A 57,671-nucleotide genomic window follows, 5' to 3' on the forward strand; every position below is an offset into this window, starting at 1 on the left:
ACTGTGCGGTTAATACATGAATCATGTCAGATGGCATATGACATTTTGGACAAATAACAATTGGTAATTGCTCCACGATTCATACTCCTTTCAAACTTTTAGTACCATTGTCGGAAGAATAAAAACATCTTATACATAAAGTGACTCTTCCATCAAATTTTTATAAAATCCTAACATCACTAAAAAAGGTACCGCTCTTTAGCGGTACCTTTTTTATATGTATCAAGAAATAATATCGTAAATCTCGATTGCAACCATATCAATGTTATCAAATTGATACACTTGTGGCTTTTCGCCTTGTTGATACACTTCTAACTCATACATTTCACTTTTATCAAAAAATTTCACGCTACATTTGCGTTCACCGTTCACTTCAAAATAGCGTTGTGCTACTTCACCGCTTTCAGCTTGTTCTTGTAGACTAACAAGTCGAGTTAAAATTCCTTGGAGTAGAGACATGAAATCTCCCCTTTCTCTAATCTGCCTACCAATAGGTTTTACAGCTATACTCATTCTATCCGTCATAACAGAAAAAATGTTCCACACTCTAGGATAAAGCTTCTTGATCAGAAACTCAACTAAAATTTGTCGAAAAAAGAAGTAAAAAGCAGAAATACATTCTTTTTCTTCCTTTATTGCAGTTTTTCTAACTGCAGAATATAATAAAAAGCAGAAAAAGAGGAGGAATTATAATGAAAAAAATTGAGGTTTATACACAACAAGATTGTCCACCATGCACAATTGTAAAAGAGTTCTTAAAACACAATAACGTAACATATACAGAATTTGACGTAAAAAAAGATTCTGCTGCTCGTAACCGCCTTTTATATGAATATAACTCCTACTCAACTCCAACAGTTGTCATTGATGGGGAAGTTGTGGCTGGTTTTCAAATTGAAAAATTACAACAGTTACTAAATCTAGAAGAGGAATAGGCAACAATGCACCTATTCCTTTTCTGTTAACTCTTTTAACTTTTTTATTTCTGTAAAAAGTTGCTGACTTTCATGATAAGCCCCTAATTTCCATTTTCCCTTATCATTTTGCAATGTCACGATTTGATATTGCTCATTTTTTGTCCGTTCATATACATATAAAATATCATGCTCTTCATCGTAAGCTAGTTTTGTTTGGGAATTAAAAGAAAATGGAGCTTCTTTTGTAGGAAGTAAGTAGTCAGCACTTCGTTTATCACCATTACTATTTTCATCTGTAAAAACCTGCAGGAAATTTTCTGTAAAATACGGTGATAATGCATCGTACATTTTACCCATTGATAAATGTTTACCTCGAATTGAAAATTGGACTTCATACCCCTTTTGAATCGTTGTGAACACTTCTTTCCTGTCCACTCTCGTTTCTTCTTTGCCAAGAACCGTTGTAACACTATACCCAACCAGAAAGGCAACACATAAAAATAGAACAAACCATATTCCATATCTTTTCATTCTTTCACCTTCCTTTAAAAGAGCTTGTCTTTGTAGTATTCATTGTAACAATGATTATGCAAAGAAAGGGATGATTTCGTTCGTAAAATCTTTACAATGATAGACAGCATTTTTACCATCATTTTCACTATTACCAATTTATGATAAAAACAAACAAAAAAATGCACGAATTGCTTCGTGCATTAAAATAAAACATCTTCTTCATATAAAAACTCATACGACAAATCAATAAATAAAAAATGTTCATCATCAATTGGAAAAGAAAATGTTCGTACCATTTCTCCTGTTTCTATATCTGCATATAAATCAGAAAGCCTTGCTTTATTTTCAAACCGCATTTTCATTATATTTTCTAAAAAATATGGGCGCCAGCTCCAGTTTTTCATATAATACTCTGGCATAATCACCCATTCACCATCTTTTTTCATAATGTTTCCCGATTGCTGAAAACCATCTTCATTACAAATAAAGATACGAAAACTATAACGTGATACATGTTGACTAAAATGTAATAACCAATTATTAACGTCATCGTTCTTTTTCTGCTTAGATAAAACATTCCCAACTTGATCGCGCAATGTTTCCGTTAATTGATAAATTTTTTGTAGTTTTTTCTTTTCATGCTGAATAAATTGATGACATTCATTACCAAGACGTTCTTTTAAAATATCTTCCGCGATAAAATCTGGCAAACACTCTTTCAAATAATTCCCTTGATAATATCTTCCGCCATTTTTCCAAGCATATTGTAGTTGGTAAAAAGCATCAATTTCTTCGTATAGCAATGTCGCACCAATTCTTCTCGCTAATAAAGATAAAGAATATAATATATCTTGATAAGATTGTATAAGTGCAGTTTGTCTTAAATTAGTTAAATCTACTTTTAAAATATCCGGTGCTAATACACTGATTCGTTCTAAGTTACTCGTACCAGTTCCTACCTTATTTATCGAAATTTGAATACCATATGTACGGTAATACATGAGCAAGTGATTAAACTGTTCTATATCTTCTTTGCATTCATGTTCTGTTATTTCTAAAACAATATGCCCTAAGTTCAATCCTTTTTTTTCATACAATAGCAATAGGTGAAGTAAAGTTTCATCTTCATCATTCATTAATACGTTCGCGCTTCGATGTATAAATAACAAAAAATTTTGATTTGTTTCTAAATATCGTTCTAATGCTTTTTCTACAATGACATTATCTGCTTCGAGTTGGAACTCACTTGGTACGGAATCATCATGAAAAAAAGAAGAAAGACTTTGTATACCCTCTTCTGTTTGGATACGTCCTACTACCTCATATCCAATTACTGTATGTTCATCAGCACTAAAAATAGCTTGATAATAAGGAAGGACTTTATCCAAATTACTCATTACATCTAATGCATCTACCATACTGTTTCCCTCCCTTTACTTTTCAAAAATTATAACACGGTATGTATAGAAAAATAATAAAAAATCCCTTCAGTTTTCCTGAAGGGATTAGAGGGGTAAAATGCTAAGGGGAATTAGCAATTCTACTATGAAGAAAAAAGAGGTCTTAAATATAACTTATTAAAAACCTCTTGTAAATACTTTTCTTCTACATGTCACAAATTCGCCACATTTGACCGTGCAAGAATACATGATAATATCCATGTTTTACTTTATAAAATCCCTTTTAAAATGGGTATTGGTGTAAATGTTGTCCGCCATCCATTGTCATACACGTTCCGTTTATGTAAGCAGCTTCATCAGAACATAGATAAAAAGCTAACCCAGCAATCTCTTCTGGTGTACCAAGTCGACCAAGTGGCACACTTTGTAATGTTCGCTTTGCCATCTCCTCTGAAATCCATAATTTATCCGCACCGCCGGTTCGCTCAATTGGCCCAGGAGCGATTGCATTGACGCGTATACCATATTTACGTCCCCATTCCACAGCAAGTGTTTTCGTCATCGCTAACACACCAGCTTTTGCTGCTGCCGAATGAATAACACCAGGTCCAGCATCCCACGCATACGTTGCTACCATATTAATGATATTTCCTTTTATTCCTTTTTCAATCCAATACTTACCTACTGCTTGGCTACAATAAAACGTTCCATTTAATACAATATTAATAACCGCATTCCAACCATTAATAGATAAATCTTCTGCAGGACAAATAAAATTACCTGCTGCATTATTAATTAAAATATCAATGCGTCCAAATTTTTCATCAATATATTCAATCATTTGGTTTATATCCTCTATATTTCGAACATCCATTTGTACCGTTAATACCTGTCCTGAAAATTGCTCAATCTCTTTTTGTGTTTCTTCAAGCTTTTCTTTTGTACGCCCTGTAATAACGACACGCGCTCCTTCCTTTGCAAAACGAGCTGCCATGCCTTTTCCCATTCCGCTTGAACCACCAGTTACAATTACTACTCTTTCTTTCAAAGTAACCCCTCCTCAAAAAATGAATGCATATTCATTTTACCATTTTATTTGATAGAAATCTTTATATTTTTAAATTTTTCTGATATCTTTTAAATAAAGAACATCACTTTCATTACCCTATCCCTTACAATCTATACTACTTTTCTACATCTCAAAATATAATTCTATAACAAGAAATGAATGGAAAGGAGAGCCAAGTGACCTATAATCAATCGTTCGTATACCTTATAAATTTCCTTATGTATACTATAGGCTCGCTCATATTCCTATGAAACAAATAACGAGAAGAAACTTTATAAAAGCAGGAATACGTACTGGTCTCTATACTTGTATTACAGCTGGCCTTGGCTATTACTATGCAAAATATATAGAACCGAATTTTCTTTCCTTAACGCATCATACGCTACAATCCCCACTTATCCCAAAAAACTTTCATGGTATGAAGATTATTCAATTTAGTGATTTGCATTTAGGTTACTATTTTTCTCTTCAGCACCTAGCTGACATCGTATCCAAAATAAATGAAACCACACCAGATATTGTCTTTTTTACTGGTGATTTAATTGATAATTATCAGACATATAGTGAAACTCCTTTTGTCTCTTCCATTTTGCGAAATATTCATGCGCCCTTTGGAAAATTTGCAATCTATGGAAATCATGACCACGGTGGATATGGAACAGAATACTATGATCAAATTATGAATGATGCCGATTTTGAACTACTACAAAATGCTGAAAAACGGATTCGACTACTAGACAATAGTGAAATTTCTATTTTTGGAATAGATGATATGTTGCTTGGTAAACCCGAAATCCATGCAACCTTACAGCGCGCAAAGAATGATATCTATACAATCGTACTCGTTCATGAACCTGATATCGCACCGCAAATCGCTAAATTCCCAGTAAACCTACAACTTTCTGGACATAGTCATGGTGGACAAGTTCAAATTCCCTTTTTAGGTGCACTCATAACCCCAGCACTTGCAAAACATTATATTGAAGGTTTTTATCCTATCCACGACTTACTTCTCTATGTAAATCGTGGCCTTGGAAGAACGCGCGTTCCCTTCCGTTTTATGGCTAGACCTGAAATTACACTCTTTACATTGAATCATGTGTAACGCACACTTGCCTATTTTCTGACATATCCTTTCTTGTACTCGCTCATCCATACTTTTTTCCCATATGATAACAATGAGTCCAATAAAGGAGGTTGTTACATGTACTCATATCTTCAACACATTCCAGTTCGCTCAGTACCTATTGGCCCAGTAGGCGACTCACGTTTCTTACCATTCTTCGGTGTTCCATTTTTAGCCGGACTTGCTGGCGGATTACTTGGCGGAGCATTAGCATTTGGTCCTAGACCTTTCTATCCACCATATCCACCATATCCACCACCGGCTCCATTTCCTTGTTATGGAAATCCATGCCAACCATATTATTATTAATTGAAATTAACACTTTTTTCAGTATAATTCTATCTGGATCCAATTTTCGTCAAACAATCCCCGAAAACTATAATCTCCCATCCTCACATTTTCCAATGGATGTTTAAAGGAAATACAAAGTATGAAAAAACCTCCTATTCACATAAGAGGTTTTTTTCATTACTATAGAGAAACTTCGAGTATCTCATTCGTTTAGCATTTCATTTGACTATCTTATGTAGTGCTTCTCAAACTTTACTTCATTATTCTGCATCCGTATTTTGATACGCCATCTTAAACAATTTCACCTGACTATCAATTTCTTGTGAACCACTATTTATTATGTAGTAATATTCGCCGTCTCTACTTTGTTCACGTGTTTTTACATTATCCGCTAAAATAAGCTGCAAAATAGCTTTTATTCTTGCTTTCATTTCGAAACCTAGAATTGGAAAAGAAATTTCCACTCGCTTTTCCATATTTCGTGTCATCCAATCCGCTGAAGATAAGTAGATTTTTTCATCCCCATTATGATGAAAATAGTAAATACGACTATGTTCTAAATAACGTCCAACGAGACTTATCACTCGAATATTTTCACTGACAGCCTTAATACCAGGGCGCAAGCAGCATGTTCCTCTAACAACAAGTTCCACTTTCACTCCAGCCTGCGATGCCTCATACAACTTGTGGATCAGCGGCTTATCTGTCAATGAATTCATCTTAGCAATAATACGTCCATTACCGTATTGCTTATGATAGCGAATCTCTTCATCTATTAACTCCATAAACTGATGGCGTATATCAAATGGCGCAACTGATAAGTGATGAAAATGCGGTTTTGTTGTATAACCACTCAAGTAATTAAAGAAATTCGTTGCATCTACCCCAAAATCTTTACGGGATGTAATATAACCAAAATCTGTATATAATTTTGCCGTAGCATCATTATAATTCCCTGTCCCTAAATGAACAAATCTTTCAATTTTCCCGTGTTTCCTTCGTGCAACAAGTGTGATTTTACTATGTGTTTTCAAATGACTTACACCATAAATAACGTGACAACCAGCTTGTTCAAGTTCCTTCGCCCAATGGACATTATTTTCTTCATCAAACCGTGCTTTTAATTCAACAAGTACCGTTACTTGTTTTCCCTTTTCCGCAGCAGTTTTTAGCGCTTGAATAATAGGAGAATCTCCACTTACACGATATAATGTTTGTTTTATCGCTAGGACATTCGGGTCATCTGCTGCATCACGGACAAAATCAACAACAGGTTGAAAAGATTCAAATGGATGATGCAGTAAAATGTCATGTTCCATTGCTTTTTCAAACACGTCTTCTTCATCATCTAAATCTTGCGGTGGCTGCGGGATAAGAGCTGGATAAACAAGATGTTCATATAAAGGTGCTAATTTTTTATATAAGGAAAATAAACATGTTAAATCTAATGGCCCATCCATCATATATACATCTTCATCTTTCACTTCTAGTACTTCATATAATAGAGCTAATACCCTCTCATCCATATGCTCTTTTCCTATCTCTAAACGAACAGCCGCTCCCCACTTGCGTTTTTTTAATTCTTTTTCAATCACTTTTAATAAATCACGTGCACCCTCTTCATGAATTGTTAAATCAGCATTACGCGTAATACGAAAGCGAGTAACAGAAGATACTTTATATCCTGTAAATAATTTATGAGTAAAACTGCTAATTACATCTTCTAACAAAATAAATTTATGCTTTTGATCTTCACTTGGTAAAAAAATAAAACGCTCAAGTAATGATGGTACTTGAACAATACCAAGCTTTGTTCGATTCTCTTCTTCAGCCTGTTTTTCATCATACAGAATGGTAGCTAGGTTTAAACTTTTATTTAACAACATCGGAAACGGACGATATGCATCTATTGCCACTGGTGTTAGCACAGGGAAAATTTGTTCATCAAAATATTCTTCAATAAATCCCCGTTGTTCTTTCGTTAAATCTTGAAAGTTTAATGGCTCAATCCCTTCTACTCCAAGCGCTGGCAATATAGTATTTTTGAATGTATTATACTGAACTGTCATTAACTCATGTGCTTTCGTAGCAATCTTGTTTATTTGTTGTTTCGGTGTTAACCCAGCCTTATTTTCTGGTTGATTGAATCCAGCTTCTACTTGATCTTTTAACCCTGCCACACGTACCATAAAGAACTCATCCAGATTCGAACTAAAGATACTAATAAACTTTAATCTTTCTAAAAGCGGGTTACTTTCATCTTGTGCTTCTTGCAACACACGTTCGTTAAAAGCAAGCCAACTTAACTCACGGTTATTATAATAAGCAGTATCATTTAAATTTACCGAATTCCCCTTCAGTAATTCCATTTTCTTCACACTTCCCTTTGAAACTTTTTCAATATAATTTATTTACATTTATTGTAGCAAATTCCAATTTATTAAATTGTAAAACTTTTGTAAAGACATCCGTACAACTCAATATTTCCCTTCAAATATTAAATAAATATTCATCTTCAATACTTTTTCTAGCTGTTTTTTTTGCTTTTCTGCTTGTACTTTTTCAGCTAAAGCTGATTCCTCACAAGCAATACGAAATACAAGCCCCTCCTTGTTTTTTTCCACTTGAATCGTTTCAATAAGTGCTCGTTGTCTCACATTTAAAGCTGCAGAAAATTGCAATACTGCCCCTAACAATCGAATTTTTTTCTGCTCACTTTTATCAAACCAACCTTCAAATGGCGCCAAGTGCTGCTTAAATAACATTTTTGATTTATATGAAGCTATGAGCGCAAGTCTAACCCTTTCTTTATGCATCATACCGTCAATTGTTTTATTTGCTAATAAATAAAATGTATGTAGACGACTCGCCTCTTCATCTATATATTTCCCAATATTAAATACTTTGGCAGCTTGCGAAAATATCTCCCAGTCTTTTTCGGAAAAAGAAAACATTTGATATTCTTCGAGTTGCTTACAAATTAACGTTCCATGTTTAATAAGTTGCACTACAAATTCCATATCCATTTCATACTCATAGGATAATAAATTTAAACTTTCTTCTATCACATTTGGATAATAAGAAATGCCCAAATTTTTTGTTAATTCCTCATAGAAAACGCCTTCTCTTAGTCCTTTTCTACTTAATACAAACGCAGGAGCTTGTACAATACTTGTTAACATATAAAATACTTCTACAGCCGGAATAATCGTATCAGCTCGATCTTTTGCTAATCCATCTAATTTTTGCAACTCTGCAAAAGAGAGATTTGCTAATTCTTCTTTTACCTCTTTTATGTCAGCTTCTTTCATTTTATATAAATGTAAACCTGCTATCGGATAAGAAATTACGTTTTGATGGATTTTCACCATATTTCGGGCACTTCCACCTATCGCAATAAGAGGTAACTTTTCCCCCTTTAACCATGGTAAAGTTTGAAATTGATACCATAAATATCTTCTTAATTCGTCCAGTTCTTCTGGAATAGGTGTTTCATGGCGAATAAATTGTTGTTTTAAAGAAAGTGCTCCAAATGGAAAGCTATAGTATTCTACAATTTCTCTATCCCGAAAATAAGTCACCTCTGTACTCCCACCACCAATATCAACCGTAATTCCTTCTACAAAAGAAGTTGAATTCATTACCGCTAAATAACCATAACGAGCCTCCTCATATTCAGATAAAACTCTAAGTGTAAAATCTGTTTTTCCTTCTATCAGCCTCTTAATTTCTTCTTGGTTCTCAGCCTGTCTAATTGTTGCAGTCACAACGCAAAGTACATGATGTAGTCCATGAAACCTTGTACTTTCTTGAAATTGAAGTAATGTTTGCAGCAGTATATCAATACCTTCTTCTATCAATACACCATCTACTAAATAATTTCTTAATCGTGCTACAACTTTGGTATTTTCAATTTCTTTATAAAAACCGCCATTCTTTTTTTCATACATCACTAATCGAATTGTATTTGAACCAATATCAATAATCGCATATTGCTGTTTTAATATATCTTTCACACATCTCACTCTTTCATTATTAAATTTCTAAAACCCATCCCTATCACTATTATACAAAATAGTTGTTTTTTGTAACAATATTGCTTTAATATTGAAAATATATACAATCACTTTTGGTATATAATAAAAACTACTTTTGTTTATGCTATAATGATGAAAACTAGAAAGGAGAACTACTATGAAACCTTCACAACCACAGTCTCAGTCCCAAAAACAGCATTCTACCAACCGATTGGCTCAATCTATTTTTGTTGTGAACCGACATGCCAAAGCTGCTACTAATCCTAAATATTTATACTGGTTAAAAAAGGTTGCTTTAGAACGTTTAGTTATCGAAAAGAAAGCAATAAAAGAAGGATTACATTTTTCTAGGAATCCGCGTTTTAGTCAGCAACAATCTGATGTTCTCGTACGGTTAGGTGACTATTTCTTTCATATCCCTCCTACAAAAGATGATTTTCGTATTCTCCCGCATCTTGGTAATCTTGAATCTTCCTATCGAAACCCCAAAACAACTCTTTCTTTAGCACTAGCAAAAAAAACGCTTCAAGATTATATCGGGCCTGAAGCATTAAAACAAGAAAAAAAATTAAGCGAACCAATCCCTTGGTATCGCCGTGCATATACAAAAAAATAAAGCAGTTTGGCCATATGGCCAAACTGCTTTATTTTTTCTCTTCCTTTATTTTAATGTTTGCTTGTTTATAAAAAGCTACTTTATCTGTATTATATGATTTTGTATATTCATTGAACTTATCTTTTTCAGAATCAATATCTTTATAAGATTCGTTTACTGCTTTTACCTTACCACTAATATCTTTTAATTTTGCACCTTTATCTTGCAACGTTGTATATAAGTCTTTCTCTAATTTCAGTGATTTATTATAATTATCATACATTTTTTTAAAAGACTCATGTCGTTTTTCATATGTAGTCTTTACTTTGTTTGCTTGTTCTTTTAGCTTACTATCTTCAATTTTACCTACATATTTATCAACTGATTTCACTTCTTCTTGCGCTTTATTCAATGCATCTTTTTCTTTATCAAGTATTTTTCCGCGATCCGCTGTATTTTTTATTGCTTGATCTAGCTTTTCTTTTACAGCTTGGTTATTATCTTTTCCTTCTTGCACAATCTGAATGTATAACGCTTGTCCCTCTTTTTCTAATGTTTCTAATTTTTTCGCATCTTCAAACATCGGCTTTTCTTGCTTCGCGGCATTTTCAAATCCGATATATAGTTCTTCTTCTGGTTTTGGACCGAAACAACCAGCTAATAAAGTCATGGATAACGCCGTTACAATTGCTATTTTATTATATTTCAACTTCTTTTCCTCCTACTTATATACGATCATCATGCCAAAAATTCAATGGAAAATGAGCAGTTTCCTCATACACTTCAAACTCATAACCTTTTTTACGAAGATCATCAATAATCGTTTGTAATGCTTGTACTGTTTGTTTCTTCTCATGCATTAAAATAACTTCACGGTCTTGTTTAACCCCTGAAATTACATTTTGTATTATACCATTTGGATTTCCAGGTAGTTTCCAATCTAAAGAATCAATTGTCCAATCCCACTCTTTCATGTTTACCGTAGTCATTTGATCCCGCAATGCTTGGTTCAACCCTGGCATACTTCCATATGGGCAACGAACAAGCTTTGGTTCAACCCCTGTAACATCTTTCATAATTTTCTGTGCTTGTCTCATCTCTTCCACAAATTGTCCTTGTTTATAAAGTTTCGCATAATCATGTGTCATACTGTGAACACCTGGATAATGTCCTTCCTTTACTAAACGTTTGACACTGTCTGTATGGGATGGAATGTTTCCACCAATCATGAAAAATGTTCCCTTTATTTCATTTTTCTTTAAAATATTTAAAATTTCTTTTTGAAATTCACTCGGTCCATCATCAAACGTTAAGTATGCTACTTTGCGCACTTGCCCATTAAATTTCACCGGTGCTTTTTTGCCCAATCCAACTTTAGGTTGTTCACTAGCAAGATGGACTGGATTTTCTTGCGTTGCTACAGCTCTTGCAGGTGATGTAAAGGATTGAAATATGAAAAACCCTACCGCGATAGCACTAATTGCAATAGCAATTATAACCAGCCTCTTGACCAAAGGTGATCTTCGGCTCCTCACGTCTATCATTCTACCATTCCCTTTCTCTCTTTCTATCAATCTTTCCTTGTTCATTTTACACAGTGTAAAGGCTTACTCGCAACAACTTACAAATATTCTTATAATTTTCTCAAAAGGAAAAGTGTAGAGATTGCTTTCCTCTACACTTTTTAAATGAAAAAACATTGTGCAAAATGTACTGACACATCCAACACAATTATATGATGATTAAATCTATTTTTAAAGACTTTTGTTACAAAACATCATTTTTTTGTAACAAAAGAGAAGAGTTTGTTACGAAAAGCACTATTTCGAGTCTCTCTCCTTATATAATTGATTTTGTGCTTTATTTAATAGTTCTTCTAACAACCTTCCTTCTAAGGGGTATGTCGCAGCACCAAATAAAAACGTAATACTCACTACATCATCCTCTAGTTCTGTTCTAACATTCTTTGATAAGCGCTCTGTTATCGTTGATTTTTCATATCCGTTATCTACAGCGAGAACCACATACTTATTTTCTTCCCACCGTGTAACAATATCACCTTTCCTAACTGTTTTCATCATTACATTTTCCACTTTTTGAATCAATTGATTTAATTTTTTCTCTTGCATGCTATCTATTAATTTACTCTATTCCTTAATAGAAACAACATATATGGTAATTTTACGGACATCTCTTTCAGACAAAGCGGCTACCTTTTCCCAAAAAAACAATCATGAATTCTCTACTTTTTATCCCTTGTAATTCGCTATTTTCATTCTGTTTTTGATCGTAACGATGTCCAAAATAATAACTCAGTATCATTTGTATAATATAAATAATAAGTACCGCTCCAAAAGACCTTGCATCTAATTTTGTGATTACATCCTGCATTGCCAACCACTCTGTAACCGCAACTGTGTTACCAAGCAACAAACCACTAATTTTCCCTTTATGTTTCATGCATTACCTCCTTCCATGCTATTATATGTTTCTATAACAATAATGTTTTTCTGCAAAATAAAAAATGTACGTCTCCTTTGTACATTTCTTCATAAAGCTTGTATTCATTTCCTTTTCTATTTCATATATATAATATATCCCCTCTATAGAAAGGAGAAGAATATGTTACAAAAAGAAAACATTTCAGACATCCTTCGTTTTTTAGCTGGATTTCTCTTATCATTAAAACTATTATTCGAGTCATTCGGTCTTACTTTTATTACAAATGATCAAATAGATGCCATTATAAATGTTGCTTCATTCTTATTTATTTTATACTTCGGATACAAAAATAACTACGTAGGAAAAAAAGGATTAGAACAAAAAGAGTTACTAAAGAAACACAATCTTCATTAAAAAGGAACCCCTTTTCTTGGGTTCCTTTTTAATGTTGTATCAATATTGCTTCTTTTGTTTGAAGTGGCCCATATACCAATCCCTTATACTGGAATGTATATGTAGCACGTAAAAGAATAGAGGCGGGAACCGGAACACGAGCTATTTTCACCTGAAAAATTAATTGAACTTTTTCATTTGGCAATAATTTATCAATTCGCCACCTGACCAATTGGAATAAGAATTCTCCTGTTCCTTTATTTGTTTGTAATGTATTAGGAATATACGCAAAATGATCAAGAATCATATGGCTCACAATTACACGAGAAATTTCTTCACTTCCCTTATTCTCAACCTCTAGTTGAATAAATAGAATATCATTCCTATCATAAACAAGTTCACATGAAAAATCTTTCTCTTGTACACTACGAATTTGTAATGTTCCCCCTACATTCGGAATAGATTGTTTCTTTGTACCTTCCTTAAATCCTCCTTCCATCCACACAACAGGTTGTAAAAACAACGGAAACATTTCTTGGTCCGAAATTCGTTTCCATATTTTCATAATAAAAATTCACCTCATTCCAGATGGTATCACCTATACAACTCATTCTGCCTTCCTGATCAATAAACTCCCCTTATCCGATTTATTCACCTGAAGCACCAGCTTACTTACTTTCAATAAAATATACGCTTTTAGCTTCTTTATCTTTCTCTTTAATTCTTATTCGACAATTCAATGAAAAAACCATTTTAAATAACAGGACAACACACCGTTCGCTACATATATTTCTTTTTACAAGTTTTTAACCCGCTATTTGCGGGCAGTATACTCCCATTTCAGAATTTAGCGAAGACAAAGAAGTTAGGTGGGAGATAAACTGTCCGTAACAGCTCAATTGGTAAGGACTAATAATCAGTGGGGATGAAGCCCCCACTGATTAAACACTTTATGTTTGTAACCTTTTCCTAATTCATTTTTTGTACACCAGTCTATTTTCTCTACTAACCCCTAAAAGATTCGTTATGTATTTTTTAAAACACCTGAAATAAAGAAAAGTTTACCTTTTAGTCAAATTTGACTATAATATAAGTTGTAATTTCTATTCTTTATGCTATTACAAACACCGTCTTTCTTTATAAATCAACACAAAGAAAGACACACTGTACATAAAGACATTCTTAATTATGAACTATATCCTTTAAAGTAATATGTCCGTTTTAAAAGATTAGTTTATTTTTATACTAAAAGGGGGGCTATGTTTGGAGACACAAACATCTCAAAACAAAGAACGTAAAACAAAGTTTGTTGTTGCTGGATTGTTACTTGGTATTTTAATGGCAGCAATGGATAATACAATCGTTGCAACAGCAATGGCAACAATTGTTGGAGACCTAGGGGGATTTGATAAATTCGTTTGGGTCACATCAGCTTATATGGTAGCAACAATGGCAGGAATGCCAATTTTCGGGAAACTCTCTGATATGTACGGACGTAAACGTTTTTACATTGGTGGTTTACTTCTCTTCTTACTTGGTTCAATCCTTTGTGGTACAGCAACAAGCATTGAACAGTTAAGTATTTACAGAGCGATACAAGGGATTGGTGGCGGCGCTCTTATGCCAATCGCATTCACAATTATGTACGATATATTCCCACCTGAAAAACGAGGGAAAATGACAGGTCTATTTGGCGCTGTTTTCGGAACATCAAGTGTATTTGGTCCTTTATTAGGCGCTTATATTACTGATTATATAAGCTGGCACTGGGTCTTTTATATCAATATTCCATTAGGACTTATTTCCTTCTTCTTTATTTCTAAGTATTACAAAGAATCTCTACAATATAGAAAACAAAAAATCGACTGGGCTGGTGCAATTACACTTGTAGTCAGCATTGTTTCCTTAATGTTTGCACTAGAGCTTGGTGGTAAAGAATATGCATGGAATTCCAATATGATCCTTGGCTTATTTGCTACATTTGCTATTATGCTTATTATTTTCTTCTTTGTGGAAAGACGAGCTACAGAGCCAATTATTTCTTTTCACTTATTTAAAAAACCTTTATTTGCAGCAAGTCAAGGTGTTGCCTTTTTCTACGGTGCAGCTTTTATTATTTGTACAGTTTATATTCCAATCTTCGTTCAAGGTGTTCTTGGTGGTTCCGCATCAAATGCTGGATTAATTTTAACACCGATGATGGTTGGTTCTGTAATTGGAAGCCAAACAGGTGGACAATTAGCTACGCGAACAAGTTATCGTAATATCATGATAATATCTGGCGTTTTCTTTGTACTCGGTATCTATTTACTGAGCACTTTAACAATGGACACACCACGTACACTTGTAACAGTCTTTATGGTTCTTGCTGGACTTGGAGTTGGCTTCTCCTTCTCTGTTTTAAGTATGTCATCTATTCACAATTTAGAAATGAGAGATCGAGGCTCTGCCACATCAACAAACTCATTCTTCCGTTCTCTTGGTATGACTCTTGGTGTGACAATCTTTGGCACCATTCAAAACCATATTTTCACTGACAAATTAAAAACTGTTTTCTCTCCAGAATTAGCAAAAATGGTACCAAAAGGTGGAGATACAAGCTTTTTATTATCACCACATGCTACTGAAAAAATCCCATCTCAAATATTAGGTGAAATTAAACAAGCCCTTTCTTTATCTATTGCTGACACATTTTTCTGGGCACTTATTCCCGCGATTTTAAGTATTATCTGCATTACATTAATGGGTAAAGAACGTCTCTTAATTGGAGCGAAGAAAAAACAAAAACAAGTAAGTTAATTCATAACGGTATATCTCTTTATCGAAAGAGATATACCGTTTATAATATGTATAAAGTTTAAATTACAGGAGTTGAGACAGCATGAGCATGAAATTAGTCATTCTCGGCTTACTACTCGAAGGAGATAAACATCCATATGAAGTGCAGCACATCATGAAAGAACGGCAAATGGATTGTTATATTAAATATGCAAAAGGATCCCTTTACTACGCCTTTGAACAATTAGAAAAACAAGGGGCCATTGCAGTTACGAATGTCGTACGAGATACGAATCGGCCAGATAAAACGATTTTCCATATAACTGAGACCGGAAAAAAACTTTTTGATGCTTTGTTATTAAAACAATTCGAGGCAAAAAACCAAATATATAAACCAATTTATTCCGCTCTCTCCTTCGCTCATTTCGGTGATGAACAAGCACTCGTCCCTATTTTGGAAAAAAAGAGAAATGACACGATTCAATATTTACATATGATGCAGTCCATTTACGAACAGAGTAAAACAAACGTTTCTCGTGCACAACTTTATATTTTAAAAAGCGTTATTGAGCATATTACAGTTGAATTACGTTGGCTAAATGAGCTACATAAAGATGCAAGTGCTGGTCTTCTTTCAGAAATCGGAGCAGATGTAAGATAAAGCAAAACTTTAATCAGTGAGGGGGTTTTTCATTCCCCACTGATTATTAGCTCTCACCAACCGAGCTTTTATGTGCAGTTGATCCACCTAATTTCTTTGTTTCTGTTGAATTTTGAGTTGTGATTCTTACTTGTCCACGAATAGCCGGATAAAGTGAAACTAGCCATCATTGGTCGCTTCATCCTCTACTGATGGTTAGCTCTCACCTTTCTTCTCTTTCAATTGAACCTCGCTATCATCCCCTCATGCATCTCCTTGCCCCCTTATCTCCCTATTATTTCATTAAACACGAATTTTCATATTTTACTTGTTAAACAAGCATAGCATTCCACATTTTTTTCACCTTAACAATTAAAACATTCGGAATAATAAGAATTAAAAACTTGCAAATATTCTTATTTCAAAACAGTAGACAAAATTTAAAAAATTATGTTAAAATTTGTTTCAATATCATATTTGCTTGTTAAATTCCTTTCAAAAGGAAAATAGGTATACGAAATTTTTTGTTTCGTGTTTAAAAGGGAAGTTTGGTGAAATTCCAACGCGGTCCCGCCACTGTAAGTGCAGAGACTTCTTTTTCTATACCACTGTGAAAACGGGAAGGTGAAAGAAATCATATGAAGCATGAGCCAGGAGACCTGCCTATTTTAACAACACTGATAGACTCACGGATGATGATGAGGTGTTATAAACGAGAAGATAGGACTAATTTTTACTCCTGTACACTTTTCGTTACAAGCATTTCCGAGTAAACGGAAATGCTTACTTTCAATTAGGGAGGAATTTAAAATGACAATTCAAACAAGTAACTTAGGCTATCCACGTATCGGATTACACCGAGAGTGGAAAAAAACGTTGGAGGCTTTTTGGTCTAATAAGATTAATGAAGAACAATTTTTAACAAAAATGAAAGAAATTCGTCTACAACACGTGAAATCACAAAAAGAAAAAGGAATTGACTTAATTCCAGTTGGCGACTTTACATATTATGATCATGTACTAGACACTGCTTATATGCTTGGTTTTATTCCATCTCGTTTTTCAGAATTCACATCTTATCTTGATGTATATTTTGCAATGGCACGTGGCTCCAAAGATCACGTCGCTTCTGAAATGACGAAATGGTTTAATACAAACTATCATTATATCGTTCCTGAATATGAGGAAGGATTAACAATTTCCTTAAAAGACAATCGTCCACTCCGCTTATATGAAGAAGCGAAAAAAGAATTAGGTGTTGATGGAAAACCAGTTATATTAGGACCTTACACGTTCTTAAAATTAGCAAAAGGATATAAGCAGGATCAATTTACTACTATTTTAAAACAACTCGTTACACCTTATGTGCAATTATTAACAGAATTATACGAGGCAGGTGCAAAAGTCGTACAAATTGACGAACCAATTTTTGCATCTTTAACAAAAGAAGAAATTGCAGAGGCGAAAGAACTTTACGAAGAGATTCACAAAGAAGTTCCAAATGCGAAACTAATTCTACAAACCTATTTCGATAGTGTAGAAGAAAATTATGAGGAAATCATTACATTCCCTGTATCCGGCATTGGATTGGACTTTGTTCACGGTAAAGAAGGCAATGTAAAATCTATTTTAGCTCATGGGTTCCCATCTGACAAAACTTTAGCTGTAGGTTGTATAGATGGCCGTAACATTTGGAGGGCTGATCTTGATGATGTACTTTCTTTATTTAACACTTTACAAGATCGTATTGCGCCGAAAAATTGGATTGTTCAACCTTCTTGTAGTTTATTGCACACTCCGATTGACAAAACGGAAGAAATACATTTATCAAAAGAATTATTTGATGCTCTTGCATTTGCAAACCAAAAATTAGAAGAGCTTACTATTTTAAAACAAGCGCTTGTGCAAGGCGTAGAAAGTATTAACACAGAACTTGCAGCCTATCGCAGTGCTCATGAAGCGATTCGCTCTTCAGCTGCACGTAATCGTGAAGATGTAAAAGCAGCAAGAGCAACTCTTAAAGAAGACGATTTCTTACGTCCTCTTCCATTTGAAAAGCGTTATGAACTGCAACAAGAAGCTTTACAATTACCATTACTTCCGACAACAACAATTGGTAGCTTCCCGCAAACTATTGAAGTTCGTCAAACACGTAAACAATGGCGCAGCGGCGATATTACAAACGAACAATACGAACAATTTATCGAAAAAGAAACTGAGAAATGGATTCGATATCAAGAAGAAATCGGTCTTGATGTGCTCGTTCACGGTGAATTTGAAAGAACTGATATGGTAGAATACTTTGGCGAAAGACTTGCTGGTTTCTCTTTCACTAAAAATGGTTGGGTACAATCATACGGTTCTCGTTGTGTAAAACCACCTGTTATTTACGGTGATGTTGCATTTATTAACGGTATGACAATTAAGGAAACTGCATATGCACAAAGCCTTACAGATAAAGTTGTAAAAGGAATGTTAACAGGCCCTGTAACAATTCTAAACTGGTCATTCGTTCGAAATGATATTTCACGAAAAGAAGTTTCTTATCAAATTGCATTAGCACTTCGTCATGAAATCAAATTACTTGAATCTTCTGGCATTCGTGTGATTCAAGTCGATGAACCAGCACTCCGTGAAGGAATGCCGCTAAAAGAAAAAGATTGGGATGCATATATTACATGGGCTGTCCAATCATTCCTTCTAGCAACGTCTTCTGTAGCGAATGAAACACAAATTCATACGCATATGTGTTACAGTAACTTCGAAGATATCGTGGATGCAATTCGTGCATTAGATGCCGATGTTATTTCCATTGAAACATCAAGAAGTCATGGCGAATTTATTCATACACTAGAACATACAACTTACGAAAAAGGAATTGGCTTGGGAGTCTACGATATTCATAGCCCTCGTGTTCCAAGTAAAGAAGAAATGTACACAATTGTAGAACAATCTTTAAAAGTGTGTGATCCAAAATACTTCTGGATTAACCCTGACTGCGGTTTAAAAACAAGAAGAACAGAAGAAGTCATCCCTGCTTTAGAGCACATGGTTCAAGCTGCCAAAGAAGCTCGTGCACTTCTAAAAACGAATGCGTAAATCGAAACTTTAATCAACGGGGTATAACTGCCCGTAAATAACGAGATAATAAAAAACAGGGTGTCCCACTAAAGGACACCTTGTTTTTTATTTTTCAACTAGCTTTTTTTTCATTTATGGCGATCCTATGAGATGAAATCACGCCGTTAATTTGGCGTATTTTTACAACTCATTTCATTTTTCATTGTAGCAAATTCAAAAGAAAAAGCCACACTATAGTGGCTTTTCATTCATTCTTTTTCAAAAAACAATTCATACCTGATCTTATATAATTCATCATCTGTAGGTTCTTCAATTGGTGTTGCTTGCATCACTAACATATATTCCCCTTGTGGAATACGAATATGTAGTTTATTAGAAAGAATGCTGCTGATAAAAACCCCCTCATTCCCTACAGTAAAAGGAACTGATATCGTTCTCATTACAGCTGCGTTCTCAACATGTTTTCCAACAGATGCTTCAATTTCACACGTATAATCTGAGATCGCTTCAAAAATAATTGTTCCTTCGGTCTCAGCGTACCCTCTCTCAAAATCCTGATCCGTCCAGTCTACATATGGTTGTTCTCTATCTTGATTCATCACGATTAATTGCGAATAGGATATTGTTAATTCCACGTATATCATTTCCTTTCATCATTGATTTCGAATAGATTTTCGCGCTTTTTTATCTACTACTTCACCACAAATTTCACACGAGTACCATCTGGATATTTGTCTAGCTTATTTCCAACCCATGAACCTGCCCCTCTATTATCGGCCGGACTAATATATTCAATATGGGCGCCTTTTCCACCTTCTTTGCACATTGCCATCGGCCACTCATCACGATCGTACCCTTTCTTTGATGGATATGGTGCTAAAGACAACTTTCTTCTATCGCCTGCACCACTTCGATCAATTGTACAAATTTTCGAATGACCTTCTTTTACTGCATCTGCAATATGCTTCCCCGTTTCTGGATAACGTTCTTTTGGAAATTCTAGCACTTGATCATATGTAACTTCTTTCTGATTCTTTGGTTCTGCTGGTATAAATGCTTCATAAACAGCAACTAAGATAGAAAGAATAGCAATAATTGAAATGATAATACCTTTTAATTGCTTCATGTATGTACCTCCTTATCTACTTTCTTTTCCTAGGCTATTATAACAAACTTTTTCTATATATGTTTTCAGACATTATCTTCGCCCTTCCCCTTTCTTACGCTAAAAACATTCATTTTTTTGCAACTTTTCACTTATTGTGTAGAAATTTTCTATACTTCCGACATTCTTTTTCAAAGGAAGTCCAAATAAAAGATGGAATTGGTATATACGATACTTTTTGGGGAGGAAATGTCATGGAGACAATCTATAAAACGAAGGATGTCACAAATAAAACAGGAATCCCGAAACATATAGTTCGAAAATATAGTCAGCTGTTAGAACAACATGGTTATATGATTACAAAAACGGCTGATGCTCGTATATATAAAATGGATGATATGAAACTATTAAAATCCATCCATGAACGAGCAGCCACTTTACAAGAAGATATTGCAGAAACAATTCCTATTATTTTAAAGGAAAAAGATAATCCACCTGCACCAATGATAAAGAAAAATCAAGAAGTACAGTCAAAAGATGAAAGTCGGAATTTTGAAGAATTTATGCTAAAACTTGAAATGCTTGCTCAATTAAACGAAGCAATCATTCATCAAAACTCAACTTTAATTACCCAAAATCGGTTAAAAGATGAAAAGCTAGATGAGTTAATACAACAAGTCTATGTTAAAGATGGTAAACAAGAAGAAATGCTCCAAGATCTTGTCGATCACGCAGCTCAAACAGACGCATTGCAAAAAGAGAAAATGGACTTATTAATGAATCATATGTATAAACGTGAAGCAAAACAAGAAGAAAAAATGAATAAGCTTGTCAATCAAGTTTATCACAAAGACAACAATCGAGATGCACAGCTCATGCAAGTTATACGTGAAATTCAAGATACAAAACGATTAATTGCCGCCTCAAAAGAACAAAACTTATTTCAATCATTTAAAAATTTATTTGCTCGAGGGAAACAAGAAAAAACAAATGAATAAAACTCAAATCAATTCGTTTTTCCTCACCCTGAGATACATTTTATACGATTCCTTCATACCAAATAAATAAAAAAAGTTACCTTCTAGCGGTAACTTTTATTCCTTATTCCCAACTGCTGGTAATGTAATAATCGCTTCTGTCCCTTTTTCACTCTCACTTTTATATTCCAGCGTGCCATTATGTGCTTGTAAAATACTAAATGTTACCATAAGCCCTAAACCTGTTCCTTTTTCTTTTAATGAATAATACGGCTGCCCAAGCCTTGCTAACTGTTCTTTCGTCATTCCAACGCCGCTATCTTTTACCCGTATCACAATAACTTCATCTTTTTGAATGGCGGTTACTTTTAAATACCCTTTATTCCCTTGAATTGCTTCAATCCCGTTTTTAACAATGTTCATAATTGCTTGTTTCAATTTTGTTTTATCACCAATTGTATACAGATTCTCAGAAATTTCCACCTGCAAATATACACCTTGCATCGCTGCAAATGATGACATTAAAGTAGTCATTTCAATGAGCTGTGCCGATAAACAAATATGCTCCTTTTTCTCAATTTGTGGCTTCGCTAAATTTAAATAATCTGAAATGATTTGTTCAGCCCGGTCCAACTCAGCTAATACAAGACGCATATAATCTTTATTTTTCATATCTTCTGCGCTCTCTAACAACTGAATAAAACCACGAACAACTGTAAGCGGATTTCGCACTTCATGCGCTACACTTGCTGCTAATTCACTGATAATATTGAGCTTTTCAGATTTTTGCATTTCCGTACGCAATAATGCATTTTCATTTAAATACTCTGTTAAATACACTTGAAATACCATTGTCATAACCATAATAAGCGAAGCAAATATATAACCACTATATAAATGCGACATAGGCGGTGTAAACCCCGATTCTAGTAGTACGTCAAACATTCCAAATACTAGACAAACGAGCACATATAAAGATGCGATCATAAAAGACAAAATAAGTTTTTTATCCCTTGGAAAGACAGACCATTTTTTCGATAATAATAATGGAATAATAGCTAAGCATAAAACTTCTATTATCCGAATCCAATTAAGGCCATTTAAAAACCAATCGTACACAATAAAAATAAAAGCCGGAATGATACCTGCAATACCTCCGTACAAAAAACCACTAATGATTGGGATTTGATGAAAATTATAACCACAAACAGAGACAAAACAAATTGGATACGTCATAGAGAAAACAAGCGTAATACTAAATAAAAACATTATAAAGTAGCGATTGGGCTTTGGAAGCATGTCTTGATAGCGATTTAGACGAATCGCTTCATATAAAAACAGTGGCAAAATAATGATAGCAACTTGAATCATTAAGTCACGGATTAGCTCCATACCCTTTCACTCCTACATGTATTTTGATATGATTATATCATTTTACAGCCACTTTTGTTTTAAAATTTAGGTTTTTCTTAACATTTTTGTAAATTATTTGTGAATAATCGTTAAGAAATGTTACAACTTTCCGAAATGATTGTAAACCCTGTACCAAATTACCACGATGCAGGATACAATGAATACGGGTTAAAAAATAAAATAAAAATAATCCAAGAAACGGACAACTATAACAACATACGGCATATAATCCATACTATCTATGTTTACAAATAAGTGATCATCATTTTAGTAGGAGGAAGATAAATATGGCAGGAACTACGCTTGTTTTAAAAGAGGAAAATTTGGTCGTTCTCGAAAATGTGGAGAAATCAGTATACGAAGAATTACAAGATAAAACTGGAGAAGAAAATTGCACATGCGCTGTCAATGAATCGGTTGTGTATCTTGGAAAAGTATCTTCAGTTCTTTGGAATGAAGATGAGATAGATTGGGAATATGGTTATTAAAAAAGTCGCGCCAAGCGACTTTTTTTTATGAGCTACCTTCACAGCAAAAGGAATGAAAATATGGTAAAATAAAATAAATTTTACAATGGAAGAAAGGGAGACAAAATGGAACAATTTATTAATCCTAGAGTGAAGGATATTCAAATTTCTGGTATCCGTCAGTTCTCTAATATGATTCAAAACTATGACAATCTCATTTCTTTAACAATTGGACAACCTGATTTCCCAACACCTTCTTTAGTAAAAGAAGCTGCAAAGCGTGCGATTACAGAAAACTATACGAGCTATACACATAATGCTGGTTTATTAGAATTACGAAAGGCAGCTTGTCATTTCCTAAAAGAAAATTATGATCTACACTATTCACCAGAAAACGAGACAATCGTTACAATCGGCGCTAGCGAAGCAATCGATGTTACGTTTCGTACCATTTTAGAACCTGGAACAGAAGTCATTTTACCTGCCCCTATTTATCCAGGTTACGAGCCTATTATTAGATTATGTGGTGCAATACCTGTTTTTGTAGATGTCCGCGAAACTGGATTTCGCTTAACAGCCGAAGCCATTCAAAATGCAATTACAGATCAAACAAGATGCATCGTATTGCCTTATCCTTCTAATCCGACTGGTATGACACTATCGAAAGCAGAACTAGCAGATATTGTATCTGTTTTAAAGGATAAAAACATTTTCGTTCTTTCTGATGAAATTTATAGCGAGCTTGTATATGAGGAGAATCATACCTCTATTGCACATTTCCCAGAAATGCGTGATAAAACAATTGTTATTAATGGATTATCAAAATCACATTCAATGACAGGCTGGCGCGTTGGCCTTTTATTTGCTCCAAGCTACTTAGCACAGCATATTTTAAAAGTTCATCAATATAACGTTACATGTGCCACTTCAATTGCACAATACGCTGCAATTGAAGCATTAACAGCCGCAAAGGATGCACCGAAAATGATGCGTCATCAATATAAAAAACGCCGTGATTACGTATACAATAGACTGATTCAAATGGGCTTAACTGTTGAGAAACCAACTGGTGCTTTTTATTTATTCCCATACATTGGAAACCTCACATCTTCATCATTTGATTTTGCCATTGAACTTGTCAAAGAAGCTGGACTCGCTGTTGTTCCAGGAACGGCATTCTCTGAATATGGCGAAGGCTATATCCGTCTTTCATACGCTTATAGTATGGAAACATTAAAAGAAGGCTGCGATCGTTTAGAAGGATTTTTAAAACAAAAAAGCTAAGAGATGAATCTCTTAGCTTTTTTACGCATGATAATCACAAGTTTGACGCTTCAATAATTTATGTGGAATAATGATACATTTCGAAATGGATTCAGAATGCTCAACCTTATCCACCAAAGCTTTTGCAGCTTCATATCCCAATTGATAAATATTCACATCAACTGTTGTAAGTGGAGGGCTCGCGATCTCAGATAATAATGCATTATTAAAACTTACAATTGAAACATCTTTCGGTATAACAAATCCTTTTTTGGCAAGTGCACTTAATACCCCAAGACCAATGAGATCATCTGTCGCCATAATTGCCGTCGGTGGTTTTTCGAGTCCCATTAATTCTTCTACGGCCTGCTGACCACTTTCTCTTGAAAAATCAAAATGTAAAATATACTCATCTGGTAATACAATATCAGCTAATTTTAAAGCATCGCTCATTCCGGCTAAACGATCTTTTGTAACGAGTAGATCAGATCCACCACCAATAAATGCAATTTGCTTATGTCCAAGAGAAATGAAGTATTCGGCTACTTCTCTTGCAGCTGTATAGTTATCATTATCCACATATGTAATTTCATCTTTTCTTTCATATGGTTTTCCAATTAACACAAATGGGAAATTTTGCTCATTTAAATATTGAATAATACGATCGTTTTCACGCGAATAAAGAAGAATAATTCCTCCTATTTGACGACCTTGTACCATTTTCACAACACCATTAAATATCTCTTCTTCTGTTTCACCAGTTGACATATACAATGCATAGCCTTCAACATGAGCAAACGAACTAATTCCTCGAATTACTTCTGGGAAAAATGGATTTTGAAATGCTTTATTTGCAGAACTCGGCATAACAAGACCGATCGTTTTGGTCGTTTGATTCGCAAGGCTTCTCGCATTTAAATTCGGATGATACCCTAGCTCGCTCATTACTTTACGGACACGACGCTTTGTTTTTTCACTTATACTTGGATTATCAGCAATTACACGCGACACAGTGGATGGTGCAACATTTGCCTTTTTTGCTACATCTTTAATTGTAACTGTCATAAATCCCCCTCCTCTCTTCTAATTCTTCAGCCAAATCATATCTATTTTATCCTGCGATTCTGCAGGTAGTAGGAGAAAACAAAAGTCTCCATTACCTTATTTCGTTCCTAATAAATTATATTAATGTAAACGAATATTCTCCCTCTCCATGTATTGTAAGGGATATAGACCTATTTTCCTATACTATAATATACTATTTTTTTCACATCTTTTCCCTTAGGATGTCATATGAATCAAAATTCTCCCTAAAAAAGAGAAATGGGACATAATGTCCCATTTTCACCCTTTCGTACCTCCAGCTGTTAAACCAGAAATAAAATATTTTTGCAGTGATAAGAACAAAATTGAAATCGGTATGGCAATTAATACGGATCCCGCTGCAAAAGTTGTAAATTCGTTACCAAATTTTTTCGCTACCATTTCATATAATCCAACCGCTAACGTGTAGTTTTCCGGCGTGCGTAAAATGATACTTGCCAAAATAAAATCTGTAAACGGACCAATGAAGGTAAATAAAGCTACGACTGCTACGATTGGTTTCGCAAGCGGCATAATAATTTGCCAGAAAATACGGAAGTGTCCTGCTCCGTCCATACGAGCTGATTCATCTAATTCTTTTGGAATCGTATCAAAGTATCCTTTCATAAGCCACGTATTCATCGGAATGGCTCCACCGACATAAATTAAAATTAACGCTAGATGTGTATCAATTAACCCTGTTAGCTGCGCTAATACATAAAGTGCAATTAATGCTGAAAAGTTCGGAATCATTTGCAGAATTAAAAATGTTAATAATCCATTCTTTCTTCCTACAAAACGATATCTTGAAAACGCATAAGCAGTAAAACTAATAGATAGTACAGAGAAAATCATCGTCAACACACTGACTTTCAGTGTATTTTTGTACCAAAGTAAATAATTACTTTTATCAAGGTCTAGTAGATCTCGATAATGATCTAACGTTGCATTTTTAGGAATAATACTTGATCCTGATAAGCTATCTCCTGGATTAAACGATGAGCCAACAATCCATAATAATGGATAGAAAATAATGACACACATTATGAAAATTACGAAATAACTTAATGAAAGACGTAACATCTTCTGTCGTTTTATATTCATTTACATCATATCCTCTTCTTGGAATGATTTTGTTCTTTTAAATTGCCATAAAGCAACTGAAATAACGATTAACGATAAAATCATCGTAAGTGCTGCTGCTTTTCCGTATTGTGCTGATGTCATCGTTAATTTATAAATCCAGGAAATTAAAATATCCGTTCCACCTGCATTTTGTCCTGACACAGCAGGTCCTCCGCTATTAAACAGATAAATAATACTGAAGTTATTAAAATTAAACGTATATTGTGTAATTAAGATTGGCGCTGTTGCATATAGAACGAGCGGCAATGTAATTTTACGAAATTGTTGCCAAGCGGTGGCTCCATCTACTGTAGCTGCTTCATACAATTCCCCTGGAATCGATTGTAATATACCTGTTGTCATCGCAAAAATAAACGGGAAACCAAGCCATGTTTGAATGAAAATCAAAGCGATTTTTGCCCAAAACGGATCTGTCATCCAAGCAATTTTTTCGATTCCAAATAGAGCTAACACTTGATTGTTAATTGCTCCAAACGACTCATTAAACATACCAGCAAAAACAAGAATGGATACGAATGCTGGAACCGCCCACGGTAAAATAAAGATTGTACGAATCACTGCTTTCCCTTTAATACCTGGCTGATTCACTAATATCGCTAAGAAAATACCAAGCGCTACTTGTAATGTCGTTGCAACAAACGTCCAAATCACTGTCCATGCGAATACACTTAAAAATGTATCTCTCCACATTGGTAATGTAAAAATATCAATAAAGTTTTTAAAACTAACCCACTCTACTAATTTCGCAGGCGGTGAATGATATAAATCATAGTTTGTAAATCCAATTAAGAATACGAAAATAATTGGAAACACGACTACAAAGACCAGTAACAGAAAGCCTGGGGAAACCATCAAATATGGAAAACCTTGATCTAATAAATTACGGTATTGTTCTTTCACAGAATTTAATGGTATTCCTATATCACGCTTTTTCCCATTTTGATAGGCATCATATAAGTTAAAAGAGTATATGCCTAGCCCAAATGCAATAACAATGAGCGCTAAAATCCCTTCCACTAATAGAAAAATAGAATGGTCCCGAGAAACTTCTGTACCGAGCGTTACAATTCCCCACAATCCCATATTTAACAAATCAGCAAATGCTACAACAAATGAACCTGTTAATACAAGAAAGATAAAAGCTTTTACATATTGTTTGTTGTATATTTGGCCAACCCCTGGAATGATCGACAACATCGCGGCTGTTTTGCGGTGTTTTAAACCATTCACTTCTTGCGTTGGTTCAATGGATGTTTGCATATTTTTTCCCCCTTTTTTCTTCCCCTTGGAAGGAGGAGAATCCGTATCTCTCCTTTATAAGAGATACGAATTCCGTCTTATTTTTTCTTACTATGGTTTGCTTCAATGTTGCCTTTAATTTGTTTCACAGCTTCATCAAGTGCTGCTTTTGGTTCTTGTTTTCCAGCTGCAAGTAACTCTAATGCAAATCTTGAAGGTTCCCATACTTCTTGCATTTCTGGAATATTCGGCATCGGAATACCTGTCTCAGCCTGTGTAGTTATTGCCTTTGCAGCTTCACTGTCTTTAATGATCGGATCTTCCATTACTGATTTTACAGGAGGAATTTCTTTTGATTTTTCATAACGAATTTTGGCATTTTCTTCATTTGTTACCCAATCAACAAATTTCGTTGCTAAATCTTTATTTTTTGAGAAACTCGTTACATGCCAACCTTTTACACCAACAAAAGTTTTCATCGGCTGTCCATTTGGTAATTTCGGCATCGGGGCTACACCATAATCAATTCCGTTTTTTTCCATAGCTTGAAATGCCCAAGGACCGTTCATAATGGATGCAGCTTTTCCTTCATTAAACAATCCATCAGCAGCTGCCCCACCAGATTCACCAATAATACCTTTTGGGAATAAATTCTCCTTATACCATTTTTGAATATATTCCATCCCTTGTACTGCGCCACTACTATTTAATCCAATATCAGCTGTATTCGGCTTACCATCTTTCTCACCAAATACATATCCTCCCATACCAGCCATAAATGCATTCGCAAAATACAAATTATCTCCTAATGCTAAAAAGCCATACTTACCATTCTTTGTGAAATCTTTCGAGAAATTATATAACTCATCCATTGTTTCTGGTGCCTTTGGCATAAGCTTTTTATTATAAATAAATACAGGTGTCTCAATTGCCTTTGGTAAACCATATAATTTACCTTTATATGTTTGAGCTTCTATAGATAAATCAGTAAACTTACTCTTTACAGCATCATCAACTTTTACTTCATCAATTAAACCTTCAGTAACCACATTTCCAATATGATCATGCGGTAATGTTACAACGTCAGGCCCGGTACCTGCTGGACCATCCAAACGTAGTTTTTTTGTTTGATCTGTCATTTGAATTTCAGCCACTTTTACTTTCACGTTATATTTCTTTTCAAAGCTCTTTACTGCTGGTTCTAATGCAACACCTTTTTTGAGGTCTTCCCAAACAAGAAGATCATAATCCTTCTTCTCTTTACTTGCTTCCTTTTTCCCGGAATCTTTCGGACCACATGCCGATAACATACCAATTGCTAAAGCCGAAACTGTTAATAATGATAATGCTTTCTTCACCCTCAAAACCTCCCTAAGTTATATATGTACTGACTTAAAAATGAAAACGTTTACACTGATTGATTTAATAGAAGCGCAAACGATCTTCCAATCTATGAAAACGTTTGCGCTATTTGTCTATCATTATACATTCTTTTATTCGTTTTGCAACTATTATCTTTCTTTATTTTTCAAAAAAATTATGATGATATACTTTATATCCATTGACTTTATACGAAATGAATACTACCCTTATAAGCAACATTAAAGTTATGTAAAAGGCAATCGTTTGCAATATATTCTTATTTATAGATAAATCGAAGGGAGATGTTTTATATGTTTAAAGAAGCAATATACCATAGGCCGAAAGATAATTACGCATACGCTTACAATGAAAGAGCACTTCATATTCGGCTACGTACGAAAAAAAATGATGTAGATGGAATCTTATTGGTTTATGGCGATCCTTATGAATGGCAAGATGGGAAATGGATTACAGCAAACATACCAATGGAAAAAAGCAGTTCAACAGATTTATTTGATTATTGGTTCGTTTCAATCGAACCAAAATTTAAGCGCTTACGATATGGGTTTGAATTAAAAAATAATACAGAAACAATTATTTATACAGAACGTGGCTTTTTCTCTGAAATACCAAATGATGATGTTGGCAACTTTTTTTGTTTCCCGTTTATTCATGAAAAAGATGTTTTTACAGCTCCTTCATGGATAAAAGATACAGTATGGTATCAAATCTTCCCGGAGCGCTTTGCTAATGAAGATCCTTCATGTAATCCAGTAGACACACTCCCTTGGGGAAGTACTGATCCAACGGCTACTAATTTTTTTGGCGGAGATTTCGCTGGGATCATTCAGCACCTTGATTATCTTGCAAAACTCGGCATTTCTGGTATTTACTTCACTCCCATTTTCACAGCACACTCCAATCATAAATATGACACAATTGACTACATGGAAATTGATCCGCAATTTGGGACGAAGGAAACGTTCAGAAAACTTGTTAACGCGTGCCATGAGCGTGGTATAAAAATCATGTTAGATGCTGTTTTTAATCATAGTGGATACTTTTTCGATAAGTTTCAAGATGTGTTAGAGAAAGGCGATCAATCCATTTATACCGATTGGTTTCATATGCACGAGTTTCCAATTGTAACAGAGCCACTTCCTAATTATGATACCTTTGCCTTTACACCCTATATGCCAAAATTAAATACAGCTCATCCAGATGTAAAAGAATACTTACTCGAAGTAGGGCGTTATTGGGTACGGGAATTTCATATTGACGGCTGGCGCCTTGATGTAGCAAATGAAGTCGATCATAGCTTTTGGAGAGAGTTCCGTAGTGAAATAAAAGCAATCAACCCTGAAGTCTATATTTTAGGAGAAATTTGGCATGACGCACTCCCGTGGCTACAAGGCGATCAATTTGATGCTGTCATGAGTTATCCTGTTACAAATGCTCTCCTTTCTTATTTTGCAAATGAAACGATTCGGGCAAGTGAATTTATGGAGCAAATCACAGCATCCCTTCACTCCTATTCCATGAACGTAAACGAAGCTGCTTTTCATCTATTAGACAGTCATGATACACCGAGAGTTTTAACAATCTGTAACGGAAATAAAGATAAAGTGAAACTACTTTATGTATTCCATCTTTCATTCATCGGTTCACCATGCATTTATTATGGTGATGAAATCGGCATGGATGGTGGAATGGACCCAGATTGCCGAAAATGCATGGTTTGGGATGAAGATAAACAAGATAAAACATTACTTACGCATATCCAAACACTAATTTCATTACGTAAACAATATAAAGCATTTGGTGGACATGGGAAATTCCAATGTATTGAAGCAAACGATGAACAGGGTTATATTTCTTATACGAAAACACACGGGAATGAAACAATCTTCTTTGTTTTAAACCCGACAAATCATCAAATCACAGCTCCTATACCATTTGAAATCTCTAGTAAAAAAATCGTAAACCTATATACAAAAGAAGAATTTTCAGCGGAAGCGAATTCATTACAAGTTACACTTCCACCGTACGAATTTTCAATTTTGAAATGGTAAAACGAAAAAGCCTTGCGTAAAAACAAGGCTTTTCGATTTTACTCCAAATGAAGTAACAAACGTTCTAACGATTCTATCATATTCGGTAACCATTCTTTTGAAACAGAGATATGTTGCATTCCATAATTTACAATCCAATGTATCGTTTTTATGTACCAACATACTCCCCCCATCGCTACTTGCTATTCTAACCGAGCAACAAGTGATGAATTTCCAGGAAACTGCGATCGATATTTATCTAGAATTTCCTCAGAAGAAATATCTTCTTTTGTATACTTCTAATAAAAAAGAGGAACCCGTTCCCAAGTCCCTCCATTTCCTACCTATATATTGCTTATTTCACTATATATACTCTCGTTTCATATGGCTGTAAAGAGATACTCTCAATCGTTACCTCTTGCACATCATAATTGTGTATCAATAATTCTGAACTACTATAAGCTATCTCCTCCGGCAGTTCAAATACACACACATCTTCAGTAAAGTTCGCGATGACAAGTAATTTCTCATCTTTCCAGGTTCGCACATAAGCAAAAATAGATGGGTGTTCTTCTAAAATTAAGTCATATGTTCCATATATAATCATTTCATGTTTTTTACGGAGCTCAATCAACTTCTTGTAATAATAAAAAATTGAATTTTTTTCTTGTAATGCTTGTTCTACATTAATTTCTTTGTAATTAGGGTTCAATCCAATCCATGGCTCGCCTGTTGTAAACCCAGCACACTCACTTGCATCCCACTGCATCGGTGTTCTAGCGTTATCTCGACCTTTTATATAAATAGATTGCATTACTTTTTCTTCATTTTCACCATGTTCGATTACTTTTTCACGGTACATATTTAGCGTTTCAATATCACGGTACTCATCAATTGAATCAAAGTGAACATTTGTCATTCCAATTTCTTCTCCTTGATAAATATAAGGAGTGCCTTTCATCATGTGAAGTACCGTCGCTAACATTTTTGCTGATTCTGTGCGATAGGTTGTATCATTACCAAAACGAGAAACAACACGCGGTTGATCATGATTATTCCAATATAAACTATTCCATCCTGTCTGTTCTAATGCCTTTTGCCATTTTGTTAAATTCTGCTTTAATGTAAGAAGTGAACATGGCTTTACGTCCCACTTTCCTCCCTCACCAGAATCTAAATCCATATGTTCAAACTGAAATACCATTTGTAATTCTTGACGATCTTCAGCTGTGTAAAGTTTCGCTTCTTCCGTTGTTACACCAGGCATTTCGCCAACTGTCATAATATCATATTGGGACAGTACTTCCTGATTCATTTCATGTAAATACGTATGGATATTTGGTCCATTCATAAAGTGTTGATGTCCGGATACATAACCTTTTTCCTCTGTCTTCACAGCTGGAAACCCTTCTTCTTTCGAAATAAAGTTAATCACATCCATACGGAAACCATCAATTCCTTTTTCAAGCCAAAACTTCATCATTTCATAAATATCTTTTCGTACTCGTTCGTTGTCCCAGTTTAAATCAGGTTGTTTTTTAGAAAACAAATGCAAATAATATTCATCCGTCGCTTCATCATACTGCCATGCAGATCCACTAAAAGCTGCTCCCCAGTTATTTGGCTCTTTTCCTTCCTTCCCAGGACGCCAAATATAGTAATCTCGATATAGATTATCTTTTGATTTACGAGATTCGATAAACCAATTATGTTCATCAGAAGTATGGTTAACAACTAAATCCATCATTAATTTCATATTACGCGTATGCATTTCGCTTAATAATTCATCCCAATCGTTCATCGTCCCAAACTCATCCATGATTTTTTGATAATCACTAATATCATAGCCATTATCATCATTAGGAGATTCATAAACTGGCGATAACCAGATTACATCTATACCTAGTTTCTTTAAATAATCAAGCTTTGAAATAATTCCGCGAAGATCACCAATTCCATCACCATTACTATCCATAAAACTACGCGGATAAATTTGATATACAACACTTTCTTTCCACCATTGCTTTGTCATCATGCTACCCCATTTCGTTATATAATTGAAAAATCAGGCGCAAACGTTTTCATTAGTGAATGATAACAGATTTTAAAAGAAATGAAAATAGCGCTTACATTTTTTTATAATCTATTTAAGACGATTTTACTAGCCATTCCACACAGTTTATGAAAACGTTTTATTTTTTTGTTCCTTTTTATTTATTTTTTGAATTCATTCGTTTATAATAAATTCAAAGAAAACGTTTGCATAATTTTTTCTAGGGGGAAAAGTCATGGCAGAACTAAAGTTAGAAAATATTTATAAAATATATGATAATACCGTAACAGCAGTAACAGACTTTAATTTACACATTCAAGATAAAGAATTTATCGTATTCGTTGGTCCATCTGGATGCGGGAAATCAACAACATTACGAATGGTAGCTGGGCTCGAAGATATTTCAAAAGGGGAATTTTCAATTGATGGTAAAGTAATGAATGATATTCCTCCAAAAGATCGAGATATCGCTATGGTTTTCCAAAACTACGCTCTTTACCCACATATGAGTGTATATGATAATATGGCATTCGGCTTAAAGCTTCGTAAAATACAAAAAGACGAAATCGATCGCCGTGTAAACGATGCGGCTCGAATTTTAGGACTTGAGGAATATTTAAACCGAAAACCAAAAGCATTATCCGGTGGACAACGGCAGCGTGTTGCATTAGGGCGTGCAATTGTCCGTGATGCAAAGGTTTTCTTAATGGACGAGCCTTTATCGAATTTAGATGCGAAATTACGTGTCGCGATGCGCTCAGAAATCTCTAAACTACATCAACGACTTGGTACAACAACAATTTATGTAACACATGACCAAACCGAAGCAATGACTATGGCATCACGACTTGTCGTTATGAAAGACGGGAAAATCCAACAAATTGGCTCGCCAAAAGAAGTATATGAAACACCAGAAAATATTTTCGTTGGCGGATTTATCGGCTCACCTGCAATGAACTTTTTCCATGGTAAATTAACAGAACAAGACTTTATTATAGATAATAAGATAAAGATTAAAGTAGCTGAAGGAAAAATGAAATTATTACGTGAACAAGGCTATGTAAATCAAGAGATTGTATTAGGAATTCGTCCAGAAGACATCCATGATGAACTTTTATTTTTAGAGGCATCGCAAGATACAAGTTTCACAACACAAATTGAAGTCGCAGAACTTTTAGGTGCAGAATCTATTCTATATATGAAACTTGGAAATCAAGATTTCGCAGCGCGCATTGACGCAAGACATACTTTTGCACATGGTGATCAAATCAAACTTGCATTTGATATGAATAAGGCGCATTTCTTTGATAGTAAGACCGAAAAACGGATTCGCTAAAAATACTTTTCCTTTATGAAAACAAAAAAACCGTCCCAACTTGAGGGCGGTTTTCAACTATTATACTAGGGTTTCTACTGTATGAAATGATGAGTTCTTCGCACTAATTATACCAAAAATAGGTAAATCACTTAACATCACTTCTTCTTGCTGTTTCATAAAAGATGACGTCAATTGTTTTATTTCTATCCAAACATCATTAATACAAAGTACATTGGAATCGTTCCCTTGTTGACGAGAGAAAATAGAATCTATTTTATATAAAACTGCGTTATTAAACAGCATATCAATTCGATTGTAAGCTTCAATAGCAACTCCAATAACATGTTGCCAATCTCCTTGTTTTCCCATATCATGAGTAACAAAAAATGCCTCTCCACCTAAATCTACAATTTCATCTACTGTTGCTTGTCCATTTTCTTTATCAATATCCGTCACAATTACTTTTGCACCTTGCCCTGCCAACAAAAGAGCTGTACTACGTCCAATACCGATGCCACCGCCTGTTACAACAGCGACTTTCCCTGCAAGCTTCATCATCATTACCCCTTCTGTAAGTCTTACCGTCATTCAGTATACTCCTTTCTCCAATAAGTCTGCAAGCAGGAAAAGTTAATATCACAATTCGTAAGCGTTTACTTATTTATTTTCTCTTTCTTCTTGCTATTGTATTGATCAAAAGCTAGACCGATGAAAATAAGTATCCCCCACAAAATGAAACTACCTCCTGTCATTCCGATCTCCCCCTTGTTATATATTGCATCTATTTTATTTATTATATCATTAACTTAATTTTCAATCTATTTTAATCAGAATCCTACCCGTCCCCAAACTCCTGTCCTTTTTGTATTTTTTGTTGCAGTATTACTAGCGGCAAATAGCTGAGTAAAAAAATAGGATGTTTTAAAAAAGTTTGCCCCTGCTTACTCTTTTAAAACATCCTTCATCATTATGGAAGTTTCACTTTATTATTTCATAATATTATTATTCACACGAGACTCATCACTTTTGTCTTTGTAATTAAATCATGAAATCCACTATTGTCCTGACGGAACAACATCATGTATACATTGCATATAGAGGGGATTCCAAGTAACAATATGTTTGGTAATAACAATACAAAGAATCGTACTGTTAAAGTTTTAATTGTTAACTTTTCATTCACAAGTGATATAAGTCTTGTCCGTGTTAGTTTTTTACCAATTGTACAACCTTTCCACACCAATGGTACAAAAATAAAATATATAACCATTAGTATAAAAACAAGCGCAAGATCATATCGATAATCCCCTAAACTTATATTAAAACGATTAAAAATGGCGCCATAGTTTCCTGTTATAATAGCCACAACCACACCGTACATAACCGAGATTAAAAACATATCGATAATGGAAGCACCTAGGCGATTCATTACCACCGCTGGACGATGCATCTTTAACTTCATTTTATGTCGACTCCTTCGTATCCTTCTTTACCCGTTTCATCGTACCATTTCTAAAAAACATTGTAAACAACTCATATATTGGCGTTTCTATTCGTTTTCTTGTACAATGTGTTACAACAGCATTATAAGGAGGTTTTCATATTGAAGCGATGGATAACTCTATTTGCTATCATATTGTTGACCGGTTGCTCAGGAAACTCTAATCATTCGTCTTATACCATTAATGACGAATATGAACTAATAAATACTTCCGGAAATGCATATGAAATTTTCCCAAAACAGGACGCTATATACGCTACGCAATATATTCCAGCTAAAATTGTAGAAATTGCATGGGACGATCTATACATTATTGCAAAACAAATTGAAGAAAAATCAGATCCAAATAATCCAGATGCCGGTATTACAAATAAGCAGAACGAGCATTATTGGATTATTGATATGAATAACAATCGGCGTTTTGGTCCTTATAGTGAAAAACAATTTCAGGAGCAAAAAGAAGCATTTCGAATTTCTAAGCAATTACAAACTGTAAAAACATATATAGAAGAACAAAAAAAACAGTCGGCAAATACGTAAAACTCGCCGTTTGTTTTTTTATGCACAATATGACGCTTTTCATTTCACTCACTAACCTTGATAACTAGGATTTTCTCCTTTTATCGTGAGAACAGCACCACATTTTTTACAAAACTCTATCTCCGCGACTGTTTGTACAAATAAAATAAATTCTCCTTCTTGATTCAGTGCCACTGTTCCTTTTTCTATCTCTTGGCTTCCGCATTCATAACATCTTTTTTCCATCTCTTTTCCTCCCTTGTACTTTGCATATATATTCGTTGTAATACAACAAATTCCTTGTTCGTTTTCTATACAAAAAAACATCTCACTTAGACAGTGAGATGTTAAATGTTTGCGGTTCTGCGACGTTTTCATGTGTATCACCTGTTGCCAGAATATCCGTTGTAAATGCTATTTTTTTGATCTCATTTTTCTCATCTTCGAGTATTAATCCAATGATTCCGTCTCTTGCTTCACCTGGTTTATAATCGGCCCTTGATACACTCTTTGTGCCTACAAGTGTATCCTCTTCATATAAGAAATTTTGTTTCGGTACATTAAATTGCTGCGTTTCATTAACCGTTACGTCATTCATGGAGAAAAACTGCATTTCTTTGTCTCCACTATTTTCTACTTTATATGAAATTTCAACATAACGTACATGATCTTCAATCGTTTTTCCACTTAATGAAGCATATAATTCAGCATCTTCACGACTAACTTTCTCCCCGAGCCTACGCTGTACTTCATCTGGGCTTAATGCCGTATAAACTTTCAATGTCTCTTTTGCCTCTTCGCTCATTTGTGATAATGAGATAACTTTTACATCTTGCACATGAATTTTCATTGGAGCTACTTCAAACGTTTGATTCACATGTTGCAATTGCTCTAATTTAAATACGCCCCAGCCTTTTTCTTTAACAGCTTGACCAACTTTTTTCAATTCTTTCCCGCCATATTCAGTCGTCTCTGGAATTGATTCTTTCTTCTTCGCTTCTTTTTTTTCTTCCTTATGGAAGCAACCACTTAGCATAACGAGAAAACTACATAAAATACAAACACTTTTCCATGCTTTCATCTTCTTACTCCTAACACACTCATTCATATTAACTAGATTCTTCTCTTGCTTTGTATATGATAGAAACAATGAGAATCCCACAAAAAACACTTGTAAGTCCGGATACTATTATACTCCCTATTTGTAAAATTTGAAAATATGGATCTAATGAAGCATGAACAATAAATACTCCTAACGAGGCAGCCGCCGACCATCCCCAATATTCTCGTTTTTTACTTGCTGAAATTCTATCTACTTTTTCCTGAACATCTCGGTATTTCCAAAGAACATACATAAGTAACAACAATCCAATAAGCGCGCTCCCATGCTGCATACATTTATATATTGGTATCGAATATATATGTTGCTGTAAAAATCGTAGATTCATAACGAAATAACCGGTTTTATGAGTAAATGAATCCCAAGTCAGCATACCCAACAACGCAGAATAAAGAAAAACGAGAGTATCTTTCCATGAAGTAAGCCCACACTTTTCCTCTGCTACATACCGATAGTACGTAGAAAACGGATACGGTAAATATGTTATAAATGGTCTTTTTAAGATATAGTGATATGTATACGCCATAATAAAAACAAGCGGCATATTCAGATAAAAAATCCTAGCCATGTATGCCCAATAACACCATACGGCCTAAAATGTAAAAAATATTCAAAATCCGGAGCCATACTTCCTAATACAAGCGCCGTTACTGAAACATATTGAGATTTTCCCCTGCAAAAAGGAATAACAGCCGCAGGGTGCGCAAATGTAAATGGCATATTTTACTCCTTTCTAAATTTTAAAACTTCGCCTTTATAGAACATAACCTATCATAACGATATCAATTCTTTATATGCAATACTTATTTTCACATTGGAATATCTATACTTTAAATGATACAATTTTTTATGTAAGGTTTAAAAGATAGGGAGGGATAGATGTGTCACTAATACTCACCTTTTTAATTATTCTTACTATACTTCTCATCAGTACGTACATTGGATTTCTTCTATGGAAACATATAAAAATAATAAAGTATATTCCGGCTCTATTAGGTTTTATTGCCGTAGTATTCATTGTTACTTTAACGAAAAATACATATGGATGGGAAGGCCTAGGTTTTGCTGCGATATTAGAAACAAAATCTTCAATGAATTGAGGTTTATATTTTGAATGAGCATACACCATTTGTAAAAAGCGTCTCCTTACAAAAAGAAAGTATCCCTAATTTTTCCGTTTATCCATATTGCTTACCTGCTATCCGAACATTGCATTCACTAGATTTTCATCCGAATGTAACATTTATAATCGGAGAGAACGGAACAGGAAAATCTACATTATTAGAAGCGATTGCTATCGCTTTAGGATTTAATGCGGAAGGCGGGACAAAAAACTTCCGTTTTGCTACACATGATTCACACTCATCCTTACACAAATATATTCGAGTAGCAAAAAGCTTTTCTACTCCAAAGGATGGATTCTTTCTACGTGCGGAGTCATTTTATAACGTTGCTTCTTACATAGATGAAGTTGATGCAGTTAACTCCTATGGTGGCATATCATTACACGACCAATCACACGGTGAATCATTCTTTTCTTTATTTATGAATCGGTTTTCAGGCGAAGGTTTATATATTTTAGATGAGCCTGAAGCAGCTTTATCTCCAATGAGACAACTTTCTATGCTCATTCGAATGCATGAATTAGCCCAGCAAGGATCACAATTCATTATCGCAACGCACTCTCCTATTTTAATGGCCTATCCACAAGCTAATATATATTCTTTCTCACAAGAAGGAATCACTGGAGCAACACTAGAGGAGACTGAGCATTATCAAACGATGAAACTATTTTTCGAGAATCGCGATCGGTTGTTTCATCATTTATTTCAATCCTAATTCAAGCATGTTCTTGTAGATATATGACATTTTATTAATAACTAAAGAAATAATATGAAACCACAAAAAAGAAGCAGCGGGCTGCTTCTTTTTTTATAGTGCTTCTATAAATAACGCTACTCCAATGCCACCACCAACACACAGAGATGCGATACCTTTCTCTAAACCTCTTCGCTTTAATTCGTGAATTAAACTTACCGTAATCCGCGCTCCTGTACAACCGATTGGATGCCCAAGTCCCACACCGCTTCCATTGACATTGACTTTTTCACGGTTTAAACCAAGTTCTTTCTCAACTGCTAAGTATTGTGCAGCAAACGCTTCGTTAATTTCAAATAAATCAGCATCTTCTAATGACCAATTTACTTTCTCTAACCCTTTACGAATTGCTGGTGCTGGACCAATTCCCATAACCTTTGGATCTACTCCCGCTACAGAATAGCCAACAATTCTTGCTAGCGGCTGTAAACCTTTTTCTTTAGCCTTTTCTTCACTCATTAGTACTAGAACTGCACTTCCATCATTAAGACCTGATGCATTCCCTGCAGTTACTGATCCACCTTTACGAAATGCTGGCTTTAAGCCTGCTAATTTTTCTGCTGTAATATCCGCACGTGGATGTTCATCCTTTGTAAATACTACTTCTTTTCTACGTTCTTTTATTGTAATCGGAACAATTTGCTCATCAAAATAACCTGATTCGATTGCCTGAAGCGCCAATTGATGACTACGCAGTGCAACCTCATCTTGTTCCTCTCTTGTAATCTCATATTGTTCAACTAAGTTCTCTGCTGTTTCTCCCATCATAATATGGTGAATTGGATCTTCTAAAACTTCCCATACTGTATCACGAATTTCTCCATGCTGAAGACGCTGTCCCCATCGGTGTTGCTTTAATGCATAAGGACTTGAACTCATCGCTTCAACTCCGCCCGCAATAACAACTTCACTTACACCTAATTGAATTTGCATTGCTGCTGACATAATTGCTTGCATACCTGAAGAACATTGACGCTGAATCGTATAACCTGTAACCGTTTCTGGAAATCCTGCTGCTAATGCAGCTGTTCGCGCTGTATTTGCTTCATCTGTTCTTTGAATACAATGACCTAAAATTACTTCATCAACTTCATGTGGTTCCACTCCACCTCTTTTTACAGCTTCTTGAAGTACAGGAACAGCTAATTCTACTGGCGTTACATTTTTAAGCGCCCCTCCAAAAGTTCCAATTGGTGAACGAACTGCAGCTGTAATGACAACATTATGCATCTTGCACTTGCCCCTCTCTTATGTACCCTAGTAAGTTTTTGGATGGAATAACATAAGTTGCATATCTGAATTTATCATACTACAAACATACTAAAAAATCAAAATATTTGATATAATAAAAATAGAGGGAATCTTCCCCTCTATTCTGTTAACGCGTATAAGAATTTCTGTAAAATTTTCTCTGTTGTTTTATTTAAATTCGGTAACTTTGCGGCAGAAAAATATCGAAGATCCAATCCTTCTTGATCTAGCTCCATTTCTCCACTCACATGATGCGCCTGATACAGATGAATTACATTATAAATTTCATCTCCATTTGGATAGCGATAATATAAATCTTTCCCAGAAAGAACACCAAGAAACTGTAATACTTTCGCTTCTAATCCTGTTTCTTCCAACAACTCTCGCCTAGCTGTTTCTTCCGTTGTTTCTCCTAACTCCATCGCACCGCCTGGTACACCCCAATCATATGTATCTGAACGATATTGAAGCAACACTTCTTGTTTTTCATTTAAAAGAATCACTGCGGATCCTACAAGAATAAGCGGCCTTGTACCAACCAAATCCCTTAACTCTTCAATATACCCCATCAAATAACTCTCCTTTCCTCACCCTTCCTTATCATAGCAAAATTCCGCATTTTTTTGTTCCATGTATATAAAATATTCTTACCCATAAAAAAAGGAAGCTTCGGCTTCCTTCTTACTTACGAAAACTTTCATATTTAACGGCTTCAAATGCATTCTCAATCTCTTCATTTCTATAATGAACATATGTAAAACGTCCTAATTCTACTAAACGAGCGATTTCTTGTAATACTTTTTGTTTTTCATATGTCTCTTCAATCTTCACCTGTACATAAAACTTCATTAGTGGATGTTCATATAAAGCTTCCCCAATTTCCACATATACATCTTCCACACCTTGAACCACTCTTACATAACTTGCAAATTGATAAACAGCTTCTCGATCTGAAACAATCTTTAATGTGTACATATTATTCTCCCCCTTCGCTTTTACTATACCAGAAAGAATAGCATACAATTGGATCGAACTATGAATATTTTCTGACTTATCCCACTTTTTCTCACAAATCTATATTTTTTTTTCGTCAAAAAAAACAGCAGCCAATAAACAAATTACACAAAAAAATCCCCCATGGTTACTGCATTTTCTATTATTCTATTACAATCCCCCCTACACTAAGACACAGTGCTGCTAAAAAACGAAAAAATCTCGCTTTCATATATGTACCTTCTCTCAATTTATATAAATCCTTATATAAGTATTTACGAATTTAATTTCGTTATCAATTACCCCATAATAAAACCTTATCTATAGGGATTATATCCATGCATATCATTTCTCCATCACATACAGTGTAGAAAGAAACTGTTTTCCCTTTGAGGTGTTTTCTAATGGATCCATATGTCAACATATGCATTTGTATTACTCCTGGATCAGATATCGCAAATGACCGTATCGCAAAAGATTTAGCTGTTGCCGAATCAATATGGCACCCGATTTCGTTTCAAATTAAGGATGTCATTGTATTAGATGAATCATTTCGATTTTATGATAAAGAAATCAGTTACGCCGATTCTCTCCAAAAGCAACCTAAGCTCTCTTCCTTTTTTTATACATGTGCAACACAAGTTCCTGATTGTGACCTTTATATTTGCTATATTGGTAGTAATTATTTTAAAGAACAATCTGTGATTGCATGTGCCTATTCATTAGCTAAGAAACAACTCCTTACAGGTTATATTATTCTTACGAATTCTGCTTCCCCAATGAAAAATATATACACACTTGCTCATGAAATTGGCCATATTTTATTTACGCGACGTGTTCATGGAAAGCTTACCCACGCAGATCCTCACTCCCGAACCGGGTCTGAACATCATCCTTCTTCTACAAATCTCATGCATCCAATCGTCCCCCGTCCAGACAGGGTCCCTATCGCTTCTTTACTAACAAAAGAACAGCGCGCTTTATCCTTACAAAGCACTTTATTACACAGAAAAAACAGTAACTAAGATAGTTACTGTTTAAAATACAATACTCAAATCCACAAACCAAATACCGGCTGCAAGGAAAGTAAATAAACAACTAAACGAAAAAATAATTCCTCGAAATATCCCCTTATAATATTTCTTTGGAAATACTTTTTTACAAATCCAAAGCAGCCCTTTTCCTATTACCCCAAACCAAAGAAGGTATCCTGATGTATCACCTAATAAAGTACCAAAATAGTCTTCATCTATTTCTTTGGCAAAGGTAGTATATAGCCCTAGACCGGCTATCAATAGAAAACAAATAGACAATATAAGCACGAAAACCATTTGCATATATAATACTCCATTCCCCTTCACTTCTATATATTTGCTTTTCTTTTCTCTAATTTTGAATGAATCATTGCAAGAACATATAACATAGCTAACAATACAATTTGTTGTATATATAGACCTGTAATACTGGATAAATCTACTTTGAAAAATACATACTCTATTGTAATAGGGACAATTAAATATAACAAAGTAAACCAACCACCAATTTTAACATTTACAAAAACAGCAATGAGAAATACAGCAGCTACGATAGAATAACTTTGCCCAGTAGTAAATTGGATAAACGTTGTACCATAGAAGAACTGATTCAGTAACGCAATACTAAAAATCGCTAAGAAATACAGTGACCCAGTTATACACATAATTATGAACTCAATTCCTTTGCGTTTGAAAGCCGCAATTCTCATTCCCCAAATAAATATGAAAATGCCTATAGCAAGCATAACCGGATAACCAATTAGTTCGATTAAAGAATATGATAAACGATGATCTTCCTGCACAAATAATACACTTCTCATGATTGTGAACGCCAATACATTTACAATAAAATAGATTAACCAACCATAATTTTCTTTCTTATCGAATTCCATCTCACTTGCAAGCTGATCAGCATATTCCTTTGGTGAATCTCCAAAAATGTCTGTCACTGTCTTCCCTTGTTTTTCTCCTTCTACTAAATGAAGCTCTGCATCTTCTAAAAAGGAAATAATATCGGTTTCTTTGATTCCCTTCACTCGTAAATATGCACGTGTTTCTTCTATGAATCTTTTTGATTCTTTTGTGAGCATTTTGTCCGCTCCCCTTCTTCTTGAACGTCTATTTTTATGTTTGCTTACTTTTTCTATCCTCTATTTTTGTAGACCATATCATTAATAAAAATAAACTTTCGTATCAATTAAAAACTTGTCTCCCTCTTTAGAGATTTTCATTATTTCCCCTCCTTATCTAACTGCTTCTCTTTTATTCGTCTTCATCATAAATTCAATAAAAATAAGAATAAATAAGCTTCCATACAAGCACACAATCTGGAATAACATAGGAATCAAATCTTCTGACGTAAATGTTTTAAAAATAAGCATGATGGAAAGAGGAATGACTAAATATAGCACTTTAAACCAACCCTCAAAATACACATTTGTAATCACTGTTATCATGAAGGTTACGCCCGCTATCATTTACAATTAAAATGGAAGCAATAATCCAAAATGCAACAATGTTCATTACTGTATATCCGATTTGTTTCAACTTCTATCTCCTATCTTTTTCCATTACCTGAACAAGTTCATTTGCATATGCTTTCGGTGAGCTTCCGAAAATAGCTTCTACACTTTTCCCCTCATTCTCATCTTCGATTAAATGCATTTCAGCATCCTCTAAAAACTCTCAACATCGTTTTCTTTTACACCCTTCGCCGCTAAAAATATTCTCATATTTAGTAAGAAGTTTTGTGCTTCAGTTGATAACATCATTTCCATCTTCCCTTTCCTTTCAACAAACGTTCCACACTACTTTGCATCGCTTCCCAGCGATCCATAAATTCATCTAGAGCATCTTCACCTTTTTCTGTTAATGTATAATATTTTCGCTTCGGGCCTGATGGGGATTCTTTCATTGTACTTTTGATTAATTCTTCCTTTTGCATCCGAATTAATAATGGATAAATACTTCCTTCACTTGCCATGGTAAAGCCGTACTTTGCCAGTTTTTCACTCATTTCATATCCATATATTTCTCCTTCAGAAATGATGGCAAGGAGACATCCCTCTAAAATCCCTTTCAGCATTTGACTTGTCGACATAATTCAAATCCTTCCTCTATCTTGTTTTACAAGATAGTATAGCAAAAGCTATTTTGTAAAACAAGATAGCTTAGTATATTTTTTCCAAATGTTTGCAGGATTTTCATCGTATTCCCTCTAAATAGAGCAATAAGACAAATCTTATATATAAAGGAGTGCTCTCATCATGGTTACAAATCGTGTTGTCTTTTTAACAGGTGCTGCAAGTGGTATTGGTTATGAAATGGGAAATGCGTTTGCGAAGGAAGGAGCGAAAGTAGTAATTAGTGATCGCCTTGAAGATCGTGCAAAAGAAGCTGCTGAACAATTACGTAAAGAAGGTTATGATGCAATCGGACTAAAATGTGATGTTACCTCTGAACAAGAAATATCCGTAGCAATTTCTGAAACTATAAAAAAATTTGGTTCACTTGATATATTAATTAATAACGCAGGTATGCAACATGTTTCACCAATCGAAGAGTTTCCAACTGATAAGTTTGAACTGCTCATTAAAATTATGCAAATTGCACCGTTCATTGCAATCAAACACGCTTTTCCAATTATGAAAAAACAAGCGTATGGCCGAATTATTAATGTTGCCTCAATTAATGGTCTTGTTGGATTTGCTGGAAAAGCTGCCTATAATAGTGCGAAACATGGTGTAATTGGTTTAACAAAAGTAGCCGCCTTAGAAGGAGCTGTACACGGCATTACTGCAAATGCTCTTTGTCCAGGCTATGTTGATACTCCTCTTGTCCGGAATCAACTTCAAGATTTAGCAGCAACAAGAAACGTTCCACTAGAAAGAGTATTAGAAGATGTCATTTATCCACTCGTACCACAAAAACGATTGCTGGAAGTGCAAGAAATCGCCGATTATGCTTTATTTTTAGCAAGTGAAAAAGCAAAAGGAATAACTGGTCAAGCAGTTGTCATTGATGGAGGATATACAGCACAATAAATTTTAAAAGGCTTGTACTCTCAAAAAAGCACAAGCCTTTTACTTCACTTCGTTTCATTCGGAATTTCGTATCTTTTCATTTGCTGCGGGATTTTCTCTATTGCGATAATTACACCATCTAACTTATTTTCAATACGATGTAATAAATATAACGTCACAACAATCGGAAATCCTACATTACCAATCATAGAGATCCATTCCTCCATCTAACTCCCCCCTTTCTCTTAAATAAATAAGAACAAGAAAGGAAATTTGGCAATAAAAAACAAGCTATTACTCATTAGCTTGTTTTTCAAATAACAAAGCAATCTTTGTCTTATAATCTTCCTGTAAAATCCCTTTTTCAGTAATAATACCTGTAATTAATTCATGTGGCGTTACATCAAAAGCTGGATTATATACATCAATTCCTACCGGGGCGACTTGTTTTCCAACAATCTTCGTAACTTCAGATTCATCTCGTTCTTCAATCACAATTTCAGCACCTGTTTGTTTTGTAATATCAAATGTTGAGAGGGGCGCAGCAACGTAAAAAGGAATTTGAAAATATTTTGCTAGTATAGCTAAATTTAAAGTTCCTATTTTATTCGCTGTATCACCGTTCGCAACAATCCGATCAGCTCCTACAATAATAGCAGAAATTTCTTTTGTTCGAATCGTATGTGCTGCCATATTGTCTGTAATGAGTGTTACATCAACATCAGCCTGCTTCAACTCCCACGTAGTTAGGCGTCCACCTTGCAAAACGGGCCTTGTTTCACACGCATAAGCGTGTAAATGTATCCCTCGTTCTTTTCCAATATAAAATGGTGCTAATGCCGTTCCGTAACGTGCGGTTGCAATGCTTCCTGCATTACAAATCGTTAAAATTTTATCGCCATCTTTAAAACAGGTTAAAGCATGCTCCCCAATACTCCGGCATACCCTTTCATCTTCCTGCTGGATTTTAAGTGCCTCCTCTTCCAATATTTTTCGTGCTTCTTTAATTGTGGTCACTCCCTCAATTGAAGCATTCATACAATCAATTGCCCAAAATAAATTTACAGCTGTCGGACGTGAAGTTGCTAAATAATTGCAGTCTCTTTTAAACTTTTTTTGAAAGTCAGTGATATTTGTAACATCATACCTTTTTGCTGCAAGAGTTAAACCGAAAGCAGCTGTAATACCAATTGCAGGTGCTCCGCGCACTTCTAACATCACAATACTCCTCCACACCTCTTCAACAGTGGTTAATGTTTTATATTCAACAACATGTGGTAATTTCGTTTGATTTAATACAGCAATAGAATCCCCTTTCCAACTTACGGACCTCGGAACAGCAACTGTTGTACTCATGACCTTACCCCTCTTTCCGAAACAATATATTGAAATAACGTTCTAAACACATGGATATTTGCACCCTTTGTTTCATGTAGCAATAATTCTCTCCCTAAATATAACGCTTGTTTTTTGGCTTGAATTCTTTTTTTCACATCTACAATTCCATCTAAATCAGCTACATGCGCAAGTCCAATTGTTCGGCGAATTATTTCACAGCCAGCAAACCCAACAGCATCATTAAAAATATTTTGCAAAACGAGTGCTAACCATTGTTTCTCCTTTGTATATGCTTCTACTCCTTCTAGTATCCATAACTTTGTAAATGTCTCTACAAAATGACTCCATGTTTTTTCAATATGATAGAACACGATATTTCGCTTCTCTTCCTCTCGTGACAGCGCATTTAACAATAAATTTGCTATAAATTGACCAAGATCGAATCCAAGTGGGCCAAATGTTGCAAATTCTGGATCAATTACCTTTGTTTCAGAAGGTGACGAAAAGATACTTCCTGTATGTAAGTCTCCATGAATCAACGCTTCTTTTCTAGTTAGAAATTTATATTTATACTGTGCTACTTCTAGTTTCAAGTTTTTATCTCTCCAAAGCTCCTCCAAAACAGGTTGCAAGTCTTTCTCATAATGGTTTGTTTCATAGTTTCCAAATGGATCTGTAAATACAAGATCTTCTGTAATTTTACAAAGATCAGGATTTACAAACTTTCCATCTAGCACTCTTTTTTCCTCTGCAGGCAACCCAAAATCTGAAGTATAAAACAAAATATGTGCTAAAAAACGGCCAACATGCTGAGATAAAAGTGGATATTCTTCTCCCTCTATCAGGCCTTTACGCGTAATTGACAGAGCTGATAAATCTTCCATTACTGTCACAGCTAACACTTCATCATGACCATATACTTTTGGTACATACTCTGGTACATATTTCGCAAAAATTTGCAGTGCATGACTTTCAATTGTGGCCCTTTTTAACGAAAGTGGCCAACTTTCTCCTACTACTTTTGCATAGGGAAGTGCTTGCTTTACAATGATGGCATGTTTTTCATCATGAAGCCTAAATACATAATTTAAATTTCCATCTCCTATTTCATGACAGATCACTTTTGCATTTGCTTCAAAGTATCCATGCTCTTTCGCATATTGAATCGCTGTTTCTTTTGTTAATGAATAATATCCCATTTTCTACTCCTCCTTTTTTAGTTCAGAGGTTTTTCATCATAAGAAAAACCTCTTTCCATGAAGAAAGAGGTTTGAAGTTGATCTTCTCCCCTCTTATCTGCCAGAAAACTTACTTTCTGCTGGAATTAGCACCGTGCCTTTTTTGGCGCATAAGCGCCCCATCTCACAATGGTATTACGGTCGGTTGCTGGGTTTCATCGGGCCAAATCCCTCCACCTGCTCTTGATAAGAGTTATACGATTTATTTGAATTTTTAACTTTCTGATGAAGACTATAACAAGAATAAAAATTGTTTGTCAATATTTTTATTTGTATAATTCTGGGCGACGATCTGCAAAAACTGGAATTCCTTTGCGCACTTCCCTGATTTTTTCTAAATCTAACTTTCCATGCAAAATAGATTCTTCTTTGTCTGCTTCTACTACGATTTCTCCCCAAGGATCCACAATAAGAGAATGTCCAGCAAACACATTATTTGGATCCTCTCCCGCTCTATTACATGCAACGACATAACATTGATTTTCAACCGCTCTCGCTTGAAGAAGTAAACGCCAATGCGATAAGCGAGCAAGCGGCCACTCTGCCACAACGAATAACACTTCTGCTCCTTTTGCTGTATGGACACGTATCCATTCTGGAAAACGAATATCATAACAAATTGTTCCCCCGCACTGCACTCCATCTAAAGTAAACTCACCAGTTCCATCACCAGCTATTAAATACTTATGTTCATCCATTAGCTGAAACAAATGCACTTTACTATATTCGCTTTGTATTTCACCTTCACGACTTACGACATACATTGTATTCATAATACCTCGTTTTGTTCGCTTCGCAATAGAACCACCAACAATATTCACAGCAAATTGCTTCGCCCATTTTGAAAGCAATTCTTTTGTTTGTCTTCCCTCTTCATCAGAAATTTTAGGAAGCCTTGTTAAATCATAACCAGTTGTCCAAAGTTCTGGTAATACGATAACATCTGGTTTTCCTTGCATCGCTGCTTCTACTTTTTCCTTTACATGTTCAATATTTTTTTTCACATCCCCAAAAGCAATATCCATTTGAATACATGCGACTTTCATTCTGTCAGCCCCATTCTCTATTTTTTTCTTTACAAAATCTTGGAAAGATTATATCATTTGTCACTAGAATTGTAACAACTTTCAAAAGAGGTGGAAAGTATGAAAGATTTTCAACCTTCCGATATTGTAACATCACTGCCAACACAATTTTTTGCTTCACTTGTTGCAAAAGTTAACAAAGTAGTCGCAGCAGGTCACGATGTTATCAATCTAGGACAAGGCAATCCAGACCAACCAACACCGCCGCATATCGTAACAGCTTTACAACATGCAGCAGAAAAAGCAATTCATCATAAATATCCGCCATTTCGTGGACATGAAAGCTTAAAAGAAGCCGTCGCTACGTTCTATGAACGTGAATATGGAGTCAAAGTAAATCCTAAAACAGAAGTCGCTATTTTATTTGGCGGGAAAGCAGGACTTGTTGAATTACCGCTTTGTTTTACCAATCCTGGTGATACAATTCTTGTACCAGACCCAGGATATCCCGATTATTTATCAGGTGTCGCTTTAGCAAAAACACATTTTGAAACAATGCCACTCGTTGCAGAGAATAAATTTTTACCGGACTATACAAAAATAAACAATCGCGTTGCTGAACAAGCAAAATTAATGTTTTTAAATTATCCAAACAATCCAACTGGCGCTGTCGCATCACAAGAATTTTTTGAAGAAACAATTGCTTTTGCAAATAAACACGATATTTTAGTGGTTCACGATTTTGCTTACGGGGCCATTGGGTTTGACGGAAAAAAGCCAATTAGCTTCTTACAAGCAGAAGGTGCTAAAAATGTTGGAATTGAGATCTATACATTATCGAAAACATTTAATATGGCTGGTTGGCGCATCGCCTTTGCAATCGGTAATGAGAGTGTCATTGAAACAATCAACTTACTACAAGATCATATGTACGTGAGCATTTTTGGTGCTGTACAAGAAGCTGCTCGCGAGGCACTATTACGTTCACAATCTTGTGTAACTGAACTAGTCGATCGTTATGAATCTAGAAGAAATGCTCTTATTACAGCTTGTCATTCAATCGGCTGGAATGTTCTCGCACCAAAGGGCTCCTTCTTTGCTTGGCTTCCTGTCCCAGAAGGTTTTACATCTGAGCAATTCGCCGACATATTACTAGAACAAGCACATGTTGCAGTCGCTCCTGGGATTGGATTCGGTGAGCACGGCGAAGGGTACGTCCGAGTGGGTCTATTGCATACAGAAGAACGATTGCAAGAAGCTGTTTCTCGAATTCAAAAATTAAATTTTTTCAAAAAGTCATTGACAACCTGAAAAAACTCTGTCAAAATTCAGATATCACAAAAATTTAAACATTTCTAAATACTTCTTATCAAGAGCAGGTGGAGGGACGAGCCCGACGAAACCCGGCAACCGATCTACAATTGTAGACACGGTGCTAATTCTCGCAGCGCTACGCTGACAGATAAGGAGCTGGTTGTAAAAAAACCTCTCCTTAGCTGAGAGGTTTTTTTATTTAACTAGGAGGTTATACGAATGAGCGGAATAATAGCAACATATTTAATTCATGATGATTCACACGATTTATCACAAAGGGCCGAGCAAATCGCCCTCGGTTTAACAATTGGTTCATGGACCCATTTACCACATTTATTACAAGAACAATTAAAACAACATAAAGGCAATGTCATTCATGTCAAGCAATTAGAAGAGCAAGAACATGTTAATACCTATCTTAGAAAAAAAGTGACACGTGGAATCATTAAAATTCATTATCCATCACTAAATTTCAGCTCGGATTTACCTGCCATCTTAACAACAACCTTTGGCAAATTATCACTAGATGGTGAAATTAAACTAATTGATTTAACATTCTCTGACGACTTAAAAGAAAAATTCCCTGGTCCAAAATTTGGTATTGAAGGAATTCGAAATCTCTTACATATTCCCGATCGTCCACTGCTTATGAGTATTTTCAAAGGAATGATCGGGCGCAATATAGGGTACTTAAAAACACAATTACGTGATCAAGCAATTGGTGGTGTAGATATTGTAAAAGATGATGAAATTTTATTTGAAAATTCATTAACACCGCTCACAAAACGAATTCATTCTGGAAAAGAAGTATTGCAGTCCGTATATGAAACATATGGTCACAAGACTTTATATGCAGTAAATCTAACAGGTCGTACCTATGATTTAAAAGAAAATGCGAAGCGTGCCGCCCATGCTGGTGCAGATATCTTATTATTTAATGTATTCGCGTACGGATTAGATGTACTACAGTCACTTGCAGAAGATGAAGACATCTCTATTCCTATTATGGCTCATCCTGCTGTCAGTGGTGCTTATGCTTCATCAAAATTATACGGATTTTCTTCTTCGTTATTGCTTGGAAAATTACTTCGTTATGCTGGTGCGGATTTTTCTTTATTCCCATCATCGTATGGAAACGTTGCACTAGAAAAAGAGGAAACACTTCTTATTACACAAGCACTGACTGAAGAAGATCCATCTTTAAGACGAAGCTTCCCTGTTCCATCAGCTGGTATTCATCCTGGTTTTGTTCCATTTATCCTTCGTGATTTTGGCAAAGATGTTGTCATTAACGCAGGTGGCGGTATTCATGGTCATCTAAATGGAGCGCAAGGCGGTGGTAAAGCATTTCGGGCAGCCATTGATGCGACTTTGCAGGGAACACCATTACATGAAGTGGATAACACTGATTTACATGGTGCACTGCAATTATGGGGAAATCCATCTCGTGAGGTGAAAATATGAGTATTCAAGTTTTCTGCGATTTTGATGGAACCATTACAAATAGCGATAATATCACTTCTATTATGGAAAATTTCGCACCACCAAAAGCTGAGGAAATAAAACGAAGGATTTTATCACAAGACCTTTCCATTCAAGAAGGTGTCTCACAACTTTTTAAATTATTACCAACAACTTTACATGATGATATTATCAAATTCCTAAAAGAAACAGCCACTATACGTACTGGTTTTCAGGAATTCATGCAATTTATAAATGAAAATAATATTTCCTTTTATGTTATTTCTGGCGGCATGGACTTCTTCGTCCACCCCCTCCTACAAGGTCTTGTTCCAAAACAACAAATTTATTGTAATGCAACCGATTTTTCTAGAAAAAACATCGAAGTGAAATGGCCACATCCTTGTGATGAAGATTGTAATCATAATTGCGGTCTCTGTAAATCAACATTAATTCGGGGCCTTAGTTCTAAAGATGACTTTCACATTGTAATAGGTGATTCAATTACCGATCTACAAGCAGCCAAACAAGCCGATAAAGTCTTTGCTCGTGATTTTCTTATTACAAAATGTGAAGAATATCATATTCCTTATACACCATTTGAAACATTCTGTGATATTCAAACCGAATTACAGCACTTGTTGGAGGTAAAGCTATGAAACAACTTTTTCGGCAGTGGCATAACCTAAGTGAAATAAAAAAGGAACTAACAAATCGCAACTGGTTTCCAGCAACAAGTGGGAATATTTCTATAAAAGTAAGTCACGATCCACTTACTTTCCTTATCTCAGCAAGCGGAAAGGATAAAACAAAAACAACTCCCGATGATTTTCTCTTAGTAGATCATCAAGGAAAACCAGTCTTAGAGACCGAATTACGCCCTTCCGCTGAAACAATATTGCATACGCACATTTATAATCTTACAAATGCAGGTTGTGTACTTCATGTTCACACAACTGATAATAACGTCATTACAAATTTATATGGCGAAGCAGTTATTCTTCGTAATCAAGAAATTATTAAAGCTCTTGACATTTGGGAAGAGGGGGCAACAATTCGCATCCCAATTATTGAAAATGACGCCTATATACCTTCACTCGGAGAAAAATTCAAGGCACATGTACATGGAGATTCAGGAGCTGTATTAATTCGAAATCATGGAATTACAGTTTGGGGAAAAGATAGCTTTGATGCAAAAAAAAGATTAGAAGCATATGAGTTTTTATTCCAATTTCATATAAAACTATTATCAATTCAAGGAGGCGTTTCTAATGGCGCAAATTCGTATTCATGAAATAAATATTCGTATTGAAAATGAAGTGGAAGTTGAGCAATTTTTACAAGGAGAAGGTGTTTTATATGAGAAGTGGGACATTTCCAAACTCCCTGCTCATTTAAAGGAAAATTACTCCTTAACTGATGAACATAAAGAAGAAATTTTAAATGCGTTTTCTAAAGAAATTACTGATGTTTCAGAACGCCGAGGTTATAAAGCACATGATGTTATTTCGCTTTCAAACGCAACACCTAACCTCGACGAGTTATTAATTAACTTTAAACAAGAGCATCATCATACTGACGACGAAGTTCGTTTTATTGTCAGCGGACATGGTATTTTTGCCATTGAAGGTAAAGATGGGCACTTCTTTGATGTCGAACTTGAGCCTGGTGATCTTATCTCTGTACCTGAAAATGCAAGACACTATTTCACTTTACAAGATAATCGTCAAGTTGTAGCCATCCGTATTTTTGTTACAACAGAAGGCTGGGTTCCTATTTACTAAGGTAGTTAGCTGAATAAAAGGCCGTGGCCCCCCTTTTCCACCCTTTTATTCACTCTACATATATACATCCTCCTATGGAACAGGCTTATTTCACAAAAGTGATATAAGCCTGCTTTTTATTTTCTCCTAACAGATAATATTCCGATTGTTCAAGGCTAACCATCAGTAAGAGATAATACTCCACTGCAACTTCCCTTTTTTATTTTTATCAAGTGTATTTATCAATAAATTTTGAACATTTTTTGAACTTTTTCTGAAAATTCTGTTTAAAATATGATATAATACAAATAATAGAAAATGAACAGAAAACTGCAAATAGAGGGGGATAAACATGAATTTAATTATGGCACTCATACTGGGTATTACTTGTGGAGCTATTCCTGCCATTCTTGGGGCAATTATGGAGGAATTAGAAATCGGTATGTTAGGTTTTGTCGCATCTTCTGTAAGCGCTTTATTTTTTGGCTTATATGGTGCTATTCCTGTCGGAATTCTCTTTGCATTATATATATTACGCCACGCTAGAACAAAACAATTTAGTCGCAATCATATGGCCAAAATCATCCCATTTCCAATTGAACGATCTCGTCGTGCTTCTAGCTTATAATTCCATTACATTGTATTTCACATTTTTATATCCTCATACTACATCTACCTTAATACCGCCTACCTTTAGCAAAATTAGCTTCCCATTTTTTCGGCAAGTCTTTTACACAAAATAAAAAAAGTCCTCTCACATGAGGACTTTTTATTTATTATCTTCCAAAAACTGAAATAGTTCCTGTAAATGAAGTGCATCTTCTCCATAGCTAACCGAAACATAGCATATCCCTTCAATTTCAGCATGCATATAGAGATCAATGCCTTCGCGATCATATTTTAACGCTAAATAAAATTCCATTTCTTCTAGCATTTTCTTTGATGTACGAATAACATAATGTCCCGTCTCATCCCGTCCATATTCAAATGTCGGCTCAAAGTCATACTTTTGCTGAAATGCCGCTCGTTGCTTATCATTAATTGGCATACAAGTTGCTCGTTGAACAGCATCGATCATTCCATCAAATTTTTCTAAATTCATCATTCTTTCCCCCTTATATACTTTTTATACAACACTTGTGTCCCGCTATCCTCTTCTCCGGCTTCTATTAACTCGTCATATAAATTCTTCGCTAAAGCTAATCCAGGTACAGGTAGTTTTAACTTTTCCGCTTCCTCTAACGCAATCTTCATATCTTTCATAAAATGTTTTACATAAAAGCCTGGTGCAAAGTCTTCTTTTAACATTCGCGGAGCTAAATTGCTTAATGACCAACTACCAGCAGCTCCAGTTGAAATACTCTGTAGTACGTTATCTGGGTTTAACCCTGCTTTCTTCGCATATGCTACCGCTTCACAAACACCTATCATATTAGATGCTATCGCAATTTGATTACACATTTTGGTATGTTGTCCACTTCCTGCTGGTCCTTGTAACTGAATATTCTCTCCAAGTTTCTCAAATAAAGGAATGCAAGCTTCATATACTTCTTGCTCTCCACCAATCATAATGGCAAGTCGCCCTTCTTTTGCTCCGATATCCCCGCCTGATACTGGAGCATCTAACGTATGTATTCCTTTTTCTCTTCCAACCTCATGTATACGTTTCGCTAGCGTCGGTGTAGAGGTTGTAAAGTCAATTGCAATTGTCCCCTCACTTGCATGTTCTAAAATTCCTTCTACTCCAAAATAAATTTCTTCTACATCATGCGGGTAACCTACCATCGTCATAACAACATCTACATTTTCCACCATTTTTTTTGGTGTATCACACCAATTTGCCCCTTCATTTAATAGAGAAGCCGCCTTTTCTTTCGTACGATTATACACATATACTGTATAGCCCCCTTTTAATAAGTGGTGTACCATACTTTTCCCCATAACACCTGTACCGATAAACCCAATTGATGAAATTTTATGCTTCATCTACTCATCCCCTTTGCTCTAATAAATCACTTACCATCTTACGGAATTCTTTATTAAAGTCATTATCCATACTATTTTTCACATTTGAAAATAAAATAACAAACGTGCCTTTATCTTTATTAAAATTATTAAATGTATTCCAGCCAGCAAGTACACCATGATTATGAAAATAATCAGGAGATATATAGAAACTAAATGCATATTTCCGCCCTGCTGAAGGTGTAAACATCATATGTATACTTTGCGGCGAAAAAAGTTTTCCATTTATAATCGCTTCATCTAATTTTCTCATATCTCCAACAGTAGTATACATCTCGCCACAACCATATAACCATTCCATTCCTAATTTTGGTGCTAGGACAAGGACATTATCTTTCTTTTTATACCCTTTAGCAAGATGGTGTTCTCCTGGTACCGCATTCCCCATACCTGATTCATGCATTTTAGCTCTCGCAAATATATTTTCCTTTATATACTCTCCTAACGGCTTTTTAGATATGTTTTCTATAATATAAGCCAACACCATATAATTATAGTCAGTATATCTCCAGCCAGTTCCTGCTGGAAATTCTAAAGGCTGGCTTCCAATCCAATTTACTAAGTTTAAACGTCGTGCAGCATTCACTTTTCCTTTTCCACCCTCCGGTAAACCAGAAGTGTGAGTTAACAGATGGTATAGTGTAATATTTTTATCTGCTGGAAATGAAGGAATATATTTATTCACATTGTCCTGAACATTTAAACTTCCCTGTTCTTGTAACTGCAAAATGGATGTTGCCACAACAGTTTTAGTAATTGAACCGATGCGATATTTTGTTTGGGGTGTATTTTCAATTTTGTTTTGAACGTCTGCATACCCATAACCCTTATTCAGCACAATATGATCCTTATCCGTAACAAGCACAGTCCCATTAAACTCTTTGTCTTTTAAATATTGATCTAATTTTTGCGCTACACTCGCATAATCAATTAGCGGCTCTTCTGGTTCTTCCAATTTATTCTGTAATTCTGAGTCAACAGAAGGTGTCACCTTCGAAGTCAACACTTCTTGTTTTTCCGGCGTATAAAAAAAGTAATACACACTTCCACATGCTATAAAACAAATCAAAACCATAATAATTAATTTTTTTATCATTCAAAAACCTCCACGGTGACTTCGTTATAAATGTCCCCTCTTTCTATTATCAAGCAACAAAAAAAAATCGCAACACTTTGTTGCGAAAAAGTTACATTTTTTCTTTCCTATATATACGAACTTGGTTTTTCCCATTTTTTTTCGCCTCATATAAAGCAATATCAGCTCGCTGTACTAATTCATCTTTTGTAATTCTTTGTTCATATAATGCAACCCCGAAACTTGCGGTTAGCTTTGAAATTCCAGAGAACTGTTTTGTTTCAATAAAAAAACGTAGCGATTCTGCAACTTGAAAAACCTCTTTTTCCGTTGTATCTGTCACTAATATAATAA

60 protein-coding genes, 4 pseudogenes and 3 riboswitches (2 of these 67 cut by a window edge) are annotated in these 57,671 nt (G+C 35.0%); of the genes and pseudogenes, 24 read left to right on the forward strand and 40 right to left on the reverse strand.

The features are described 5' to 3' along the window. Together AZF08_RS01465 and AZF08_RS01470 are read right to left on the reverse strand one after the other, a co-directional pair. A protein-coding gene (locus tag AZF08_RS01465) for a hypothetical protein (RefSeq protein ID WP_063177224.1) crosses the window boundary here: on the reverse strand, positions 1-76 show its 5' portion. Its footprint begins 74 nt before the window's first position; the window shows 76 of its 150 coding nt (coding positions 1-76); its start codon is at positions 74-76; the stop codon falls past the left edge of the window. A gap of 146 nt (positions 77-222) precedes the next feature. Further along, on the reverse strand, positions 223-459 hold the full coding sequence (locus AZF08_RS01470) for a YkuJ family protein (RefSeq protein ID WP_000055151.1): 237 nt from the start codon (positions 457-459) through the stop codon (positions 223-225). 233 nt (positions 460-692) lie between these two features. On the opposite strand from AZF08_RS01470, the gene AZF08_RS01475 reads away from it, so the two are divergent. Then, positions 693-935: a glutaredoxin domain-containing protein gene (locus tag AZF08_RS01475; RefSeq protein ID WP_033672267.1), complete on the forward strand. Its 243-nt coding sequence runs from the start codon at positions 693-695 to the stop codon at positions 933-935. Between the two features lie 12 nt (positions 936-947). Here AZF08_RS01475 and AZF08_RS01480 read toward each other — a convergent pair whose 3' ends face one another. The 3 genes from AZF08_RS01480 to fadH form a co-directional block, all read right to left on the reverse strand. Then, the gene (locus AZF08_RS01480; RefSeq protein WP_033672270.1) at positions 948-1,448 is read right to left on the reverse strand and encodes a DUF3993 domain-containing protein; all 501 of its coding nucleotides are present in this window, start codon (positions 1,446-1,448) and stop codon (positions 948-950) included. Positions 1,449-1,630: 182 nt separating this feature from the next. Beyond that, positions 1,631-2,848: an EAL domain-containing protein gene (locus tag AZF08_RS01485; protein WP_033672271.1), complete on the reverse strand. Its 1,218-nt coding sequence runs from the start codon at positions 2,846-2,848 to the stop codon at positions 1,631-1,633. Positions 2,849-3,113: 265 nt separating this feature from the next. Next, positions 3,114-3,878, reverse strand: coding sequence for a 2,4-dienoyl-CoA reductase (gene fadH / locus AZF08_RS01490; protein ID WP_033672272.1), 765 nt, complete (start codon positions 3,876-3,878; stop codon positions 3,114-3,116). 268 nt (positions 3,879-4,146) lie between these two features. Here fadH and AZF08_RS01495 point away from each other — a divergent pair, with 268 nt between their 5' ends. Continuing rightward, positions 4,147-5,004, forward strand: coding sequence for a metallophosphoesterase (locus AZF08_RS01495; protein WP_033672273.1), 858 nt, complete (start codon positions 4,147-4,149; stop codon positions 5,002-5,004). A 99-nt stretch (positions 5,005-5,103) separates the two neighbouring features. Continuing rightward, positions 5,104-5,334 (forward strand): hypothetical protein, encoded by a 231-nt coding sequence (locus AZF08_RS01500; RefSeq protein WP_033672274.1) that lies wholly within the window; start codon positions 5,104-5,106, stop codon positions 5,332-5,334. Between the two features lie 242 nt (positions 5,335-5,576). Here the strand turns inward: AZF08_RS01500 and AZF08_RS01505 are convergent, their stop codons facing one another. Beyond that, positions 5,577-7,685, reverse strand: a complete 2,109-nt coding sequence (locus tag AZF08_RS01505) for an RNA degradosome polyphosphate kinase (protein WP_033672275.1) — start codon at positions 7,683-7,685, stop codon at positions 5,577-5,579. Between the two features lie 108 nt (positions 7,686-7,793). Then, a complete protein-coding gene (locus AZF08_RS01510) occupies positions 7,794-9,332 on the reverse strand; it encodes a Ppx/GppA family phosphatase (RefSeq protein ID WP_033672276.1) in 1,539 nt (512 codons plus the stop codon). Between the two features lie 178 nt (positions 9,333-9,510). Between AZF08_RS01510 and AZF08_RS01515 the strand changes: the two genes are divergently transcribed. Next, on the forward strand, positions 9,511-9,969 hold the full coding sequence (locus tag AZF08_RS01515; RefSeq protein WP_033672277.1) for a YkyB family protein: 459 nt from the start codon (positions 9,511-9,513) through the stop codon (positions 9,967-9,969). 28 nt (positions 9,970-9,997) lie between these two features. Here AZF08_RS01515 and AZF08_RS01520 read toward each other — a convergent pair whose 3' ends face one another. The 3 genes and pseudogenes from AZF08_RS01520 to AZF08_RS01530 form a co-directional block, all read right to left on the reverse strand. Next, complete coding sequence (locus tag AZF08_RS01520) at positions 9,998-10,618, reverse strand: YkyA family protein (RefSeq protein WP_051725623.1); 621 nt, start codon at positions 10,616-10,618, stop codon at positions 9,998-10,000. A 55-nt stretch (positions 10,619-10,673) separates the two neighbouring features. Continuing rightward, on the reverse strand, positions 10,674-11,492 hold the full coding sequence (locus AZF08_RS01525; protein WP_200875197.1) for a peptidoglycan-N-acetylglucosamine deacetylase: 819 nt from the start codon (positions 11,490-11,492) through the stop codon (positions 10,674-10,676). Positions 11,493-11,768: 276 nt separating this feature from the next. Continuing rightward, positions 11,769-12,408 (reverse strand): annotated as a pseudogene (locus AZF08_RS01530) (diguanylate cyclase domain-containing protein). A gap of 162 nt (positions 12,409-12,570) precedes the next feature. Here AZF08_RS01530 and AZF08_RS01535 point away from each other — a divergent pair. Continuing rightward, entirely contained in the window at positions 12,571-12,804 is a 234-nt protein-coding gene (locus tag AZF08_RS01535; protein ID WP_033672280.1) for a phage holin, read from the forward strand. 28 nt (positions 12,805-12,832) lie between these two features. On the opposite strand, the gene AZF08_RS01540 is transcribed toward AZF08_RS01535, so the two are convergent. After that, the gene (locus tag AZF08_RS01540) at positions 12,833-13,348 is read right to left on the reverse strand and encodes a hypothetical protein (RefSeq protein WP_033672281.1); all 516 of its coding nucleotides are present in this window, start codon (positions 13,346-13,348) and stop codon (positions 12,833-12,835) included. 698 nt (positions 13,349-14,046) lie between these two features. Here AZF08_RS01540 and AZF08_RS01545 point away from each other — a divergent pair. From AZF08_RS01545 to metE, 3 genes are all read left to right on the forward strand, one after another. Then, positions 14,047-15,582: an MDR family MFS transporter gene (locus AZF08_RS01545; RefSeq protein WP_033672282.1), complete on the forward strand. Its 1,536-nt coding sequence runs from the start codon at positions 14,047-14,049 to the stop codon at positions 15,580-15,582. 82 nt (positions 15,583-15,664) lie between these two features. Continuing rightward, the gene (locus AZF08_RS01550; RefSeq protein ID WP_033672283.1) at positions 15,665-16,222 is read left to right on the forward strand and encodes a PadR family transcriptional regulator; all 558 of its coding nucleotides are present in this window, start codon (positions 15,665-15,667) and stop codon (positions 16,220-16,222) included. Positions 16,223-16,692: 470 nt separating this feature from the next. Beyond that, positions 16,693-16,882, forward strand: a riboswitch (cobalamin riboswitch). 129 nt (positions 16,883-17,011) lie between these two features. Continuing rightward, entirely contained in the window at positions 17,012-19,300 is a 2,289-nt protein-coding gene (gene metE / locus AZF08_RS01555; RefSeq protein WP_033672284.1) for a 5-methyltetrahydropteroyltriglutamate--homocysteine S-methyltransferase, read from the forward strand. A 230-nt stretch (positions 19,301-19,530) separates the two neighbouring features. Here metE and comJ read toward each other — a convergent pair whose 3' ends face one another. Both comJ and nucA read right to left on the reverse strand, forming a co-directional pair. Further along, positions 19,531-19,917, reverse strand: a complete 387-nt coding sequence (gene comJ / locus AZF08_RS01560; RefSeq protein ID WP_033672285.1) for a competence protein ComJ — start codon at positions 19,915-19,917, stop codon at positions 19,531-19,533. Between the two features lie 56 nt (positions 19,918-19,973). After that, positions 19,974-20,408: a DNA-entry nuclease gene (nucA, locus tag AZF08_RS01565; RefSeq protein ID WP_033672286.1), complete on the reverse strand. Its 435-nt coding sequence runs from the start codon at positions 20,406-20,408 to the stop codon at positions 19,974-19,976. Between the two features lie 233 nt (positions 20,409-20,641). On the opposite strand from nucA, the gene AZF08_RS01570 reads away from it, so the two are divergent. Continuing rightward, entirely contained in the window at positions 20,642-21,385 is a 744-nt protein-coding gene (locus AZF08_RS01570; protein ID WP_033672287.1) for a DUF3967 domain-containing protein, read from the forward strand. Between the two features lie 96 nt (positions 21,386-21,481). Here the strand turns inward: AZF08_RS01570 and AZF08_RS01575 are convergent, their stop codons facing one another. Further along, positions 21,482-22,756 carry a sensor histidine kinase gene (locus AZF08_RS01575; RefSeq protein ID WP_033672288.1) on the reverse strand — a complete coding sequence of 425 codons (1,275 nt, stop codon included), beginning with the start codon at positions 22,754-22,756 and terminating at the stop codon, positions 21,482-21,484. Between the two features lie 308 nt (positions 22,757-23,064). Here AZF08_RS01575 and AZF08_RS01580 point away from each other — a divergent pair, with 308 nt between their 5' ends. Both AZF08_RS01580 and AZF08_RS01585 read left to right on the forward strand, forming a co-directional pair. Further along, positions 23,065-23,265: a hypothetical protein gene (locus AZF08_RS01580; protein WP_033672289.1), complete on the forward strand. Its 201-nt coding sequence runs from the start codon at positions 23,065-23,067 to the stop codon at positions 23,263-23,265. Between the two features lie 105 nt (positions 23,266-23,370). Next, positions 23,371-24,528 (forward strand): aminotransferase A, encoded by a 1,158-nt coding sequence (locus AZF08_RS01585; RefSeq protein WP_033672290.1) that lies wholly within the window; start codon positions 23,371-23,373, stop codon positions 24,526-24,528. Between the two features lie 21 nt (positions 24,529-24,549). Here the strand turns inward: AZF08_RS01585 and AZF08_RS01590 are convergent, their stop codons facing one another. From AZF08_RS01590 to AZF08_RS01605, 4 genes are all read right to left on the reverse strand, one after another. After that, positions 24,550-25,572 (reverse strand): LacI family DNA-binding transcriptional regulator, encoded by a 1,023-nt coding sequence (locus AZF08_RS01590; RefSeq protein WP_033672291.1) that lies wholly within the window; start codon positions 25,570-25,572, stop codon positions 24,550-24,552. A 279-nt stretch (positions 25,573-25,851) separates the two neighbouring features. Then, complete coding sequence (malD, locus tag AZF08_RS01595; RefSeq protein ID WP_033672292.1) at positions 25,852-26,694, reverse strand: maltosaccharide ABC transporter permease MalD; 843 nt, start codon at positions 26,692-26,694, stop codon at positions 25,852-25,854. Then, complete coding sequence (locus tag AZF08_RS01600; protein WP_033672293.1) at positions 26,695-27,996, reverse strand: carbohydrate ABC transporter permease; 1,302 nt, start codon at positions 27,994-27,996, stop codon at positions 26,695-26,697. 77 nt (positions 27,997-28,073) lie between these two features. Next, positions 28,074-29,333: a sugar ABC transporter substrate-binding protein gene (locus AZF08_RS01605; RefSeq protein WP_033672294.1), complete on the reverse strand. Its 1,260-nt coding sequence runs from the start codon at positions 29,331-29,333 to the stop codon at positions 28,074-28,076. Between the two features lie 315 nt (positions 29,334-29,648). Here AZF08_RS01605 and AZF08_RS01610 point away from each other — a divergent pair, with 315 nt between their 5' ends. Beyond that, positions 29,649-31,409 (forward strand): alpha-glycosidase, encoded by a 1,761-nt coding sequence (locus AZF08_RS01610; protein ID WP_033672295.1) that lies wholly within the window; start codon positions 29,649-29,651, stop codon positions 31,407-31,409. A gap of 334 nt (positions 31,410-31,743) precedes the next feature. Here the strand turns inward: AZF08_RS01610 and AZF08_RS01615 are convergent, their stop codons facing one another. Then, positions 31,744-33,420, reverse strand: a complete 1,677-nt coding sequence (locus tag AZF08_RS01615) for a glycoside hydrolase family 13 protein (protein WP_033672296.1) — start codon at positions 33,418-33,420, stop codon at positions 31,744-31,746. Positions 33,421-33,676: 256 nt separating this feature from the next. Here AZF08_RS01615 and AZF08_RS01620 point away from each other — a divergent pair, with 256 nt between their 5' ends. Then, a complete protein-coding gene (locus AZF08_RS01620; RefSeq protein ID WP_033672297.1) occupies positions 33,677-34,777 on the forward strand; it encodes an ABC transporter ATP-binding protein in 1,101 nt (366 codons plus the stop codon). 60 nt (positions 34,778-34,837) lie between these two features. Here AZF08_RS01620 and AZF08_RS01625 read toward each other — a convergent pair whose 3' ends face one another. From AZF08_RS01625 to AZF08_RS01635, 3 genes are all read right to left on the reverse strand, one after another. Beyond that, positions 34,838-35,347 (reverse strand): SDR family NAD(P)-dependent oxidoreductase, encoded by a 510-nt coding sequence (locus AZF08_RS01625; RefSeq protein WP_033672298.1) that lies wholly within the window; start codon positions 35,345-35,347, stop codon positions 34,838-34,840. Positions 35,348-35,412: 65 nt separating this feature from the next. Beyond that, positions 35,413-35,511: a hypothetical protein gene (locus tag AZF08_RS01630; protein WP_033672299.1), complete on the reverse strand. Its 99-nt coding sequence runs from the start codon at positions 35,509-35,511 to the stop codon at positions 35,413-35,415. Positions 35,512-35,765: 254 nt separating this feature from the next. Further along, positions 35,766-36,221: an RDD family protein gene (locus AZF08_RS01635; protein WP_033672300.1), complete on the reverse strand. Its 456-nt coding sequence runs from the start codon at positions 36,219-36,221 to the stop codon at positions 35,766-35,768. Positions 36,222-36,362: 141 nt separating this feature from the next. Between AZF08_RS01635 and AZF08_RS01640 the strand changes: the two genes are divergently transcribed. After that, positions 36,363-36,800 (forward strand): DUF3997 domain-containing protein, encoded by a 438-nt coding sequence (locus AZF08_RS01640; protein ID WP_033672301.1) that lies wholly within the window; start codon positions 36,363-36,365, stop codon positions 36,798-36,800. Positions 36,801-36,851: 51 nt separating this feature from the next. Here AZF08_RS01640 and AZF08_RS30650 read toward each other — a convergent pair whose 3' ends face one another. From AZF08_RS30650 to AZF08_RS01650, 3 genes and pseudogenes are all read right to left on the reverse strand, one after another. Further along, on the reverse strand, positions 36,852-37,025 hold the full coding sequence (locus AZF08_RS30650) for a hypothetical protein (RefSeq protein ID WP_167332911.1): 174 nt from the start codon (positions 37,023-37,025) through the stop codon (positions 36,852-36,854). 82 nt (positions 37,026-37,107) lie between these two features. Further along, positions 37,108-37,860: a hypothetical protein gene (locus AZF08_RS01645; protein WP_033672302.1), complete on the reverse strand. Its 753-nt coding sequence runs from the start codon at positions 37,858-37,860 to the stop codon at positions 37,108-37,110. Positions 37,861-37,888: 28 nt separating this feature from the next. Then, positions 37,889-38,619, reverse strand: a pseudogene (locus AZF08_RS01650) (DUF4184 family protein). Positions 38,620-38,780: 161 nt separating this feature from the next. Here AZF08_RS01650 and AZF08_RS01655 point away from each other — a divergent pair. After that, positions 38,781-38,999 carry a hypothetical protein gene (locus AZF08_RS01655; RefSeq protein ID WP_033672303.1) on the forward strand — a complete coding sequence of 73 codons (219 nt, stop codon included), beginning with the start codon at positions 38,781-38,783 and terminating at the stop codon, positions 38,997-38,999. Between the two features lie 10 nt (positions 39,000-39,009). Continuing rightward, positions 39,010-39,738: an AAA family ATPase gene (locus AZF08_RS01660; RefSeq protein ID WP_033672304.1), complete on the forward strand. Its 729-nt coding sequence runs from the start codon at positions 39,010-39,012 to the stop codon at positions 39,736-39,738. A 93-nt stretch (positions 39,739-39,831) separates the two neighbouring features. Here AZF08_RS01660 and AZF08_RS01665 read toward each other — a convergent pair whose 3' ends face one another. The 3 genes from AZF08_RS01665 to AZF08_RS01675 all read right to left on the reverse strand — a co-directional run bounded on the left by AZF08_RS01665 (position 39,832) and on the right by AZF08_RS01675 (position 42,003). Continuing rightward, positions 39,832-41,007, reverse strand: a complete 1,176-nt coding sequence (locus AZF08_RS01665) for an acetyl-CoA C-acetyltransferase (RefSeq protein WP_033672305.1) — start codon at positions 41,005-41,007, stop codon at positions 39,832-39,834. A gap of 140 nt (positions 41,008-41,147) precedes the next feature. Beyond that, entirely contained in the window at positions 41,148-41,597 is a 450-nt protein-coding gene (locus tag AZF08_RS01670) for an NUDIX hydrolase (RefSeq protein ID WP_033672306.1), read from the reverse strand. 112 nt (positions 41,598-41,709) lie between these two features. Continuing rightward, entirely contained in the window at positions 41,710-42,003 is a 294-nt protein-coding gene (locus AZF08_RS01675; RefSeq protein ID WP_033672307.1) for a DUF3928 family protein, read from the reverse strand. 422 nt (positions 42,004-42,425) lie between these two features. Between AZF08_RS01675 and AZF08_RS01680 the strand changes: the two genes are divergently transcribed. Continuing rightward, the gene (locus AZF08_RS01680; RefSeq protein ID WP_033672308.1) at positions 42,426-43,046 is read left to right on the forward strand and encodes an ImmA/IrrE family metallo-endopeptidase; all 621 of its coding nucleotides are present in this window, start codon (positions 42,426-42,428) and stop codon (positions 43,044-43,046) included. A 12-nt stretch (positions 43,047-43,058) separates the two neighbouring features. Here AZF08_RS01680 and AZF08_RS01685 read toward each other — a convergent pair whose 3' ends face one another. The 4 genes and pseudogenes from AZF08_RS01685 to AZF08_RS01700 all read right to left on the reverse strand — a co-directional run bounded on the left by AZF08_RS01685 (position 43,059) and on the right by AZF08_RS01700 (position 45,156). Continuing rightward, the gene (locus tag AZF08_RS01685; RefSeq protein ID WP_033672309.1) at positions 43,059-43,358 is read right to left on the reverse strand and encodes a hypothetical protein; all 300 of its coding nucleotides are present in this window, start codon (positions 43,356-43,358) and stop codon (positions 43,059-43,061) included. Between the two features lie 26 nt (positions 43,359-43,384). Continuing rightward, the gene (locus tag AZF08_RS01690; protein ID WP_033672310.1) at positions 43,385-44,146 is read right to left on the reverse strand and encodes a DUF1129 domain-containing protein; all 762 of its coding nucleotides are present in this window, start codon (positions 44,144-44,146) and stop codon (positions 43,385-43,387) included. 153 nt (positions 44,147-44,299) lie between these two features. Then, positions 44,300-44,824 (reverse strand): annotated as a pseudogene (locus AZF08_RS31025) (hypothetical protein). After that, the gene (locus AZF08_RS01700) at positions 44,824-45,156 is read right to left on the reverse strand and encodes a PadR family transcriptional regulator (RefSeq protein ID WP_033672311.1); all 333 of its coding nucleotides are present in this window, start codon (positions 45,154-45,156) and stop codon (positions 44,824-44,826) included. Before AZF08_RS01700 ends, AZF08_RS31025 begins: the two are co-directional and overlap by 1 nt. Positions 45,157-45,322: 166 nt before the next feature. Between AZF08_RS01700 and AZF08_RS01705 the strand changes: the two genes are divergently transcribed. Beyond that, positions 45,323-46,099, forward strand: a complete 777-nt coding sequence (locus AZF08_RS01705; protein WP_033672312.1) for a 3-hydroxybutyrate dehydrogenase — start codon at positions 45,323-45,325, stop codon at positions 46,097-46,099. 44 nt (positions 46,100-46,143) lie between these two features. Here AZF08_RS01705 and AZF08_RS01710 read toward each other — a convergent pair whose 3' ends face one another. The 4 genes and pseudogenes from AZF08_RS01710 to AZF08_RS01725 form a co-directional block, all read right to left on the reverse strand. After that, positions 46,144-46,305 carry a YvrJ family protein gene (locus AZF08_RS01710; RefSeq protein ID WP_033672313.1) on the reverse strand — a complete coding sequence of 54 codons (162 nt, stop codon included), beginning with the start codon at positions 46,303-46,305 and terminating at the stop codon, positions 46,144-46,146. 67 nt (positions 46,306-46,372) lie between these two features. Beyond that, positions 46,373-47,434 carry an S-methyl-5-thioribose-1-phosphate isomerase gene (mtnA, locus tag AZF08_RS01715; RefSeq protein WP_033672314.1) on the reverse strand — a complete coding sequence of 354 codons (1,062 nt, stop codon included), beginning with the start codon at positions 47,432-47,434 and terminating at the stop codon, positions 46,373-46,375. Next, the gene (gene mtnK, locus AZF08_RS01720; protein WP_033672315.1) at positions 47,431-48,615 is read right to left on the reverse strand and encodes an S-methyl-5-thioribose kinase; all 1,185 of its coding nucleotides are present in this window, start codon (positions 48,613-48,615) and stop codon (positions 47,431-47,433) included. The genes mtnA and mtnK overlap by 4 nt, the downstream gene beginning before the upstream one ends. A 90-nt stretch (positions 48,616-48,705) precedes the next feature. Next, a riboswitch (SAM riboswitch) is annotated at positions 48,706-48,847 on the reverse strand. A 73-nt stretch (positions 48,848-48,920) separates the two neighbouring features. Continuing rightward, positions 48,921-49,785 (reverse strand): annotated as a pseudogene (locus AZF08_RS01725) (carbon-nitrogen family hydrolase). Between the two features lie 14 nt (positions 49,786-49,799). Between AZF08_RS01725 and AZF08_RS01730 the strand changes: the two are divergent. From AZF08_RS01730 to AZF08_RS01755, 6 genes are all read left to right on the forward strand, one after another. Further along, a complete protein-coding gene (locus AZF08_RS01730) occupies positions 49,800-50,990 on the forward strand; it encodes a pyridoxal phosphate-dependent aminotransferase (protein WP_033672317.1) in 1,191 nt (396 codons plus the stop codon). Positions 50,991-51,042: 52 nt separating this feature from the next. Further along, positions 51,043-51,148: riboswitch (SAM riboswitch) on the forward strand. 64 nt (positions 51,149-51,212) lie between these two features. After that, positions 51,213-52,457 (forward strand): 2,3-diketo-5-methylthiopentyl-1-phosphate enolase, encoded by a 1,245-nt coding sequence (mtnW, locus tag AZF08_RS01735; RefSeq protein WP_033672318.1) that lies wholly within the window; start codon positions 51,213-51,215, stop codon positions 52,455-52,457. Next, positions 52,454-53,113 (forward strand): 2-hydroxy-3-keto-5-methylthiopentenyl-1-phosphate phosphatase, encoded by a 660-nt coding sequence (locus AZF08_RS01740; RefSeq protein ID WP_033672319.1) that lies wholly within the window; start codon positions 52,454-52,456, stop codon positions 53,111-53,113. The genes mtnW and AZF08_RS01740 overlap by 4 nt, the downstream gene beginning before the upstream one ends. Beyond that, on the forward strand, positions 53,110-53,748 hold the full coding sequence (locus tag AZF08_RS01745) for a methylthioribulose 1-phosphate dehydratase (RefSeq protein WP_033672320.1): 639 nt from the start codon (positions 53,110-53,112) through the stop codon (positions 53,746-53,748). Before AZF08_RS01740 ends, AZF08_RS01745 begins: the two co-directional genes overlap by 4 nt. Further along, positions 53,726-54,238 (forward strand): cupin domain-containing protein, encoded by a 513-nt coding sequence (locus AZF08_RS01750; protein WP_033672321.1) that lies wholly within the window; start codon positions 53,726-53,728, stop codon positions 54,236-54,238. The genes AZF08_RS01745 and AZF08_RS01750 overlap by 23 nt, the downstream gene beginning before the upstream one ends. A 331-nt stretch (positions 54,239-54,569) precedes the next feature. Further along, complete coding sequence (locus AZF08_RS01755; RefSeq protein ID WP_033672322.1) at positions 54,570-54,845, forward strand: hypothetical protein; 276 nt, start codon at positions 54,570-54,572, stop codon at positions 54,843-54,845. 141 nt (positions 54,846-54,986) lie between these two features. On the opposite strand, the gene AZF08_RS01760 is transcribed toward AZF08_RS01755, so the two are convergent. The 4 genes from AZF08_RS01760 to AZF08_RS01775 form a co-directional block, all read right to left on the reverse strand. Further along, positions 54,987-55,319: a DUF3909 family protein gene (locus AZF08_RS01760; RefSeq protein WP_033672323.1), complete on the reverse strand. Its 333-nt coding sequence runs from the start codon at positions 55,317-55,319 to the stop codon at positions 54,987-54,989. Further along, a complete protein-coding gene (locus tag AZF08_RS01765) occupies positions 55,319-56,203 on the reverse strand; it encodes an NAD(P)-dependent oxidoreductase (protein WP_033672324.1) in 885 nt (294 codons plus the stop codon). Before AZF08_RS01765 ends, AZF08_RS01760 begins: the two co-directional genes overlap by 1 nt. Positions 56,204-56,207: 4 nt before the next feature. Next, positions 56,208-57,338, reverse strand: coding sequence for a serine hydrolase domain-containing protein (locus AZF08_RS01770; protein ID WP_033672325.1), 1,131 nt, complete (start codon positions 57,336-57,338; stop codon positions 56,208-56,210). 91 nt (positions 57,339-57,429) lie between these two features. Beyond that, positions 57,430-57,671: the end of a sensor domain-containing diguanylate cyclase gene (locus AZF08_RS01775; protein WP_033672880.1), read on the reverse strand. 1,051 nt of this gene lie beyond the right edge of the window; the window shows 242 of its 1,293 coding nt (coding positions 1,052-1,293); its start codon lies beyond the right edge, outside the window; the stop codon is at positions 57,430-57,432.

Origin of the sequence: Bacillus gaemokensis (genome assembly GCF_001590835.1) — a bacterium.
Lineage (GTDB): Bacteria > Bacillota > Bacilli > Bacillales > Bacillaceae_G > Bacillus_A > Bacillus_A gaemokensis.

Excerpts from the sequence above, each read along its gene's own strand:
- AZF08_RS01470 (WP_000055151.1), bottom strand. The coding sequence starts at position 459 with ATGTCTCTACTCCAAGGAATTTTAACTCGACTTGTTAGTCTACAAGAA.
- AZF08_RS01475 (WP_033672267.1), top strand. The coding sequence starts at position 693 with ATGAAAAAAATTGAGGTTTATACACAACAAGATTGTCCACCATGCACA.
- AZF08_RS01480 (WP_033672270.1), bottom strand. The coding sequence starts at position 1,448 with ATGAAAAGATATGGAATATGGTTTGTTCTATTTTTATGTGTTGCCTTT.
- AZF08_RS01485 (WP_033672271.1), bottom strand. The coding sequence starts at position 2,848 with ATGGTAGATGCATTAGATGTAATGAGTAATTTGGATAAAGTCCTTCCT.
- AZF08_RS01495 (WP_033672273.1), top strand. The coding sequence starts at position 4,147 with ATGAAACAAATAACGAGAAGAAACTTTATAAAAGCAGGAATACGTACT.
- AZF08_RS01500 (WP_033672274.1), top strand. The coding sequence starts at position 5,104 with ATGTACTCATATCTTCAACACATTCCAGTTCGCTCAGTACCTATTGGC.
- AZF08_RS01505 (WP_033672275.1), bottom strand. The coding sequence starts at position 7,685 with ATGGAATTACTGAAGGGGAATTCGGTAAATTTAAATGATACTGCTTAT.
- AZF08_RS01515 (WP_033672277.1), top strand. The coding sequence starts at position 9,511 with ATGAAACCTTCACAACCACAGTCTCAGTCCCAAAAACAGCATTCTACC.
- AZF08_RS01520 (WP_051725623.1), bottom strand. The coding sequence starts at position 10,618 with ATGACTTTATTAGCTGGTTGTTTCGGTCCAAAACCAGAAGAAGAACTA.
- AZF08_RS01525 (WP_200875197.1), bottom strand. The coding sequence starts at position 11,492 with ATGATAGACGTGAGGAGCCGAAGATCACCTTTGGTCAAGAGGCTGGTT.
- AZF08_RS01535 (WP_033672280.1), top strand. The coding sequence starts at position 12,571 with ATGTTACAAAAAGAAAACATTTCAGACATCCTTCGTTTTTTAGCTGGA.
- AZF08_RS01540 (WP_033672281.1), bottom strand. The coding sequence starts at position 13,348 with ATGAAAATATGGAAACGAATTTCGGACCAAGAAATGTTTCCGTTGTTT.
- AZF08_RS01550 (WP_033672283.1), top strand. The coding sequence starts at position 15,665 with ATGAGCATGAAATTAGTCATTCTCGGCTTACTACTCGAAGGAGATAAA.
- metE (WP_033672284.1), top strand. The coding sequence starts at position 17,012 with ATGACAATTCAAACAAGTAACTTAGGCTATCCACGTATCGGATTACAC.
- nucA (WP_033672286.1), bottom strand. The coding sequence starts at position 20,408 with ATGAAGCAATTAAAAGGTATTATCATTTCAATTATTGCTATTCTTTCT.
- AZF08_RS01570 (WP_033672287.1), top strand. The coding sequence starts at position 20,642 with ATGGAGACAATCTATAAAACGAAGGATGTCACAAATAAAACAGGAATC.
- AZF08_RS01575 (WP_033672288.1), bottom strand. The coding sequence starts at position 22,756 with ATGGAGCTAATCCGTGACTTAATGATTCAAGTTGCTATCATTATTTTG.
- AZF08_RS01580 (WP_033672289.1), top strand. The coding sequence starts at position 23,065 with ATGGCAGGAACTACGCTTGTTTTAAAAGAGGAAAATTTGGTCGTTCTC.
- AZF08_RS01585 (WP_033672290.1), top strand. The coding sequence starts at position 23,371 with ATGGAACAATTTATTAATCCTAGAGTGAAGGATATTCAAATTTCTGGT.
- AZF08_RS01590 (WP_033672291.1), bottom strand. The coding sequence starts at position 25,572 with ATGACAGTTACAATTAAAGATGTAGCAAAAAAGGCAAATGTTGCACCA.
- malD (WP_033672292.1), bottom strand. The coding sequence starts at position 26,694 with ATGAATATAAAACGACAGAAGATGTTACGTCTTTCATTAAGTTATTTC.
- AZF08_RS01600 (WP_033672293.1), bottom strand. The coding sequence starts at position 27,996 with ATGCAAACATCCATTGAACCAACGCAAGAAGTGAATGGTTTAAAACAC.
- AZF08_RS01610 (WP_033672295.1), top strand. The coding sequence starts at position 29,649 with ATGTTTAAAGAAGCAATATACCATAGGCCGAAAGATAATTACGCATAC.
- AZF08_RS01615 (WP_033672296.1), bottom strand. The coding sequence starts at position 33,420 with ATGACAAAGCAATGGTGGAAAGAAAGTGTTGTATATCAAATTTATCCG.
- AZF08_RS01620 (WP_033672297.1), top strand. The coding sequence starts at position 33,677 with ATGGCAGAACTAAAGTTAGAAAATATTTATAAAATATATGATAATACC.
- AZF08_RS01625 (WP_033672298.1), bottom strand. The coding sequence starts at position 35,347 with ATGACGGTAAGACTTACAGAAGGGGTAATGATGATGAAGCTTGCAGGG.
- AZF08_RS01630 (WP_033672299.1), bottom strand. The coding sequence starts at position 35,511 with ATGACAGGAGGTAGTTTCATTTTGTGGGGGATACTTATTTTCATCGGT.
- AZF08_RS01635 (WP_033672300.1), bottom strand. The coding sequence starts at position 36,221 with ATGAAGTTAAAGATGCATCGTCCAGCGGTGGTAATGAATCGCCTAGGT.
- AZF08_RS30650 (WP_167332911.1), bottom strand. The coding sequence starts at position 37,025 with ATGGAAAAAAGATGTTATGAATGCGGAAGCCAAGAGATAGAAAAAGGA.
- AZF08_RS01645 (WP_033672302.1), bottom strand. The coding sequence starts at position 37,860 with ATGAAAGCATGGAAAAGTGTTTGTATTTTATGTAGTTTTCTCGTTATG.
- AZF08_RS01665 (WP_033672305.1), bottom strand. The coding sequence starts at position 41,007 with ATGCATAATGTTGTCATTACAGCTGCAGTTCGTTCACCAATTGGAACT.
- AZF08_RS01670 (WP_033672306.1), bottom strand. The coding sequence starts at position 41,597 with ATGGGGTATATTGAAGAGTTAAGGGATTTGGTTGGTACAAGGCCGCTT.
- AZF08_RS01675 (WP_033672307.1), bottom strand. The coding sequence starts at position 42,003 with ATGTACACATTAAAGATTGTTTCAGATCGAGAAGCTGTTTATCAATTT.
- AZF08_RS01680 (WP_033672308.1), top strand. The coding sequence starts at position 42,426 with ATGGATCCATATGTCAACATATGCATTTGTATTACTCCTGGATCAGAT.
- AZF08_RS01685 (WP_033672309.1), bottom strand. The coding sequence starts at position 43,358 with ATGCAAATGGTTTTCGTGCTTATATTGTCTATTTGTTTTCTATTGATA.
- AZF08_RS01690 (WP_033672310.1), bottom strand. The coding sequence starts at position 44,146 with ATGCTCACAAAAGAATCAAAAAGATTCATAGAAGAAACACGTGCATAT.
- AZF08_RS01700 (WP_033672311.1), bottom strand. The coding sequence starts at position 45,156 with ATGTCGACAAGTCAAATGCTGAAAGGGATTTTAGAGGGATGTCTCCTT.
- AZF08_RS01705 (WP_033672312.1), top strand. The coding sequence starts at position 45,323 with ATGGTTACAAATCGTGTTGTCTTTTTAACAGGTGCTGCAAGTGGTATT.
- AZF08_RS01710 (WP_033672313.1), bottom strand. The coding sequence starts at position 46,305 with ATGGAGGAATGGATCTCTATGATTGGTAATGTAGGATTTCCGATTGTT.
- mtnA (WP_033672314.1), bottom strand. The coding sequence starts at position 47,434 with ATGAGTACAACAGTTGCTGTTCCGAGGTCCGTAAGTTGGAAAGGGGAT.
- mtnK (WP_033672315.1), bottom strand. The coding sequence starts at position 48,615 with ATGGGATATTATTCATTAACAAAAGAAACAGCGATTCAATATGCGAAA.
- AZF08_RS01730 (WP_033672317.1), top strand. The coding sequence starts at position 49,800 with ATGAAAGATTTTCAACCTTCCGATATTGTAACATCACTGCCAACACAA.
- mtnW (WP_033672318.1), top strand. The coding sequence starts at position 51,213 with ATGAGCGGAATAATAGCAACATATTTAATTCATGATGATTCACACGAT.
- AZF08_RS01740 (WP_033672319.1), top strand. The coding sequence starts at position 52,454 with ATGAGTATTCAAGTTTTCTGCGATTTTGATGGAACCATTACAAATAGC.
- AZF08_RS01745 (WP_033672320.1), top strand. The coding sequence starts at position 53,110 with ATGAAACAACTTTTTCGGCAGTGGCATAACCTAAGTGAAATAAAAAAG.
- AZF08_RS01750 (WP_033672321.1), top strand. The coding sequence starts at position 53,726 with ATGGCGCAAATTCGTATTCATGAAATAAATATTCGTATTGAAAATGAA.
- AZF08_RS01755 (WP_033672322.1), top strand. The coding sequence starts at position 54,570 with ATGAATTTAATTATGGCACTCATACTGGGTATTACTTGTGGAGCTATT.
- AZF08_RS01760 (WP_033672323.1), bottom strand. The coding sequence starts at position 55,319 with ATGAATTTAGAAAAATTTGATGGAATGATCGATGCTGTTCAACGAGCA.
- AZF08_RS01765 (WP_033672324.1), bottom strand. The coding sequence starts at position 56,203 with ATGAAGCATAAAATTTCATCAATTGGGTTTATCGGTACAGGTGTTATG.
- AZF08_RS01770 (WP_033672325.1), bottom strand. The coding sequence starts at position 57,338 with ATGATAAAAAAATTAATTATTATGGTTTTGATTTGTTTTATAGCATGT.